At 68.1% G+C, this 47,062-nt stretch carries 41 protein-coding genes, 1 tRNA gene and 2 pseudogenes (1 of these 44 running past the window's edge); 33 read left to right on the forward strand and 11 right to left on the reverse strand.

Annotated features, from left to right (window positions below):
- The 5 genes in view from ASV56_RS00875 to ASV56_RS00895 are tightly spaced (at most 43 nt apart) and all read left to right on the forward strand, a layout consistent with a single transcriptional unit that may run on beyond the window.
- Positions 1 to 1,001, forward strand: the 3' portion of a protein-coding gene (locus ASV56_RS00875) for an extracellular solute-binding protein (protein WP_062560394.1). It extends 862 nt beyond the left edge of the window; 1,001 of the gene's 1,863 nt are visible here — the last part of the coding sequence; its start codon lies beyond the left edge, outside the window; it ends in the stop codon at positions 999 to 1,001.
- 43 nt (positions 1,002 to 1,044) lie between these two features.
- Complete coding sequence (locus ASV56_RS00880) at positions 1,045 to 2,187, forward strand: microcin C ABC transporter permease YejB (protein WP_062560395.1); 1,143 nt, start codon at positions 1,045 to 1,047, stop codon at positions 2,185 to 2,187.
- Entirely contained in the window at positions 2,187 to 3,293 is a 1,107-nt protein-coding gene (locus tag ASV56_RS00885) for an ABC transporter permease (RefSeq protein WP_062560396.1), read from the forward strand. Before ASV56_RS00880 ends, ASV56_RS00885 begins: the two co-directional genes overlap by 1 nt.
- Positions 3,290 to 4,885, forward strand: a complete 1,596-nt coding sequence (locus ASV56_RS00890; RefSeq protein WP_062560397.1) for an ABC transporter ATP-binding protein — start codon at positions 3,290 to 3,292, stop codon at positions 4,883 to 4,885. The genes ASV56_RS00885 and ASV56_RS00890 overlap by 4 nt, the downstream gene beginning before the upstream one ends.
- Complete coding sequence (locus ASV56_RS00895; RefSeq protein WP_062560398.1) at positions 4,882 to 6,099, forward strand: glycosyltransferase; 1,218 nt, start codon at positions 4,882 to 4,884, stop codon at positions 6,097 to 6,099. Before ASV56_RS00890 ends, ASV56_RS00895 begins: the two co-directional genes overlap by 4 nt.
- Positions 6,100 to 6,137: 38 nt before the next feature.
- Here the strand turns inward: ASV56_RS00895 and ASV56_RS22390 are convergent, their stop codons facing one another.
- The 3 genes from ASV56_RS22390 to ASV56_RS00910 form a co-directional block, all read right to left on the reverse strand.
- Entirely contained in the window at positions 6,138 to 7,325 is a 1,188-nt protein-coding gene (locus ASV56_RS22390) for a Hint domain-containing protein (protein WP_082724686.1), read from the reverse strand.
- A gap of 239 nt (positions 7,326 to 7,564) precedes the next feature.
- Positions 7,565 to 8,971, reverse strand: a complete 1,407-nt coding sequence (glnA, locus tag ASV56_RS00905; protein WP_062560399.1) for a type I glutamate--ammonia ligase — start codon at positions 8,969 to 8,971, stop codon at positions 7,565 to 7,567.
- Between the two features lie 73 nt (positions 8,972 to 9,044).
- The gene (locus tag ASV56_RS00910) at positions 9,045 to 9,383 is read right to left on the reverse strand and encodes a P-II family nitrogen regulator (protein ID WP_010398051.1); all 339 of its coding nucleotides are present in this window, start codon (positions 9,381 to 9,383) and stop codon (positions 9,045 to 9,047) included.
- A gap of 141 nt (positions 9,384 to 9,524) precedes the next feature.
- Here ASV56_RS00910 and ASV56_RS00915 point away from each other — a divergent pair, with 141 nt between their 5' ends.
- The 5 genes from ASV56_RS00915 to ASV56_RS00935 all read left to right on the forward strand — a co-directional run bounded on the left by ASV56_RS00915 (position 9,525) and on the right by ASV56_RS00935 (position 15,796).
- Entirely contained in the window at positions 9,525 to 11,057 is a 1,533-nt protein-coding gene (locus ASV56_RS00915) for a bifunctional ADP-dependent NAD(P)H-hydrate dehydratase/NAD(P)H-hydrate epimerase (protein WP_062560400.1), read from the forward strand.
- A 75-nt stretch (positions 11,058 to 11,132) separates the two neighbouring features.
- Positions 11,133 to 11,217: transfer RNA gene (locus ASV56_RS00920), tRNA-Leu, on the forward strand.
- A 324-nt stretch (positions 11,218 to 11,541) separates the two neighbouring features.
- A complete protein-coding gene (locus ASV56_RS00925) occupies positions 11,542 to 12,696 on the forward strand; it encodes a calcium-binding protein (RefSeq protein ID WP_062560401.1) in 1,155 nt (384 codons plus the stop codon).
- 257 nt (positions 12,697 to 12,953) lie between these two features.
- A complete protein-coding gene (locus ASV56_RS00930) occupies positions 12,954 to 13,427 on the forward strand; it encodes a hypothetical protein (protein WP_062560402.1) in 474 nt (157 codons plus the stop codon).
- A 68-nt stretch (positions 13,428 to 13,495) separates the two neighbouring features.
- Positions 13,496 to 15,796: a Tex family protein gene (locus tag ASV56_RS00935; protein ID WP_062560403.1), complete on the forward strand. Its 2,301-nt coding sequence runs from the start codon at positions 13,496 to 13,498 to the stop codon at positions 15,794 to 15,796.
- Here the strand turns inward: ASV56_RS00935 and ASV56_RS00940 are convergent.
- From ASV56_RS00940 to ASV56_RS00950, 3 genes and pseudogenes are all read right to left on the reverse strand, one after another.
- Positions 15,793 to 16,745: pseudogene (locus tag ASV56_RS00940) on the reverse strand (DDE-type integrase/transposase/recombinase); the annotation flags it as partial. The gene ASV56_RS00935 and the pseudogene ASV56_RS00940 sit on opposite strands and share 4 nt — an antisense overlap.
- Before the next feature lie 29 nt (positions 16,746 to 16,774).
- Positions 16,775 to 17,605, reverse strand: a complete 831-nt coding sequence (gene pdxY / locus ASV56_RS00945) for a pyridoxal kinase (protein WP_062560404.1) — start codon at positions 17,603 to 17,605, stop codon at positions 16,775 to 16,777.
- Positions 17,602 to 18,366, reverse strand: coding sequence for an MOSC domain-containing protein (locus ASV56_RS00950; protein ID WP_062560405.1), 765 nt, complete (start codon positions 18,364 to 18,366; stop codon positions 17,602 to 17,604). The genes pdxY and ASV56_RS00950 overlap by 4 nt, the downstream gene beginning before the upstream one ends.
- A 145-nt stretch (positions 18,367 to 18,511) precedes the next feature.
- On the opposite strand from ASV56_RS00950, the gene ASV56_RS00955 reads away from it, so the two are divergent.
- From ASV56_RS00955 to ASV56_RS01030, 16 genes are all read left to right on the forward strand, one after another.
- The gene (locus tag ASV56_RS00955) at positions 18,512 to 18,913 is read left to right on the forward strand and encodes a DUF2946 family protein (protein WP_062560406.1); all 402 of its coding nucleotides are present in this window, start codon (positions 18,512 to 18,514) and stop codon (positions 18,911 to 18,913) included.
- 66 nt (positions 18,914 to 18,979) lie between these two features.
- Complete coding sequence (locus ASV56_RS00960) at positions 18,980 to 19,945, forward strand: DUF1775 domain-containing protein (RefSeq protein ID WP_062560407.1); 966 nt, start codon at positions 18,980 to 18,982, stop codon at positions 19,943 to 19,945.
- Positions 19,932 to 20,552, forward strand: coding sequence for an SCO family protein (locus ASV56_RS00965; RefSeq protein WP_062560408.1), 621 nt, complete (start codon positions 19,932 to 19,934; stop codon positions 20,550 to 20,552). Before ASV56_RS00960 ends, ASV56_RS00965 begins: the two co-directional genes overlap by 14 nt.
- A gap of 100 nt (positions 20,553 to 20,652) precedes the next feature.
- Positions 20,653 to 21,831 carry a GAF domain-containing sensor histidine kinase gene (locus ASV56_RS00970; RefSeq protein WP_062560409.1) on the forward strand — a complete coding sequence of 393 codons (1,179 nt, stop codon included), beginning with the start codon at positions 20,653 to 20,655 and terminating at the stop codon, positions 21,829 to 21,831.
- Between the two features lie 60 nt (positions 21,832 to 21,891).
- A complete protein-coding gene (locus ASV56_RS00975; RefSeq protein WP_062560410.1) occupies positions 21,892 to 23,019 on the forward strand; it encodes an aminodeoxychorismate synthase component I in 1,128 nt (375 codons plus the stop codon).
- Positions 22,977 to 23,612, forward strand: coding sequence for an aminotransferase class IV family protein (locus ASV56_RS00980; RefSeq protein ID WP_062560411.1), 636 nt, complete (start codon positions 22,977 to 22,979; stop codon positions 23,610 to 23,612). The genes ASV56_RS00975 and ASV56_RS00980 overlap by 43 nt, the downstream gene beginning before the upstream one ends.
- 192 nt (positions 23,613 to 23,804) lie before the next feature.
- Positions 23,805 to 24,857, forward strand: a complete 1,053-nt coding sequence (nadA, locus tag ASV56_RS00985) for a quinolinate synthase NadA (RefSeq protein WP_062560412.1) — start codon at positions 23,805 to 23,807, stop codon at positions 24,855 to 24,857.
- A 2-nt stretch (positions 24,858 to 24,859) separates the two neighbouring features.
- A complete protein-coding gene (locus ASV56_RS00990; RefSeq protein ID WP_062560413.1) occupies positions 24,860 to 26,425 on the forward strand; it encodes an L-aspartate oxidase in 1,566 nt (521 codons plus the stop codon).
- On the forward strand, positions 26,422 to 27,273 hold the full coding sequence (gene nadC / locus ASV56_RS00995; protein WP_062560414.1) for a carboxylating nicotinate-nucleotide diphosphorylase: 852 nt from the start codon (positions 26,422 to 26,424) through the stop codon (positions 27,271 to 27,273). Before ASV56_RS00990 ends, nadC begins: the two co-directional genes overlap by 4 nt.
- Positions 27,274 to 27,504: 231 nt before the next feature.
- Positions 27,505 to 29,898: a glycogen/starch/alpha-glucan phosphorylase gene (locus ASV56_RS01000; RefSeq protein ID WP_062560415.1), complete on the forward strand. Its 2,394-nt coding sequence runs from the start codon at positions 27,505 to 27,507 to the stop codon at positions 29,896 to 29,898.
- A gap of 30 nt (positions 29,899 to 29,928) precedes the next feature.
- Positions 29,929 to 32,130: a 1,4-alpha-glucan branching protein GlgB gene (gene glgB / locus ASV56_RS01005; protein WP_062560416.1), complete on the forward strand. Its 2,202-nt coding sequence runs from the start codon at positions 29,929 to 29,931 to the stop codon at positions 32,128 to 32,130.
- A 44-nt stretch (positions 32,131 to 32,174) separates the two neighbouring features.
- Complete coding sequence (gene glgC / locus ASV56_RS01010; protein ID WP_082724687.1) at positions 32,175 to 33,437, forward strand: glucose-1-phosphate adenylyltransferase; 1,263 nt, start codon at positions 32,175 to 32,177, stop codon at positions 33,435 to 33,437.
- Entirely contained in the window at positions 33,434 to 34,834 is a 1,401-nt protein-coding gene (gene glgA, locus ASV56_RS01015) for a glycogen synthase GlgA (RefSeq protein WP_062560418.1), read from the forward strand. Before glgC ends, glgA begins: the two co-directional genes overlap by 4 nt.
- A complete protein-coding gene (gene glgX, locus ASV56_RS01020; RefSeq protein WP_062560419.1) occupies positions 34,834 to 36,927 on the forward strand; it encodes a glycogen debranching protein GlgX in 2,094 nt (697 codons plus the stop codon). The genes glgA and glgX overlap by 1 nt, the downstream gene beginning before the upstream one ends.
- Entirely contained in the window at positions 36,920 to 38,764 is a 1,845-nt protein-coding gene (gene malQ / locus ASV56_RS01025; RefSeq protein WP_062560420.1) for a 4-alpha-glucanotransferase, read from the forward strand. Before glgX ends, malQ begins: the two co-directional genes overlap by 8 nt.
- Positions 38,761 to 40,392: an alpha-D-glucose phosphate-specific phosphoglucomutase gene (locus ASV56_RS01030; RefSeq protein ID WP_062560421.1), complete on the forward strand. Its 1,632-nt coding sequence runs from the start codon at positions 38,761 to 38,763 to the stop codon at positions 40,390 to 40,392. Before malQ ends, ASV56_RS01030 begins: the two co-directional genes overlap by 4 nt.
- Positions 40,393 to 40,413: 21 nt before the next feature.
- Here ASV56_RS01030 and ASV56_RS01035 read toward each other — a convergent pair whose 3' ends face one another.
- The 3 genes from ASV56_RS01035 to ASV56_RS01045 form a co-directional block, all read right to left on the reverse strand.
- Entirely contained in the window at positions 40,414 to 40,752 is a 339-nt protein-coding gene (locus tag ASV56_RS01035) for a carboxymuconolactone decarboxylase family protein (protein ID WP_062560422.1), read from the reverse strand.
- A gap of 96 nt (positions 40,753 to 40,848) precedes the next feature.
- Positions 40,849 to 41,991 (reverse strand): alpha-D-ribose 1-methylphosphonate 5-triphosphate diphosphatase, encoded by a 1,143-nt coding sequence (locus ASV56_RS01040; protein WP_062560423.1) that lies wholly within the window; start codon positions 41,989 to 41,991, stop codon positions 40,849 to 40,851.
- 379 nt (positions 41,992 to 42,370) lie between these two features.
- Positions 42,371 to 42,754 (reverse strand): hypothetical protein, encoded by a 384-nt coding sequence (locus ASV56_RS01045; protein WP_062560424.1) that lies wholly within the window; start codon positions 42,752 to 42,754, stop codon positions 42,371 to 42,373.
- Positions 42,755 to 42,826: 72 nt separating this feature from the next.
- Here ASV56_RS01045 and ASV56_RS01050 point away from each other — a divergent pair, with 72 nt between their 5' ends.
- The gene (locus ASV56_RS01050; protein WP_062562180.1) at positions 42,827 to 43,591 is read left to right on the forward strand and encodes an alpha/beta fold hydrolase; all 765 of its coding nucleotides are present in this window, start codon (positions 42,827 to 42,829) and stop codon (positions 43,589 to 43,591) included.
- 5 nt (positions 43,592 to 43,596) lie between these two features.
- Here the strand turns inward: ASV56_RS01050 and ASV56_RS01055 are convergent, their stop codons facing one another.
- Positions 43,597 to 43,896 carry a hypothetical protein gene (locus ASV56_RS01055; RefSeq protein WP_253879806.1) on the reverse strand — a complete coding sequence of 100 codons (300 nt, stop codon included), beginning with the start codon at positions 43,894 to 43,896 and terminating at the stop codon, positions 43,597 to 43,599.
- A 131-nt stretch (positions 43,897 to 44,027) separates the two neighbouring features.
- Here ASV56_RS01055 and ASV56_RS01060 point away from each other — a divergent pair, with 131 nt between their 5' ends.
- From ASV56_RS01060 to ASV56_RS01070, 3 genes are all read left to right on the forward strand, one after another.
- Complete coding sequence (locus tag ASV56_RS01060; protein WP_018000300.1) at positions 44,028 to 44,165, forward strand: entericidin A/B family lipoprotein; 138 nt, start codon at positions 44,028 to 44,030, stop codon at positions 44,163 to 44,165.
- A 224-nt stretch (positions 44,166 to 44,389) separates the two neighbouring features.
- A complete protein-coding gene (locus ASV56_RS01065) occupies positions 44,390 to 44,578 on the forward strand; it encodes an entericidin A/B family lipoprotein (protein ID WP_062560426.1) in 189 nt (62 codons plus the stop codon).
- Between the two features lie 66 nt (positions 44,579 to 44,644).
- Positions 44,645 to 44,830 (forward strand): hypothetical protein, encoded by a 186-nt coding sequence (locus ASV56_RS01070; RefSeq protein ID WP_062560427.1) that lies wholly within the window; start codon positions 44,645 to 44,647, stop codon positions 44,828 to 44,830.
- Between the two features lie 33 nt (positions 44,831 to 44,863).
- Here the strand turns inward: ASV56_RS01070 and ASV56_RS01075 are convergent, their stop codons facing one another.
- Entirely contained in the window at positions 44,864 to 45,049 is a 186-nt protein-coding gene (locus tag ASV56_RS01075) for a hypothetical protein (RefSeq protein WP_062562181.1), read from the reverse strand.
- A 105-nt stretch (positions 45,050 to 45,154) separates the two neighbouring features.
- Between ASV56_RS01075 and ASV56_RS01080 the strand changes: the two genes are divergently transcribed.
- The 3 genes and pseudogenes from ASV56_RS01080 to ASV56_RS01085 all read left to right on the forward strand — a co-directional run.
- Positions 45,155 to 45,535 carry an REP-associated tyrosine transposase gene (locus ASV56_RS01080; RefSeq protein WP_253879808.1) on the forward strand — a complete coding sequence of 127 codons (381 nt, stop codon included), beginning with the start codon at positions 45,155 to 45,157 and terminating at the stop codon, positions 45,533 to 45,535.
- A gap of 284 nt (positions 45,536 to 45,819) precedes the next feature.
- The gene (locus tag ASV56_RS23335; RefSeq protein WP_156429037.1) at positions 45,820 to 46,191 is read left to right on the forward strand and encodes an ORC-CDC6 family AAA ATPase; all 372 of its coding nucleotides are present in this window, start codon (positions 45,820 to 45,822) and stop codon (positions 46,189 to 46,191) included.
- Positions 46,192 to 46,514: 323 nt separating this feature from the next.
- A pseudogene (locus ASV56_RS01085) lies at positions 46,515 to 47,062 on the forward strand (IS5 family transposase); the annotation flags it as partial.

Consider the following 47,062-nt stretch of genomic DNA (forward strand, 5'->3'; position numbering starts at 1 on the left):
ACGAGACCTCCTCGATCCACTGGGCGACGCGCTATGACTTCCCGGCGCTGAAATCCGGCGCGGTCAAGCAGGAGGTGCTGCCGAACGGCGATCTCGCCACCGGGCAAAGCTGGATCTTCAACCTGCGGCGCGAGACCTGGCAGGACATCCGCGTGCGCCAGGCCATCGGGCTGATGTTCAACTTCGAATGGTCGAACGAGACGCTGTTCTATGGGCTCAACACCCGCGTCAACAGCTTCTGGGACAACAGCGAACTGGCCGCGACCGGCAAGCCCTCGCCCGAGGAGCTGGCGCTGCTGGAACCCCTGGCGAAGGACCTGCCCGAGGGCGTCCTGACCGAGGATGCGGTGGTGCAGCCGGTCTCGGGAAAGACCCAGCTCGACCGCAAGAACCTGCGCGCGGCCTCGGCGCTTTTGGATCAGGCGGGCTGGAAGCCGGGGCCGGACGGCATGCGCGTGAACCAGAAGGGCCAGCGGCTGAAGCTGGAGATCCTGAACGACAACCAGAGCTTCGACCGCATCATCAACCCCTTCGTGCAGAACCTGCGCGCGCTTGGCGTCGATGCCGTGAACGCGCGGGTCGACGATGCCGAGATGACCAACCGCACCCGCGGCCATGATTTCGATATGATCACCGACAATTTCGCGCAGCTTGGCTTCTATGTCGGCGGCGGCACCGAGCAGGTCTTCGGCTCGGAAAACGTGGGCGATGTGTTCAACCCGATGGGGCTGGCGAACCCGGCCATCGACGCGCTGATCGAGAAGGGGATCGAGGCCAAGACCCAGGTCGAGATGGACGCCATCGTCCATGCGCTGGACCGCAGCCTGCGCGCCCTGCGCTTCTGGGTGCCGCAATGGTACAAGGCCGATTACACCCTGGCCTATTACGATATCTATGCCCACCCCGAGAAGCTGCCGCCCTATCTGCTGGGTGAACTTGATTTCTGGTGGTATGACGCGGATAAGGCGGAAAAGCTGAAACAATCCGGCGCGCTGCGCTAGGCCCCCGGGCCCGGGCACAGAGCAAGGCGGAGCAAAGGGGCGGATGGCAGCCTATATCCTGCGGCGTTTGCTGCTGATCATACCCACGCTGATCGGCATCATGCTGGTCAATTTCACGCTGACGCAATTCGTCCCCGGCGGCCCGATCGAGCAGATCATCGCCCGCGTCCAGGGCGAAGGCGACGCCCTGCGCAACATCACCGGCGGCGGCGATGCGCAGGCGGCGCAATCGACCGAATATGCCGGCGCCCGCGGCATCCCGCCCGAGCTTCTGGACCAACTGGAAGTGCAGATGGGCTTTGCCAGGATCGCCTGCACGCCCGCGCATGAGGGCGAGCCCGACCTGAAATCGCCCGAATGCCACAAGGAAAAGATCGGCGCCGCGCAGCGCTTCCTGATCATGCTGGGCAACTACCTGCGCTTCGATTTCGGCACCAGCTTCTTCCGCTCGATCTCGGTCATCGACCTGGTGCTGGAAAAGATGCCGGTCTCGATCACCCTGGGGCTGTGGTCGACGCTGATCGCCTATCTGATCTCGATCCCGCTCGGCATCCGCAAGGCGGTGCGCGCCGGCACCAGTTTCGACACCTGGACCAGCGGCATCATCATCGTGGGTTACGCCATCCCGGCCTTCCTGTTCGCGGTGCTCTTGATGGTGCTCTTCGCCGGCGGCAGCTATTGGCAGATCTTCCCGCTGCGCGGCCTGACCTCGGACAATTTCGCCGACCTCAGCCTGTGGGGCAAGGTCAAGGACTATCTCTGGCACATCACCCTGCCGGTGCTGGCGACGACGATCTCCAGCTTCGCCACGCTGACGCTGCTGACCAAGAACAGCTTCCTGGACGAGATCAACAAGCAATATGTCATGACCGCCCGCGCCAAGGGCCTGACCGAGCGCCGCGTGCTTTACGGCCACGTCTTCCGCAATGCCATGCTGATCGTGATCGCGGGTTTTCCGGCCATGTTCCTGGGCGTGTTCTTCGGCTCGTCGATCCTGATCGAGACCATCTTCTCGCTCGACGGCCTAGGACGGCTGGGCTTCGAGGCGGCGGTGCAGCGCGACTATCCGGTGATCTTCGGCACGCTCTATGTCTTCGGCCTGCTGGGTCTCTTGGTCGGGATCCTCTCGGACCTGATGTATGTGCTGGTCGACCCGCGCATCGACTTCGAGCGGAGGGCCGGCTGATGGCGATGTCGGAACTGAACCGCCGCCGGCTGCGCAATTTCCGCCGCAACACGCGCGCCTTCTGGTCGCTGATCCTGTTCACGCTGCTGTTCGTGGCCTCGCTGTTTGCGGAGCTTATCGCCAATGACAAGCCGATCGTGGTCAGCTACCGGGGCGGGCTGTATTTCCCGGTCTACAAATTCTACCCCGAGACCGCCTTCGGCGGCGATTTCGGCACCGAGGCGATCTATACCGACCCCGGCGTGCAATGCCTGATCGTCACCGGCGGCCGGCAGGAATGCTGGGACGACCCCGAGGGCACCGAGAAACTGGCCCGCGACACCGGCGAGGTCGGCGGCGAGGCGGTCGAGAAGGGCTGGATGATCTGGCCCGCCATCCCCTATCACTACCGCACCATCAACAACGTCGGCACCGCGCCAAGCGCCCCGGACCGCGCCCATCTGCTGGGCACCGACGACACCTCGCGCGACGTGCTGGCGCGGGTGATCTACGGCTTCCGGCTGTCGGTCCTGTTCACGCTGATCGTGACCGCCATCAGCTCGGTCATCGGCATCAGTGCCGGCGCCGTGCAGGGCTATTTCGGCGGCCGCACCGACCTGTTCCTGCAACGCATGCTGGAAATCTGGGGCTCGACGCCTTCGCTCTACGTCATCATCATCCTGTTCGCGATCCTGGGACGCAGCTTCTGGCTGCTGGTGTTCGTGTCCATCCTGTTCGGCTGGCCGGCGCTGGTCGGCGTGGTCCGGGCCGAGTTCCTGCGGGCGCGCAACTTCGAATATGTCCGCGCCGCCCGCGCGCTGGGGGTCAGCGACCGCACCATCATGTTCCGCCACATCCTGCCCAACGCCATGGTGGCGACCCTGACCATGCTGCCCTTTGTCGTCACCGGGGTGATCTCGTCGCTGGCGGCGCTGGATTATCTGGGCTACGGCCTGCCGACCTCGGCGCCGTCGCTGGGCGAGCTGGCCTTGCAGGCCAAGCAGAACCTGCAGGCGCCTTGGCTGGGCTTCACCGCCTTCTTCACCTTCGCCATCATGCTGTCGCTGCTGGTGTTCATCTTCGAGGGCGTGCGCGATGCCTTCGACCCAAGAAAGACCTTCCGATGACGCCGGTTCTGGACGTGCGCGACCTGCGCATCGGGTTTCGTCAGGACGGGCAGGTGGTGCCCGCCGTGAAAGGCGTCAGCTTCAGCGTCGGCAAGGGCGAGACGGTGGCGCTGGTCGGCGAATCCGGTTCCGGCAAGTCGGTCACGGCGCTGTCGACCGTCGGTCTGCTGGGCGACAGCGCCGAGCTGTCCGGTTCGGTGAGATACGCCGGGCGCGAACTGGTCGGCGCCTCGGATGCCGAGCTGCGCCGGGTTCGCGGCAATGACGTCAGCTTCATCTTTCAGGAGCCGATGACCTCGCTGAACCCGCTGCATACGCTGGAACGCCAGCTGGGCGAGAGCCTGGCGCTGCACCAGGGGCTGCGGGGCGCGCAGGCGCGCGCACGCATCATCGAATTGCTGAACCGCGTCGGCATCCGCGACCCGGAACAGCGGCTGGCCGATTACCCGCACCAGTTCTCGGGCGGGCAGCGCCAGCGCATCATGATCGCCATGGCGCTGGCGAACGGCCCCGAATTGCTGATCGCGGACGAGCCGACCACGGCGCTGGACGTCACCATCCAGGCGCAGATCATGCAGCTGCTGGCCGAACTCAAGGCCGCCGAGGGCCTGTCGATGCTGTTCATCAGCCACGACCTTGGCCTGGTGCGGCGCATCGCCGACCGGGTCTGCGTGATGAAGGGCGGCGAGATCGTCGAGCAGGGCCCGGTCGAGCGCATCTTCGCAGATCCCCAGCACGAATATACCCGCATGCTGCTGGCCGCCGAGCCCAAGGGCCGGGCCGAGCCGCTGGTCGGCGATCCGCCCGAGGTGGTCGCGACCCGCGACCTCAAGGTCTGGTTCCCGATCCAGCGCGGCTTCCTGCGTCGCACCGTCGGCCACGTCAAGGCGGTCAACGGCGCCACGCTGTCGGTGCGGGCGGGCGAGACGCTGGGCATCGTCGGCGAATCCGGCTCGGGCAAGACCACGCTGGCGCTGGCGATCATGCGGCTGATCGAAAGCGACGGGCCGGTGGTCTATATGGGCCGCGACATCGCCGGCCTGGGCGGGCGGGCGCTGCGCGGCTTGCGGCGCGACATGCAGATCGTGTTCCAGGACCCTTACGGCAGCCTGTCGCCGCGCATGACCGTCGAGCAGATCATCGCCGAGGGCCTGGGCGTCCACGGCGTCGAACCCGGCCGCGACCGGCGGCAGATGGTCGACGAGATCATGCGCGAGGTCGGCCTCGACCCCGCAACCATGCATCGCTATCCGCATGAATTCAGCGGCGGCCAGCGCCAGCGCATCGCCATCGCCCGGGCGATGATCCTGAACCCCAAGCTGGTGGTGCTGGACGAGCCGACCAGCGCGCTGGACATGACCGTGCAGGTCCAGATCGTCGAGCTGCTGCGCCGATTGCAGAAGAAGCACGGGCTGGCCTTCCTGTTTATCAGCCACGACCTGCGCGTGGTGCGCGCCATGTCGCATCAGATCATGGTCATGCGCGCCGGCGAGGTGGTCGAGCAGGGCACGACCGAGGCCGTGTTCGAGCATGCGCAAAGCGACTACACCCGCCGCCTGATCGAGGCGGCCTTTCTGACGGCCATCGAATGAAGATCCTGTTCGTCCACCAGAATTTCCCCGCCCAGTTCCTGCACCTGGCCCCGGCGCTGGCGGCGCGCGGCCATCACGTCATGGGGCTGACCGACGAAAAGAACCCGCGCCCCAGCCCGGTGCGGGTGGTGCGCTACAAGGCGCCCGAGGACATGAAGCTGCCCGGCATCCTGGGCCGCACCTACAGCGAACATGCCGAGCGCGGCTGGCTGACCGCGCGCGGTTGCCGGGCGCTGCGCGACCGCCACGACTATACGCCCGACGTGATCTTCGGCCATTCCGGCTGGGGCGAGACGCTGTTCCTGCACGAGATCTGGCCCCGGGCGAAGCTGCTAGTCTATGCCGAGCTTCTGTATCGCACCCGTGGCCATGACGTCGGCTTCGACCCCGAGATTAGCCCCGACAGCGACGAGGGCCGGGTCGCCACCATCGCCCGCTCGGCGCATCTGATCCAGGGGCTGGTGCAGGCGGACGCGGGCCTGGCGCCGACGCGCTATCAGGCCGAAAGTTTCCCGCCCGAGCTGCGCCAGAAGCTGACCGTCATCCATGACGGTATCGACACCGACAAGGTCTGCCCGAATCCGGCGGCGGAATTCACCCTGCCGGATGGGCGGGTGCTGCGGCCGGGCGACGAGGTGCTGACCTATGTCTCGCGCTCGCTGGAGCCCTATCGCGGCTTTCACCGCTTCATGCGCGCGCTGCCCGCGGTGATGCGGGCGCGGCCGGATGCCCAGGTGGTGCTGGTCGGCGGCGACGGCGTCAGCTACGGCAGCCCGCCGCGCGATGCCGCCGGCTGGAAGGAGAAGATGCTGGCCGAACTCGACGGCCAGCTCGACCTGTCGCGCATCCATTTCATGGGCCGCGTGCCCTATCCGCAATACCTGGCGCTGCTGCAGGTCGCCAAGGTGCATTGCTACCTGACCTATCCCTTCGTGCTGAGCTGGTCGCTGACCGAGGCGATGGCGGCCGGCTGCCAGATCGTCGCCTCGGATACCGAGCCGGTGCGCGAACTGGTCCGGGATGGCGAGAACGGCCGGCTGGTGCCGTTCTTCGACCAGCCGGCGCTGGAGGCGGCTTTGGTCAAGGCCCTGGCCGGCGACCCCGAGGCGGCGCGGCTGAAGGCGGCGGCGCGGCAGACGATCCTGGACAGATACGACCTCAAGCGGCACAGCCTGCCGCGGCTGATCGACTGGGTGGAAAGTTTCGCGCCCTGACGAAAAAGGCCGCGCCGGGTGGGCGCGGCCTTGGTTTTTCAGGCGACCAGCGGCTGGCCGTTCTGCGCGTGGCGATGCGCGAGCTTGCGCGCCTGCCGGCCCGAGGCCAGGAGCCGGGCGCCCAGGGGCTCGTGCAGCCGCTCGGCCAGTTCCGGGAAGATCGCCATGATCTCGGCCACCGCCTTGGCGGGCAGCGATTCCAGCGCCTGCGGACCCAGATAGAGCGACTCGGTCGCGGCGCCGTTCGCCTGCACCACCTCGTGGCGGTCGAACAGCAGGTGGACATATTCCACCGCCTCGAGATCATGCGCCAGGTCGACGCCCTCGATCAGCAGCAGCTGCTTGGCCGCGACAAGGATCTCGTCCGTGCCGAACATGCGCCGGGCGATGCGCGAGCGCAGCAGGATGCGATGCTGCGGCGAGACCAGCAGATCGGCGGCCGGCTGGTTCGGACCCAGCGCGCCGGCCTTGATCCGCACCGGCACCAGCGCCGGATTGGCGGCAAGCTTGCCGGCATCGAAGCGCCGGCGTCCGATCCAGCGGATCGGCTGGGCGCCATGGTCGGCGGTCAGCACCAGGTCGCCGACCGTCAGCGTCTCGACCGCGACGGCGCCCTGCGGCGTATCGATCAGCGTGCCGGCGGTGAAGCAGGGGAAGACCTCGGCGTCGTCGAGGTCCAGCGTGCCCTCTGCGTCATAGGCGACATTGACCACGACAGTGTCGAGCAGGTCCTGAATCGCTCCCGCGAAGGGCGCCAGCAGCGCATTGTCCGCGAGTTCCGAGATATTGATGTCGGCCAGGTTGATGGGCGTTTCGAAGGGCGGCAAGCCGATGGAGCCGGTGATGGTCAGCCCGAGGTGGTCCGCATCCAGCGGCTCGTCGCTGACGAAACTGACGGTGCCATCGCTGGCGGTCATGAAGGAGCCGCTGATCGGATTGAGCTGGATCGAAAGCGAGGCGAGGCCAAGGTCCAACCCCACCGCTGCCGTCGACAGCGTGCCCGTGCCGGCAAAGGTGCCTTCAGCCAGCGAATCGCCATTGGCATCGACCAGCGACATCGCGTCGCCTCGGTCGAGCGTCGTGGCTTCGGTAGCCTCGACGTCATATTGCGAGAATTCGTTCGAAGTATAGAGTTCGTTGAGCAGCAGGTTGTTGCCGAGGCCGAGCACCGGGGTTTCGGCATTCAGATCAATGGTCGCGTCGGGAATTGGTGTGTAATAAGGCATTCTTAGCTCCTGTGACAGGCAGGGAGGACCCTTGCCGAAGGCTGGAAGGCAGCAACCGCCGGCCAGAGAAGCCGAAGGATGCCGCTCAATCAGAAGGCGAAATTAACCAAGATAGCAAGCCCTAAGCGGATTTCCGCGCAGAATTTTTCATTTATTTCAATTGTCTGCTTTTGTCTGCCTGAAATGCGCACGAAAAAGCCGCCCCGAAGGGCGGCTTTCCGGATCACTGTCCAGCCGGCTTAGCAGCTGTAATACATCGCGTATTCGATGGGGTGGGGGGTATGCTCATAGGCATAGACCTCTTCCCATTTCAGCTTGATGTAGCCCTCCAGCTGGTCGCGGGTGAAGACGTCGCCGGCCAGCAGGAAGTCCATGTCCTTCTCCAGCTCCTCCAGCGCTTCGCGCAGCGAACCGCAGACGGTCGGGATCTCGGCCAGCTCTTCGGGCGGCAGGTCATACAGGTCCTTGTCCGAGGCCGGGCCCGGGTCGATCTTGTTCTTGATGCCGTCGAGGCCGGCCATCAGCAGCGCGGCGAAGGCCAGGTAGGGGTTCGCGGCCGGGTCAGGGAAACGGGCCTCGACGCGCTTGGCCTTCGGCGATTCGGTCCACGGAATGCGCACGCAGCCCGAGCGGTTGCGGGCCGAATAGGCGCGCAGCACCGGGGCCTCGAAGCCCGGGATCAGCCGCTTGTAGCTGTTGGTCGCCGGGTTTGTCAGCGCGTTCAGCGCCTTGGCGTGCTTGAGGATGCCGCCGATGAACCACAGCGCCTCCTGCGACAGGTCGGCATATTTGTCGCCGGCGAACAGCGGCTTGCCGTCCTTCCAGATCGACATGTTGACGTGCATGCCCGAGCCGTTGTCGCCCTTCATCGGCTTCGGCATGAAGGTCGCCGACTTGCCATAGGCCGCCGCCACGTTGTGGATGACGTATTTGTACTTCTGGATGTTGTCGGCCTGCTGGACCAGCCCGCCGAAGATCATGCCCAGCTCGTGCTGGCCCGAGGCGACCTCGTGGTGGTGCTTGTCGACCTTGATGCCCATGCGCTTCATGGTGGACAGCATCTCGCCGCGGATGTCCTGGCCGGCGTCGATCGGGTTCACCGGGAAATAGCCGCCCTTGTGGGGCGCGCGGTGACCGAGGTTGCCGTCCTCATAGGCGGTGTCGGTGTTCCAGGCGGCATCGACCGAGTCGATCTCGAACGAGACCTTCTGCGGCGAGATCTGGTATTTCACGTCGTCGAACAGGAAGAACTCGGCCTCGGGCCCGAAATAGGCGGTGTCGCCGATGCCGCTGGATTTCAGATAGGCCTCGGCCTTGACCGCGGTGCCGCGCGGGTCGCGGGGATAGGCCTCGCCGGTGTCGGGCTCGACCACGTTGCAATGCACGCACAGCGTCTTTTCGGCATAGAACGGGTCGATGTAGACCGAGGACGGGTCGAGCATCAGCTTCATGTCGGACTGGTCGATGGACTTCCAGCCGGCGATCGACGAGCCGTCGAACATGAAGCCTTCCTCGAAGAAGTCCTCGTCGACCAGGTCGGCGACCAGCGTGACATGTTGCAGCTTGCCCTTGGGATCGGTGAAGCGGACGTCGACATATTCGACCTCTTCCGTCTTCATCAGATCCAGAACGTCCTTGACTTGCATTGGGGTTCCTTCCTCCATCAGTCGGCCCGGCGCCGCCGCCGGGCGAGTGTCATCGAAAAACTGCGCGGGTGGATCAGACGGCGTCGTCGCCGGTCTCGCCGGTGCGGATGCGGATCGCCTGTTCGACGGGCAGGATGAAGATCTTGCCGTCGCCGATCTTTTCGGTCCGTGCGGCCGAGATGATCGCGTCCACGGCGGCCTCGACCAGGTCGTCGGGCAGCACCATCTCGATCTTCACCTTGGGCAGGAAATCCACGACATATTCCGCGCCGCGATAAAGCTCGGTATGGCCCTTTTGCCGGCCGAAGCCCTTGACCTCGGTGACCGAAAGGCCCTGCACGCCGACTTCCTGAAGGGCCTCTTTCACATCGTCCAGCTTGAAGGGCTTGATGATGGCTTCGACTTTCTTCATCGCCTGATCCTTCTCTCGCGACTTGCCTGCGCCCTGATTGGCGGGTTTGATGGGGCCAGTCCATGCGGCTTGGCGGGGAATGCGGCATGAAACTGGCAAATCCCGGATGGCTGCCTTAATATTGTGCGGAATGCCTAAATTATGAGCGACGATATGTCCGGCTGGCCCGAGATCCTGACGACTCGACAGATGCGCGCGGTCGAGGATGCGGCCATCGGCTCGGGCTCGGTCAGCGGGCTTGCACTGATGCGCCGGGCCGGGGCCGGGGTGGTGGCCGCCCTGCTGGCCCAGTGGCCCGCGCTGGCGATGCGGCCGGGGCAGGCGGTGATCCTGTGCGGGCCGGGCAACAACGGCGGCGACGGCTATGTCGTGGCGCGACTGCTGGCGCTGCGCGGCTGGCGGGTGCGGCTTGCCGCGCTGGCGCCGCCGGCGACGCCGGACGCGCGGGCGGCCGCGGCGGAATGGGGCGGCGAGGCGCTGCCGCTGGGGGCGCTGGAGACGGCCGAGCTGGAGCCCGATGTGCTGTGGCTCGATGCGCTTTTCGGGACCGGCTTGCAGCGGGCGCTGGCGCCCGAAATCGCCGCGCTGCTGCGGGCGGCGGCGGCGCGGGGCGGGCGCATCGTGGCGGTCGACATCCTCAGCGGCATCTGCGCCGACAGCGGCCGGGTGCTTGGTGATGCCGACCTGCCGCCGGCGGCGCTGACCGTCAGCTTTCACCGCGCCAAGCTGGGCCATGTGCTGGATCGTGGCGGCATGCTGGCGGGGCGCCTGCGCATCGCCGACATCGGCCTCGGCCCATGGCAGGACCGCGCCGGTCCCTGCGTCGGCCTGGCCGGGCCGCTGCCGGACTTGCTGAAACGGGCCGGGCACAAATATGACCACGGCCATGTGCTGGTGCTGGGCGGGGGGCATGGCCATGGCGGCGCGGCACGGCTTTCGGCCCGGGCGGCGCTGCGGGTCGGCGCCGGGCTGGTGACGCTGGCCTGCCCGCCCGAGGCGCTGGCGGAAAATGCCGCGCGGCTGGATGCGGTGATGCTGACGCCGCTGGCCGATGCCGCCGGGCTGCGCGCCCTGCTGCGCGATGCGCGGCTCAGCGCCGTGGCGCTGGGGCCGGGGCTGGGGCTTGAGCGGGCCCGGGCACTGGTGCCCGAGGCGCTGGGCTCGGGCCGCGCCGCGGTGCTCGACGCCGATGCGCTGACCGCCTTTGCCGACCGCCCCGAGGCCTTATTCGCGGCGCTGCACCCCCGCGTGCTGCTAACGCCGCATGGCGGCGAGTTCGCCCGGCTGTTTCCCGATCTCGCCGCCCGGCTTGCGGCGCCGGCCGAGGCGGGGCCGGCCTTCTCGCGGCTGGACGCGGCGCGGCTGGCGGCAGCGCGGGCCGGCTGCGCGGTCCTGCTGAAGGGGCCCGACACGGTGGTCGCGGCCCCGGACGGCACCGCCTGCATCGCGGCCGCCCTGGGCGCCGACGCGGCGCCTTGGCTGGCGACGGCGGGGGCGGGCGACGTGCTGACCGGGATTGTCGCCGGCCTGCTGGCGCGCGGCTTCGCGCCGCTGCCCGCCGCCGGGACCGGCGCCTGGCTGCATGCCGAAGCGGCGCGCGATTTCGGCCCCGGCCTGATCGCCGAGGATCTGCCCGAGCGCCTTCCGGCGGTGCTGCACCGGCTGGCGGGCTGACTTTTCCGCTCGCACGCGCCGAGGGGCTTTGCTATGACGGCAGCGATCCGCCGGCCCTGGCCCCCGGATCGCGCCGCGGGTATGGCGGAATTGGCAGACGCACCAGGTTTAGGTCCTGGCGCCGCAAGGCGTGGGGGTTCAAGTCCCTCTACCCGCACCACCGAAACAGCACCGGATCATCCGCAGGGCGGCCAGTCACGGCCGATTCGCGTCTTGTGCGGGTTTTCCGTGCATCGGGCCATCGGGCAGGCATGACTTATCCTGTGGGTATCGCACGATTTTTGCACGCCCAGAGTGAATCTCCCCGCAATTCACCCGTCCTTAATATGTCCAATTTAGCCTGCGCAAGCATGGAGGAGGACAGGCCAGCAGCTTCTTGCCAAGCGGGTCACAGGCTTTCGGCGCGATGGCGCCGCAGCCGAATCGGCCAGCTTTACCTGCGGAAGCCTCGCGTGCTTAGCCAAGCCCCGAGAAAGGACACCACATGCCAACAAACAACGACGATCTCATCTACAGCACGTCTGTGAACGACCGCATCCAGGGGCTGACCGGCGCGGATACCTTCTACTGGACCCCCAGCGGCCAGGATACGTTCATCGGCGGCGACCAGGGCGAACGCTATGATCCGAACCCCTATCTGGACCGCACGGGCGGGGACCAGCTGCACATCCAGGGCAATGCCGGGGTCAACGTCCGCTTCGCCACCACCGAAGACGGGCTGGCCAAGGTCGGCGGCCACAGCCTGAAATTCGAGGGAATCGAGCGTTTCTACGGCACCAGCGGCAATGACACGATCCGCGCCGCCGGTTCGATCCTGAAGGAGGCGCATTCCGGCACGCCGGTGCATGGCGTCACCATCTATGCCGGCGCCGGCCATGACATCATCACCGGCACCGCGACCGACGACGTGCTGGACGGCGGCGCGGGCAACGACTCGATCTGGGGCGGGGCCGGCAACGACTTCATCCAGTCCTCGACCGGCCACGACCTGATCTATGGCGGCCTCGGCGATGAGAACATCCGCTGGGGCCTGGGCGACGACGTGGCGCCGGGCAATGACACGATCTATGGCGGCGCCGGCCACGACCTGATCAACATCTGGTCGGTTGAGCCGGATCACACCGGCGCTTATGTCGAATATATCACCAGCTCGAAGGGCCGCGCCTATACCGACATGGGCGATGTCCACAACGTGCTGCACTTCCAAAGCATGGAGCAGGGCTGGACCCACCAGGGCCGCGACACGGTGACCGGTGCCAATGCCAGCGTCGGCGTCAATGCGACCGGCATCCAGTTCAACACCCGCTGGGACAATGACCTGCTGATCGGCACCAATGGCCGCGACACGCTGGAGGGCGGCGAGGATCGCGACACCATCGAGGGCGGGCGCGGCAACGACCTGATCTCGGCCAATGGCGACTTCACCAGCTGGCAGGCCCCGGGCGACGGCGACGTCGACACGCTGGTCTTCCACGCCGGCTTCGGCCACGACACCGTGCTGGCCTTCGACGAGGGCGTGGACATCCTGCAATTCGACCGCGGGATGAGCTATTCGGTCTCGGAGGTGGCGCGGGGCACGCTGCTGACATTCGACACCGGCGACACGATCCTGCTGTCGAACGTCTTCGACTTCAACTGACGCGGGTGTGCGGCCGGGACGTCCGGCCGCGCATCGAATCGTGCCCTTGCAGGTTGGGGTTGGGTTTTCCCTTGGTTCGCACAACCGGAAAGCTCAGTCCCTGATCGGGCGAGGGGCTGGAAAGTTTCGCCTTTTCAGTGGTCTGACCCACCGTCAGGACACCAGCCACACCTGTCCCAAAGGTTAACTGGCCTCTGGGGCCCGAGATCGCTTTAATTGTATTTCATTGAATGGTCTCAATTTTCGGTTGGTGGGTGATGGTGGTGAATGGTAAGTCCCTGCATGTTGCAGGCGCGGCGCAAGCGGCTGGCGAATGGGTTTTCGACCATCTGCATGGCTCGGGCATCGAAATCGCCGGGCTGGGCTTTACGGGCTCGGTGCCGGAATGGTGCGAACTGGGCTTCTCGATCTGCGAAAGCTACCTGATCGAGGCGCAGAATCTTTTCCTTGAACAGGATCTCGGCGGCTTCCTGTCGATCGCCGAGGCCCAGCTGGACGACGATCTGGCCGATCAGGCGCTGGCCCATGCCAACGCGCTGCTGGCGGGGGTGGCCTTCCGCTGGCTGGCCGGCCAGCTGCATCTGGTCGAAACCGAGGTCGAGCCGGACCTGAACTGGCAGGCGGTCGCCAACCTGTGGCGCGCGATGGAGACGACGCAGGGCGACATGCGCCTGCCGCGTCTGGACGCCGGCTTCGAAACCCAGCTGCGCTCGGCCCTGCGGCTGAGCTGAACCGCGGCGCTTGGCGGGCGCGGCGGCTTTGGGTAAGACTGGCGATCCAGCAGGAAAGGACGCCGGAATTGGACGCAGCCGACCGCATCGCCCGCATCATCGCCCGGGAAATCAACGCAAGCCCTGCGCAGGTCGTTGCCGCGACCGGGCTTCTGGACGGCGGCGCCACGGTGCCCTTCGTCGCCCGCTACCGCAAGGAGGTGACGGGCGGCCTTGACGACACCCAGCTGCGCAACCTGTCGGAACGGCTGGCCTATCTGCGCGAGCTCGAGGCGCGGCGCGGCGCGATCCTCGACTCCATCAAGGGGCAGGGCAAGCTGACCGAGGATCTGGCCCGCGCCATCGCGGGCGCCGAGACCAAGGCCGCGCTCGAGGACATCTATCTGCCCTTCAAGCCCAAGCGCCGCACCAAGGCGATGATCGCGCGCGAAAACGGGCTGGAGCCGCTGCTGCGCGCCATCCAGGCCGACCGTGCGTCGGCGCCCGAGACGCTGGCCGCCGCCTATCTGACCGAGACGGTGCCCGAGGTGAAGGCGGCACTGGACGGCGCCCGCGACATCCTGGTCGAGGAGCTGTCCGAAAACGCCGCCCTGCTGGGCCGGCTGCGCGAATTCATGCAGGCCGAGGCCATCGTCTCGGCGCGTGTGGTGCCGGGCAAGGAGCAGGCCGGCGCCAAGTTCAGCGACTATTTCGCCCATGCCGAGAAATGGTCCGCTATTCCCGCGCATCGCGCCCTGGCGATCCTGCGCGGCGTCAAGGAAGAGGTGCTGACGGTCGAGATCGCCCCCGAACCCGAGACCGGCGCGGCCCGGGCCGAGGGCATCGTCGCCCAGGCGCTGGGGCGGTTGGGCACCCTGCCGGGCGATGCCTGGCTGCGCAAGATGGCCGGCTGGTGCTGGCGGGTGCGGCTGTCGAACACCATGTACATCGACCTGCTGGCCGAGCTGCGCAGCCGCGCCCATGCCGAGGCGACCCGGGTTTTCGCCCGCAATCTCAAGGATCTGCTGCTGGCCTCGCCTGCCGGCCCGCGCCCGACCATCGGCCTTGATCCCGGCATCCGCACCGGCGTCAAGCTGGCCGCCGTCGATGCGACCGGCAAGCTGGTCGAGACGGCGACGCTGTATCCATTTCCACCAAAATCCGACCTGCGCGGCGCCGAGGCCGCGCTGGCCGCCGCCATCCTGCGCCACAAGATCGAGCTGATCGCCATCGGCAACGGCACCGCCAGCCGCGAGACCGAGCGCATGGTCGCCGATGTGCTGAAGCGCCTGCCCGAGGGGGTGAAGCCGCCGCTCAAAGTCATCGTCAGCGAGGCCGGCGCCTCGGTCTATTCGGCCTCCGAACTGGCGGCGCGCGAATTCCCCGACCTGGACGTGTCCCTGCGCGGTGCGGTCTCGATCGCGCGGCGCTTGCAGGATCCGCTGGCCGAACTGGTCAAGGTGCCGCCGGAATCGATCGGCGTCGGCCAGTATCAGCACGACGTCGACCAGCGCCAGCTGGCCCGCACGCTGGAGGCGGTGGTCGAGGATGCGGTGAACGCGGTGGGCGTCGACCTGAATACCGCCTCGGCGCCGCTGCTGGCGCATGTCGCGGGGCTGGGGCCGTCGCTGGCGCAGAACATCGTCGCCTGGCGCGACCAGAACGGCGCCTTCCCCTCGCGCGCGGCGCTGAAGAAGGTGGCGGGGCTCGGGCCGCGCGCCTTTGAGCAATCCGCCGGCTTCCTGCGCATCCGCGACGGGAAAGAGCCGCTCGACGCCTCCTCGGTCCACCCCGAGGCTTACGGCCTCGCGCGCCGGATCGTTGCCGCCTGCGGCCGCGACATCCGCCAGATCATGGGCCAGCCGCAGGCGCTGGCCGGGCTGCGCGCCGAAGCCTTCGTCGATGACAGCTTCGGCCTGCCGACGGTGCGCGACATCCTGGCCGAGCTGGAAAAGCCCGGCCGCGACCCGCGCCCGAGCTTCGTTACCGCGAGCTTTGCCGAGGGGATCGAGGACATCAAGGACTTGAGACCCGGCATGAGCCTGGAAGGGACGGTGACCAATGTCGCGGCCTTCGGCGCCTTTGTCGATATCGGCGTGCACCAGGACGGGCTGGTGCACATCAGCCAGCTCGCCGACCGTTTCGTCAAGGATCCCAACGAGGTGGTGAAGGTCGGCGACGTGGTCAAGGTGCGCGTGACCGAGGTGGACGTGGCCCGCAAGCGCATCGGCCTGACCATGCGCAAGGACGGCGGCGCGAGCGCGCGCGATGCGCAGGCCGAGCGTGCGCCCAAGGCGCAGCCCGGGCGGGGCCCGAAATCGGCCGGCCCCGCCAGCGGCGCGCCGGGCGCGTTGGGGGCGGCGCTGATGAATGCGCTGAAGAAGGGCTAGTTGTTCAGTCCCGGCATCTGGTGGATCGGATTGACGATGAATCTGTCTGGCTCTGAAGTCCGGATCTTGCAGATGTATTCGTAGGGTGTAAGGCCATTGAGCGTCTTGAGCCGACGAGCGAGGTTACAGGCGGCGATGAAGTCGTCGAGGTGCGTTCGCAGCTGATCATGGTTGTCGTAATGGAAGCGCTTGACGTTAAGCGGGAAAACGACCCCCGGATCGTTTTCTGATCCGCTTCACCCCCTTGATCGTGCGGTTCATCCGCTCGACCTGGGCGTTGGTCCAAGGATGCTTTACCTTCGTCAGCCTGTGCTCGATGCCATGTTCACGGCACACCCGGCCGAGGATGTGCTCGAAGGCCGTCGTGTCACAACTCCGGTTTGCGAACTGTATGCCATTGTCGGTCAGCACCTTATGCAGCCGGTAAGGCACTGCGCTGAGGTCGCGCAGGAACTGGGCCGCAGCCATCTTGCCGGCCTTCTGGACAAGGCGGACACAGGCGAACTTGCTGGTTCCATCAATCGCCACAAAGAGATACAGCTTGCCTTCGGCGGTCTGCAGCTCCGCGATGTCGATGTGAAAGAAGCCCATGGGGTAACGCCTTCTGGCGCTTCGGCTTGTCACCCTCCACGTCCGGCAGGCGCGATATTCCATGCCGCTGCAGGCAGCGCTGCAAGGCCGAGCGCGTCAGATGTGGTATCGTTGCAGGGCCTAGAGACAGTCATCCAAGGGGAGCAGCCTGTGGCGCCTGAACGCCACAACCATCGCATTCGGGCGGTCATTCGAACCAGCGGCATTCGCGCCCTCATTCCTGCGCGCTCAGTGTCGTGGATCGTGGCTCCTTCGGCCCCGTTTTCATATCCTAGACGGTCGTCCGCTTGCGCCACTTCGCCATCGTCTTCGCGTTGATGCCCGGTTCTCGGCTCAGCGTCGCGAGCGAAGCGTGCGATCATTCGGGCCAGCCCTCGGATCAAACAGCTAGAGGGTCAGAAGCGCCGCGCGGAAATCGGGGTCGGTCAGGACCACCTCTTTGCTGCCGAGTTCGGCGCCGCGCTTGAGGGCGCGGGCCGTCTGGACCTGGGCAAAGTCCACCGCCTGGGGCAGGGGCCGGCCTCGGCCCAGGGCGGCGGTGACGAGGCCGGCGAACAGATCGCCCGTCCCCGCCATCGCCAGCGGCAGATGCGCCGTCGGGTGGCGGCTGAGGCCCGAGGGGCCGTGGATGACGCTTTCCAGCATGCCTTCGGCCGTTTCGCGCAGCCGGCAGCCGGTCACGATCAGTTCTGCGCCGGGCGCCATGCGCAAGGCTTGGGCCACGCGGGGAATATCGGCCAGTTCGGCGACGGGCTGCCCGGTCAGATGTGCGACCTCGAACGGGTTCGGAGAGGCGATGTCGGCCAGCGGCAGCAGCCGGTCCCGAAAGATGTCGGCGATGGCGCGCGGGACATACAGGCCGGGCAGTTCATCCCCCATGACCGGATCGCAGTAATAGCGCAGGCGCGGGTTCGCCGCCTTGGCGCGGGCGACGAAATCGGCCAGCAGGCCCGCCACCTCGACCGAGCCGATATAGCCCGAAAGCAGGAAATCGGCACGCTGCGGCAACTCGCGGTCCCACAGGCCCTGCAGCAGCTCCGCGAAGAAATCCGCCGGCAGCGGCCGGCCGCGCAGGGTGGGATAATCCGGCGTGTTGGAAAAGATCACCGTCGGCACCGGCGCGACCTCGAGCCCCGCCGCCAGCATCGGAAAGACGGCGGCGGAATTGCCGACATGGCCCATGACCACCTGGCTCTGGATCGAGATCACCAGGCTCATGCGCGGCCCTCGAGCCGGCGCGACCAGTCCTCGACCCGGCCGCTCTCCAGCCGGCGGACGGCATAGCGGCGCCAGCCCTCGGCCAGCACCTCGAGTGCGGCGATGCCCTGCAATTCGGCCAGGTTCATGCGATCGACGTAAAGCGCGCGCCACAGCCGGGCCAGGGACCACTCGGGCGCCATGCGGTCGATCCGCTCGATGCGGTCTCCGGGCGCGACGACCCCCGGTTCCAGCACGCGGTAATACCAGCCGGTGCGGCCGCTGTCCTGCACCCGGCGCGCCATGTCCGCCACGCCGAAGCGCCGTGACAGCTTCCAGCACGGCTGCCGCCCCTGGCTGACCTGGACCAGGGCCGAGCCCAGCCGGAAGACGTCGCCAACCGCCACATCCGCCTCGGTCAGCCCCCGCGTCGAGATATTCTCGCCGAAGGCCCCGGGCGCCCCGAGCAATTCTTTCTTGGAGAAATATCCCACGGGGGTCCGGGGGTGTGAAACCCCCGGTATCTCGCGGGTCCGGGGGTGTGAAACCCCCGGCGCCAAGGCTGCCAGTTCCTGTGCCCAGCCCGCATAGTGATCGAAGGCATAATGATGCACCGCCTTCTCGGGGCCGCCATGCACGCGGCGGTCGGCCTGCTCGTCGCCTTCGAATCCCTGCGGGCCAAGCCGCAGCGGCCGGTCGACGGGATGCTTGTCGATGCCGCTGGTCTGGTCGGAGCCGGGCAGGGGGGCGGCCTTGCCGACAAGCAGGGTGATCTCGGCCATGGCGCGTGCCTTTCGCTTGGATGCGGCCAGATTAGCGCAAGGCGCGGCAGGCTCAAGCCGGGCGGGTGCTGCGGCACATTGTCCCTTTCCCGGCGCGGGGTTTTCTGCCATCCCCAAGGGACAGGACCGCTTTCGCGCAGGAACCATGACCCCCAGGGCCCGGCATCGCCAAGGCAGCATCACCCGCCGACTGACGGTCTGGCTGGCCGTGCTGCCGTTCCTGCTGGCCTCGCTGATCGTGCCGGGCAACATGCTTGCCCGCGATGCCGCCGGCGGCGTGACCGTCGTGCTCTGCGCCGGCGGCGACATGGTCGAGATGGTGATGGCCGCCGACGGCAGCATCAAGCCGGCGCAATCCCCCGACGGCGACCAGCATCCCTGCCACTGGGCGCCGCATAACCAGCCGCTGCTGCAGGCCGCGCCGACAGCCGCCCTGCCGCCAGTGCCGCAGCCGCATCGCATCGCGCGGGCGGCGGAACGACCCGGGCATCTGCATCGCGCGGTGGTGCGCGCCGCCCCGGCTCGGGGGCCGCCGAGCCTCGTCTGACCGACACCGCAGACCGACCTGCCGCCGCCCATGCGGCGCGGCCCACCCCGTCAGACGAGAATCATCATGCAAAATCACATCCTTGGCGCCCTCTGCGCCGCGACCCTGGGCCTTGCCGCCGTGCCGGCCCTGGCCCATGCCACGCTGGAAGCGGCCCAGACTCCGGCCGGCGCCGCCTATCGCGCGGTCATCCGCATCGGCCATGGCTGCGACGGCCAGGCCACACAGGCGCTGCGGGTCGACCTGCCCGAAGGCTTCTACAACGCCAAGCCGATGCCCAAGGCCGGCTGGACGCTGGAAACCATCAAGGGCGCCTATGCCAAGCCCTTCGACAACCACGGCACGCCGATGACCGAAGGCACGCGCCAGGTGGTCTGGTCGGGCGGCGAGTTGCAGGACGACTGGTATGACGAATTCGTCATCCGCGGCACCGTCGGCAAGGACGTGGCGCCGGGCACGGTGCTGTATTTCCCGACCGTGCAGGAATGCGCCTCGGCCAAGGCGGACTGGACCGATGTCTCGGGCAACGAGGAACTGCCCAACCCCGCGCCCGCGGTCACGGTGACCAAGGCCAAGGCCGGCGGCCATGGCCATGCCCCGGCCGCCGCGCCGGTGGTGCTGGGCACGCTGAAGATCAGCGGCGCCTATGCGCGCGCGACGCCGCCCGGCGCACCCGTCGGCGGCGCCTTCCTGACCATCGCCAACAGCGGTGCCGAGGACCGGTTGGTCGCCGTCAGCGCGCCCCAGATCACCGACGACGCCCAGATCCACGAAATGGCGATGCAGGGCGAGGTGACGCAGATGCGCGCACTGCCCGACGGCCTGGCCATCCCCGCCGGCGGCACGGTCGAGTTGAAACCCGGCGGCTATCACATCATGTTCATGGATCTGAAGAAGCCGCTGGCCGAGGGCGAGACCCTGGCGGTCACGCTGGAGTTCGAAAAGGCCGGGCCGGTCGAGCTGCCGATGACGGTGGGTCCGATGGGTTCGGGCAAGCATGACGCGAAAGGAGGCGGACATGGCGAGCACTGATCGCGGCGGATCGCTGCGCAAGCTGCGTTACCTGCTCTGGACGCTGGTGGTGGTGGCGCTGGGGATCGTGGGCTGGACGCAGGTCGTCTCGCCCCGGCTGACGCAGCTTTCGGACACCGGCACCGCCGCCCTGGGGCGCGGCGACTATCGCCTGCAGGCCACCGACGGCAGCGAATTCAGCCAGGCGGCGCTGAAGGGCAAGGCCTCGGCGGTGTTCTTCGGCTTCACCCATTGCCCGGACGTCTGCCCGACCACGCTGGGCGATGTCACCGGCTGGCGCGAGGAACTGGGCCCTGATGCCGACAAGCTGCGGGTGTTCTTCGTCACCGTGGACCCCGAGCGCGACTCGGTCGAGACGCTGCGCGACTATGTCTCCTGGGCGCCGGGGGTGATCGGCGTCTCGGGCAGCCCGGAGGAGGTCGCCAAGGCGGTCAAGGCCTTCCGCATCTATGCCCGCAAGGTGCCGCAAGACGGCGGCGGCTACAGCATGGACCATTCCTCGACCATGCTGCTCTTCGACGATCAGGGCGAATATGCCGGGCTGATCGGCTATCGCGAGGATCCCGAGCGCGCCATGGCCAGCCTGCGCGCGCTGCTCAAGGGCTGAGTGTCGGCGCCGGGGCTGTCCCGGCGTCAACCCCGCCGATTTCGCGTGACGGCGCTGCACCCGCGCTCTAGCGTCCGCCTGTCGGGTCGGGAGGGATGACGTGTCGGTGAGTGTTGAGGACTGGGCGGCCGAGGTCGCGGACATCGCCGCCATCGACGAGATTCTCGAGGTCATCTGCCAGCTCACCGGGCTGGGCGTCGTCGCCGTGGCGCATGTCACCCGCGACCGCTGGATGGCCTGCAATGCCCGGGACCGGATCGGCTTCGGCCTGGCGTCCGGCACCGAGCTGCCGCTGGCGCAGACCTTCTGCCAGGGCGTCTGCGCAACCGGCGATGCGGTGATCTTCGACGATGCGCCGAACGACCCGGTCTATTCCGTGCACCCGCTGCCGGGACAATACGGCATCGTCAGCTATATCTCGGTGCCGATCACCCTGCCGGACGGCCTGGTCTTCGGCACGCTCTGCGGCTTCGACGCCCGCCCCAACCGGCTGCGCGACAGCGCCGTGCCCGGCCTGTTCGGGCTGTTCGCCCAGCTCATCGCCCGCCATATCGAGGATCGCCGCGCGCTGCGGGCCAGCCGGCAGGAGCTGGCCGAAACGCGCGAGACCGCCCGGCTGCGCGAGCAGTTCCTGGCCGTGCTGGGCCACGACCTGCGCAATCCCTTGGCGGCGCTGCGGGCCGGCACCAATATCCTGGGCCGCGGCAACCTGGACGACGAGCAGCGCGAGCTGGTCGATGCCATGCGCCAGACCACCGAGCGCATGGCCCAGCTGGTCGAGAACCTGCTGGACCTGGCGCGCGGCCGGCTGGCGGGCGGCATCCGCATCGACCCGGCCAGCGACGTGCCGCTGACCCGGACGCTGGGCGCGGTGCTGGACGAGATCGCCCGCGCCCATCCCGAGCGCCGGATCGAGACCGACCTGCACATCGCGGCCGAGCCGGCGGTCGACCCGCTGCGTTTTGCGCAGATGTTTTCCAACCTGCTCGGCAATGCGGTGACGCATGGCTGCCCCGACACGCCGATCCGCGTCAGCGCCGCCAGCGTGGCCGGGCGGTTCGAGCTTTCGGTCGCGAATGGCGGCCAGCCGATCCCGGCCGAGGCGCAGGAGCGGCTGTTCCAGCCGTATTTCCGCCAGGACGGCGCGGTCCATGGCGGGCTGGGACTGGGGCTTTACATCGCCGCGCAGATCGCGCGGGCGCATGGCGGGTCGCTGAGCGTGCAATCGTCCGAGGCCGAGACGCGCTTCACCTTCTCGATGCCGCTCGCCTCGGGCTGATGCCCCATTGTTCGCGGGCCGGCCGCCGTGCTAATCCGCGCCGCGAGAACGGAGGCGGGTGTGATCCTTTGCGAATTCGGTCCCGGCGGGCAGCCGGCGCTGTTCCGGCAGCCGCGCGACCTGGTGCTGGTCGAGCGGCCCGAGGCGGCGGCGCCGGCGCTTGCCCGGCTCGAGGCGCTGCGCCGGCAGGGCGCCTGGATCGCGGGCTATCTGTCCTATGAGCTGGGCTATGCACTGGAGCCGGTGCTGGCCGAGGCCATGCCGCCCGCGCGGCGCACGCCGCTGATCGCCTTTGCCGCCTATGACGGGCCCGAGCCGGCGCCGGTCCTGCCGGACTTCGACGGCATCGAGCTTTCTCCGCTAAGCCCGATGATTTCCCGCCAGGATTATCGCAAGGCCTTTGCGCGTACGCTGGACTATATCGCGGCCGGCGATTGCTATCAGATCAACCTGACCTTTCCGTTGCAGGCGCAGCTGCGGCATGGCTCGGCCTGGCAGCTTTATGCGGCGCTGGCGGCGCGCCAGCCGGTCGGCTACGGCGCCTATCTGGACATGGGCACCGGGCCGGTCGTGGTCTCGCGCTCGCCCGAGCTGTTCTTCAGCCTCGACGCGCAGCGCCGGATCGAGGCGCGGCCGATGAAGGGCACGGCGCCGCGCGACCCCGACCCGGCGCGCGATGCGGCGCTGGCGGCGGGGCTCGCGGGTTCGGAAAAGAACCGGGCCGAGAACCTGATGATCGTGGACCTGCTGCGCAACGACATCGCCCGGATTTCGCGCGTGGGCTCGGTCCGGGTGCCCGAGCTTTTCGCCGTGGACAGCTTCGCCACCGTGCACCAGATGAGCTCGCGCGTGGTGGGCCAGCTTGCGCAGCCGGCCGATCTGGGCGCGATGATGCGGGCGCTGTTTCCCTGCGGCTCGATCACCGGCGCGCCCAAGATCCGCGCCATGCAGATCATCCGCGAGGTCGAGCCTTTCCCGCGCGGCGTCTATTGCGGCGCGATCGGCTGGATGGCGCCCGATGGCGCGGCCGCCTTCTCGGTCGCGATCCGCACGCTGTCGGTCTGGCCGGACGGCGCGGTGACGCTGAACGTGGGCGGCGGCGTGGTGCAGGATTCGACCGCCGATGGCGAATGGGAGGAGGCGCTGTGGAAAGCCCGTTACGCGCAGGATCTGACGACCCGCAGCTGAGGCTGATCGAGACCGCGCTGTGGGACGGCGCCGGCTGTCCCCGGCTGGCCGGCCACCTCGCACGGCTGGCGCGCGGCGCCCGGGCGCTGGGCTGGCCCTGCGATACGGCCCAGGCCGGCGCGGCGCTGACCGGCCCGAAAGGCCAGCCCGCCCGGCTGCGGCTGACGCTGGACCGCGCGGGCCGCGTCGCGGTGACGCAGGCCGCGCTGCCGCCTTCGCCGCCGCTGTGGCACCTGGCGCTGGCCGGGGCGCGGTTGGACGCGGACGACCCTTGGCTGCGGCTGAAAACCACGCGGCGGGCGCATTACGACGCCGCCCGTGCCGCACTGCCGCCAGGCATCCATGAGGCGATCTTCCTGAACCAGCGCGGCGAGGTCTGCGACGGCACCATCACCACGGTTTTCTTCGACCGGGGCGAGGGGCTCTGTACGCCGCCGCTGGCCTCGGGCCTGCTCGACGGCGTGCTGCGGGCCGAGATGCTGGCGAGCCGCGCCTGCCGCGAGGAACTGCTGGCGGGCGACGACCTGCCGCGCGTACGGCTGTGGGTCGGGAACGCGCTGCGCGGGCTGATGCCGGCCACCTGGGCCGGCTGACCGCCTGCCGGTTTTGCGGGCAATGCGCCCGGGAAAATCGCGCCGGCCGGGCCGGGCGGCCGGCAATGCCGTTGCCCCAGCGTCATGCTTCCTTTAGGAACCGCGCATCACGTCCCCGGCGGCTCTGGCATCAGGGCCCGGCAGCGCTATATGCAGGGGGCGTTGCGACGCGGGCAGAGCCGGGGGGATATCATGCTCGATCTGACGACCATTCGGGGCGAGCTTGCCGCCTGTTACGATCTCGAGCCCTCGCTGGAGCTCGCGCAGTCGATGGCCGACATCCATGCCCGCATGGGCCGGGTGATGCCCTGGCCGGACTGGGCGATCCACGCCCCCTATGTCCGCGCCATCAACGCGCTGAAGAAGCAGCGCAATGCCGTGGTGCTGGCGCATAACTACATGACGCCGCAGATCTATCACGGGATTTCCGACGTGGTGGGCGACAGCCTGCACCTGGCGATCAAGGCGACCGAGGTCGAGGCCGACATCATCGTGCAATGCGGCGTGCATTTCATGGCCGAGACCTCGAAGATCCTGAACCCGGAAAAGACCGTGCTGATGCCGGACATGGAGGCGGGCTGCTCGCTGGCCGAAAGCATCACCGCCGCGGGCATCGCCGAGATGCGCGCACGCTATCCGGGCGCGCCGGTGGTCAGCTACGTCAACACCACCGCCGAGGTGAAGGCCGCCTCCGACATCTGCTGCACCAGCGCGAACGCGGTGCAGATCGTCCAGGCGCTCGAGGGCGACACGGTCATCATGACGCCCGACAAGTGGCTGGCGCAGAACGTGGCGAACAAGGTCACCAACAAGCGCGTGGTCTGGTGGGACGGGGCCTGCATCGTGCACGAGCAGTTCACGGCGCAGGACCTGCGCGACTTCCGCGACTGGAACCCGGGACTGAAGATCATCGCCCATCCCGAATGCCCGCCCGAGGTGGTGGCCGAGGCGGATTACGCCGGCTCGACCGCGAATATCCAGGACTGGGTGACGGCCGAGCAGCCGAAGCAGGTCATGCTGGTGACGGAATGCTCGATGGCCTCGAACATCTCGGACGCGAACCCGGGGGTCGAGTTCCTGGGGCCCTGCAACATGTGCCCCTATATGCAGAAGATCACCCTGGAAAAGGTGCTGTGGTCGCTGCATTCCATGACCGGCGTGGTCGAGGTCGACCCGGCCGTCGCCGAACCGGCCCGCCGCGCCGTGCAGCGCATGATCGACCTGTCGCGCAGGCTGGCCGCGTGAGCATGGCCACGCTTGCCACGGGGCGCGTGGTCATCGTCGGCGCGGGCCTCGGCGCTCTTTACGCGGCGCTGAAGCTGGCGCCGCGCCCGGTGCTGATGATCTCGCCCGAGGTGCTGGGGCAGGGCGCGAGCTCGGCCTGGGCGCAGGGCGGCGTGGCGGCGGCGATGGACCCGGCCGATTCGGCCGAGGCGCATGCCCGCGACACCTTGCGCGCCGGCGCGGGCACCGTGGACGCGCATGTCGCGCGGCTGGTCACCGAAGAGGCGCGCGCGCATATCCTGGATCTGACCCGGCTCGGCACGCCCTTCGACCGCAAGCCGGATGGCGGTTATGTCATGTCGCGCGAGGCGGCGCACAGCTTTGCCCGCGTGGTCCGGGTGCGCGGAGACCAGGCCGGGGCCGAGATCATGCGGGCGCTGGTCGCCCAGGTGCGCGAGACGGCCTCGGTGCAGGTGCTGGAGGGCGTGATGGCCACCGGCCTGCGCGTCGAGGCGGGCCGCGTGGCGGGCGTCGAGGTGACGCAGGCCGGGCCGCAGGGCTCGGTGCCGGTGCTGATCCGGGCGCCGGCGGTGCTGCTGGCCGGCGGCGGCTCGGGCGGGCTTTACGCGCTGACCACCAACCCGCCGCGCATCCGCGGCCAGGTGATCGGCATGGCGGCGCGGGCGGGCGCGGTGATCGCCGATGCGGAATTCGTGCAGTTCCACCCGACCGCCATCGACTGCGGCGAGGATCCGGCGCCGCTGGCGACCGAGGCCCTGCGCGGCGAAGGCGCGCATCTGGTCAACCGCTTGGGCGAGCGCTTCATGCTGGCGCTGCATCCCGATGCGGAACTGGCGCCGCGCGACGTGGTGGCGCGCGCGATCTATGCCCAGACGCAAGCCGGGCTGCGGCCGGCGCTGGACACGCGCACCTGTCTGGGGCCGCGCATCCTGACCGAGTTTCCGGCCGTGGCGGGGGCCTGCGCCCGGGCGGGGATCGACCCCACCCGGTCCCAGATCCCGGTGGCGGCCGCCGCGCATTACCACATGGGCGGGGTGGCGGTGGACGCGGATGGCCGGGCCAGCCTGCCGGGCCTGTGGGTTTGCGGCGAGGCCTCCTCGACCGGGCTGCATGGCGCGAACCGGCTGGCCTCGAACGGGCTGCTGGAGGCGCTGGTCTATGCCCGCCGCTGCGCGCTTGCGATCGAGGCGGCGCTGCCCGAGGCCGGGGATGCCGCGCCGGTGGTGCTGCCCGAGCTGGCCCCCGCGCCGGGACCCGACCCGGCGCTGGTCGCCCGGCTGCGCCAGGCCATGACGGCGGGCGCCGGCGTCGTCCGCGACGCCGCGGGCCTGACCCGCTGCCTGCGCGAGATCGCCGCCGTCGAGGCCGCCCAGCCCGATTGCCCGGCGCTGCTCAACATGACGGCGACGGCCACGCTGATCGCCGCTGCCGCGCTGATGCGGCGCGAAAGCCGGGGCGCGCATTGCCGCAGCGACTTCCCGCAGACCGACGCCACGCCCCGCCGCTCGCGCCTGCGGCTTGCCGAGGCGCTGGCGATCCGCGCCCGCCTTGAACCGGAGACGACATGACCGCGATGCCCCCGCTGCCCGACCTGGTCCTGGAACCGCTGATCCGCGCCGCGCTGGCCGAGGATCTGGGCACCTATGGCGACATCACCACCCGCACCGTGATCCCCGCCGGCACGAACTATACCGCCCGCATCGTCGCGCGCGAGCCGGGCGTCGCCTCGGGGATGCAACTGGCGGCCATCGCCTTCCGGCTGGTCGATCCGTCGCTGCAATTCCGCGCCTTGGTTGCGGATGGCGGGCGTTTCGACAAGGGCGCCGTGCTGGCCGAGATCGCGGGCGAGGCGGCCTCGATCCTGTCGGCGGAACGGGTGGCGCTGAACTTTGCCGGCCGGCTGACCGGCATCGCCACGATGACGGCCGCGTTCGTGGCCGCGACCAGGGGCACGAAAGCCCGCATCACCTGCACCCGCAAGACCACGCCGGGCCTGCGGCTGGTGGAAAAGCAGGCGGTGCTGCATGGCGGCGGCTTCAACCACCGCTTCAGCCTGTCGGACGCCATCCTGATCAAGGACAACCACATCGCGGCGGCGGGCGGCATCCGGCCGGTGCTGGCGGCGGTCAAGGCCCGCGCTTCGCATATGATGCGGGTCGAGATCGAGGTCGACCGCCTCGACCAGCTGGCCGAGGTGCTGGACGAGGGCGGCGCCGATGTCGTGCTCTTGGACAATATGGAGACGCCGACGCTGGCCGAGGCGGTGGCGATGAATGCCGGCCGTTTGGTGCTGGAAGCCTCGGGCAACATGCGACTCGGCCGGGTGGCCGAGGTGGCGGCGACGGGGGTGGATTACATCTCGGTCGGCGCGCTGACGCATTCTGCCCGCACGCTGGACCTGGGGCTGGATTTCTGAGCGGAAATCCGGCGCCTTGGGAATATCCCGCATTGCCTTTTGTTTACCGGCCAAACCTCGAGTGATTTCAGCCCGGCGGCGGAAAATCCGCTGACGCAGCCATGCCACGCCGGGCAGAATTCCGGTTAACGCTAACATTTTTCCTTGCGCGGGTTGCGCTCGCTGGTGCTTTAAGCAGACTTGGCTTGGGGCGCCGGCGCGCGCTGGCGTATTGATTTTGACAGGTAGCGAATGGCCAAGGATATGCCCACCACCGAATTCCGCGATGCGATCCTGCGGCATCTGACCTATACGTTGGGCAAGGATCCCGAACATGCGCAGGTCTTCGACTGGCGGCTGGCGCTGAGCCATGTGGTGCGCGACCGCATCGTCGACCGCTGGATGGACTCGACCCGCCGCACCTATCGCGCCGATCCGAAGCGCGTCTATTACCTGTCGATGGAGTTTCTGATCGGCCGGCTGCTCGAGGACAATATCGCCAACCTGCAGCTGGCCGACCAGGCCCGGGCGGCGATCGAGGGCTTTGGCCTGAACTGGGACGCGGTCTTGCGCGACGAACCCGACGCGGCGCTGGGGAACGGCGGGCTGGGCCGGCTGGCTGCCTGCTTCATGGAATCGCTCGCGACGCTGGGCTGCCCGGCCTATGGCTATGGCATCCGCTACGAAAACGGGCTGTTCCGGCAAAGTTTCGTGGATGGCCGCCAGCACGAGGCGCCCGAGGACTGGCTGCGCCAGCCCAACGTCTGGGAGTTCGAGCGTCCCGAATCCCGCTTTACCCTGGGCTTCGGCGGCGAGGTCGTCACCCGCGACGGCAAGGCGCTGTGGCAGCCCGAGGATTTCGTCCAGGCCGAGGCCTTCGACACGCCGGTCGTCGGCTGGAGGGGCGGTTGGGCCAATACGCTGCGGCTCTGGGCCGGGCGGGCGGTCGATCCCTTCGACCTGGCGCGCTTCAACGCCGGCGATTTCGCCGCCGCCGCCGAGGCCGAGGCGCTGGCCCGCACCATCTCGCGCGTGCTCTACCCCGAGGATTCGACCGAAAAGGGCAAGCGGCTGCGGCTGACGCAGGAATATTTCTTCTCGGCCGCCTCGATCCGCGACATCCTGCGCCGGTTCGAACAGGACCACACCGACCTGCGCCTGCTGCCGCAGCGCGTGGCGATCCAGATGAACGACACCCATCCGGCGGTCGCCGCGCCGGAACTGGTGCGCATCCTGCATGACGAACGCGGCCTGCCCTTCGACGAGGCGGTCGGGATCACCCGCGGCTGCGTCAACTATACCAACCACACCCTGCTGCCCGAGGCGCTGGAAAGCTGGGGCGAGGCGCTGTTCGCCAGCCTGCTGCCGCGCCACCTGCAGATCATCGACCGCATCGACGAGGCGGACGCCAAGGCCCATCCCGACCGCAGGAATGCCGCGCGCAGCGACGGCAAGGTGCGGATGGGCGAGCTGTCCTTCATCATGTCGAATCGGGTGAACGGCGTCTCGGCGCTGCATACCGGGCTGATGAAGACTACGGTCTTTGCCGACCAGAACCGGATCTGGCCCGACCGCATCGTGAACGAGACGAACGGCGTCACCCCGCGCCGCTGGCTGCACAGCTGCAACCCGCGGCTGTCTCGGCTGATCACCGAAAGCATCGGCGAGGGCTGGGTCGCCGACCTCGAGCAGCTGTCGCGGCTGGAGCCGCTGGTCGAGGATGCCGGCTGGCTGGCGCGCTTCGCCCGGGTCAAGGCCGACAACAAGGCCGATCTCTGCGACTGGGTGGCGCGCGAGCACGGGCTGATGCTGAACCCCGAGGCGATCTTCGACATCCAGATCAAGCGCATACACGAATACAAGCGCCAGCACCTGAACATCCTGGAAGCCATCGCGCTGTGGCAGGAGATGCGCGAGAACCCGTCCTCGGACTGGACGCCGCGGGTCAAGATCTTTGGCGGCAAGGCGGCGCCGGGCTATTTCTTCGCCAAGGACATCATCCGGCTGATCAACGACGTGGCCGCCGTCATCAACGCCGATGCGGCGACGAATGAAAAGCTGCAGGTGATCTATCTGCCGAACTACAACGTCACCCTGGCCGAGCGGCTGATTCCGACGGCGGATCTGTCGGAACAGATCTCGACCGCCGGGAAAGAGGCCTCGGGCACCGGCAACATGAAACTGGCGCTGAACGGCGCGGTGACCATCGGCACGCTGGACGGCGCCAATGTCGAGATCCGCGAGCGGGTCGGGGCGCGGAATTTCTTCCTGTTCGGCCTGACCGCCGAAGAGGCCGAGGCGCGCCGCACCGTGCCCGACCATGCCGCCAAGGCGGTGGCGGGCGATCCGCGCCTGTCGCGCGCCATCGAGGCGATCCGCAGCGGCACCTTCAGCCCGGGCGAGCCCGATCGCTATGCCGGCATCGTGCAGAACCTGACGCAGTCGGACTATTTCCTCGTCGCCTCGGATTTCGCCGATTACTGGCGGGCGCAACGCGAGGTCGACTTCGCCTATGCCGACCGCGAGGGCTGGGCGCGGATGGCGGCCTGGAACATGACGCGCTCGGGCTGGTTCTCGTCCGACCGCACGATCCGGGGCTACATGCAGGACATCTGGGGCGCGCGGAGCCTGCTCGGCCAGGAATGACGGCGGCGGCGCCACGCGAAGGGGGATACCATGGCAGCGAGCGACCCGGAGATTGTGGCGGACAGGGCGATCCTGGATCGGATCGTGCAGGGCCGCTTCGACGACCCCTTTGCCGTGCTGGGGCCGCACCAGCGCGGCCGCGTCCGGCAGGTCACCGCCTTCGACCCCGGCGCCACCGAGATGGCGGCCGTGGTCGAGGGCAAGGCGCATCCGCTGGCGCCGGTCGAGGGCTGGCCGGGGCTGTTTTCCGGCAAGGTGCCCGGCGCCGGGCCCTATCTGCTGCGCGGTCGCAGCGCGGGCCAGGAATGGCTGGTCGAGGATGCCTATCGCTTCGGCCCGGTGCTGGGCGAGATGGACGAATACCTGCTGGGCGAGGGCACGCATCGCCGGCTCTGGACCGTGCTCGGCGCGCATGTCATCACGCATGAGGGCGTGCGCGGCACGCATTTCGCGGTCTGGGCGCCGAATGCGCGCCGCGTCTCGCTGATCGGGGATTTCAACGCCTGGGACGGCCGGCGCCACGTCATGCGCCGGCGCGGCGCTACCGGCGTCTGGGAAATCTTCATGGCCGGCCTGGGCGAGGGCACCGCCTATAAATACGAGATCATGGGCGCCTATGGCGGCCTGGCGCAAAAGGCGGATCCGGTGGGGTTCGGCGCGCAGCATCCGCCGGCCACGGCCTCGGTCGTGCGCGACATCGCGGGCTATGGCTGGTCGGACGGCGGCTGGATGGGCACGCGGGCCGAGGCGCAGCGCCGCGACCGGCCGATCAGCATCTATGAGGTGCATCTGGGCAGCTGGCGCAGGAAGGACGGCGGCCGGCCGATCTCCTACAAGGAGGCGGCGGTCGAGCTGGTCGAATACGCCAAGGGCATGGGCTTTACCCATATCGAGCTGCTGCCGATCAGCGAATATCCCTTCGACGGCTCCTGGGGCTATCAGCCGGTGGGGCTGTTCGCGCCGACGATCCGCTTCGGCCCGCCGCACGAGTTCCGCGACCTGGTGAACGCGGCGCACAAGGCGGGGCTGGGCGTGATCCTCGACTGGGTGCCCGGGCATTTCCCGACCGATCCGCACGGGCTGGCGCGGTTCGACGGCACCGCGCTTTACGAGCATGCCGATCCGCGCGAGGGCTTTCACCAGGATTGGAACACGCTGATCTACAATTACGGCCGCGCCGAGGTGATGAACTACCTGACCGCCAACGCCTTGTATTGGCTGCAGGAATATCATGTCGACGGGCTGCGCGTCGATGCGGTCGCCTCGATGCTGTATCGCGACTATTCCCGTGCCGAGGGCGAGTGGGTTCCGAACAAGCACGGCGGGCGCGAGAATTACGAAGCCATCGCCATGCTGCAAGAGATGAACCGCCTGACCTATGGCGAGGCGCCGGGCATCATGACGGTGGCCGAGGAATCGACCAGCTATCCCAAGGTCTCGGCGCCGGTGCATGAAGGCGGCCTGGGCTTCGGCTTCAAGTGGAACATGGGCTGGATGAACGACACGCTGGACTATATGGGCCGCGACCCGGTCCATCGCCGGCACCATCACCACCAGATGACCTTCGGCCTGCACTACGCCTTTTCCGAGAATTTCATCCTGCCGATCAGCCATGACGAGGTGGTGCACGGCAAGGGCTCGATGCTGGCCCGCATGCCCGGCAGCGCGTGGGAGAAATTCGCCAACCTGCGCGCCTATTACGGTTTCATGTGGGGCCATCCGGGCAAGAAGCTCTTGTTCATGGGCCAGGAATTCGCCCAGGGCGCGGAATGGAACCACGATGCCGAGATCGACTGGGCCTGCCTGGGCAATCCGCTGCATTACGGCATGCAGGGCTTCGTCCGCGACCTGAACCGGCTCTATGCCGCGACGCCGGCGCTTTATGCCCGGGATTGCGACGGCGGCGGCTTCCAGTGGATCGAGGCGAATGACGCCGACCATTCCGTCTATGCCTGGATCCGGCGCGGCAACCCGGGCGACCCCGAGGTGGTGGTGGCCTGCAATTTCACCCCGATCGAGCGCCCGGCCTATGTCTTGGGCTTTCCGCAGCCCGGGGTCTGGCGCGAGGCGCTGAACAGCGACGGCGAAAGCTATGGCGGCGGCGGTCGCGGCAACCTGGGCCGCATCACCGCCAAGCCCGGCGACAGCCACGGCCAGCCGGCCCATGCCGCGGTGGTGCTGCCGCCGCTTTCCACCGTGATCTTCATCAAGGACGACCAGACGACCGATTGACGCTTTCACGCCCGGTCCTGGCCGGGCATCAGGGAGGGATTGAGATGGCACCGCGTGAGGAGAGGCTTTCCAGACGAACCATGGCCTTCGTTCTGGCCGGGGGGCGCGGCTCGCGCCTGCGGGAACTGACCGACCGCCGCGTCAAGCCGGCCGTCTATTTCGGCGGCAAGTCGCGGATCATCGACTTCGCGCTATCCAATGCGCTGAACTCGGGCATCCGCAAGATGGCGCTGGCCACGCAATACAAGGCCCACAGCCTGATCCGCCACGTCCAGCGCGGCTGGAACTTCCTGCGGGCCGAGCGCAACGAATTCCTCGACATCCTGCCCGCCTCGCAGCGCTATGACGAATCGATGTGGTATCGCGGCACGGCGGATGCGGTGGCGCAGAACATCGACATCATCGACAGCTACGGCGTCGATTACGTGCTGATCCTGGCCGGCGACCATATCTACAAGATGGATTACGAGCTGATGATCCGCCACCACGTCCAGGCGCGGGCGGATGTCACCATCGGCTGCCTGACCGTGCCGCGGGCCGAGGCCTCGGCCTTCGGCGTCATGGCGATCGACGAAAACGACGTCATCACCAGCTTCCTGGAAAAGCCCAAGGACCCGCCCGGCACCCCCGACGATCCGAATGTGACGCTGGCCTCGATGGGGATCTATGTCTTTCGCTGGGACTTCCTGCGCGACCTCCTGATCCGCGACATGCAGGACGAGAACTCCAGCCATGATTTCGGCAACGACCTGATCCCGGCCATCGTCAAGGGCGGCAAGGCCCAGGCGCATCGCTTTACCGACAGCTGCGTGCGGGCGCCGGGCGAGCCGGTCTATTGGCGCGACGTGGGCACGGTCGATGCCTTCTGGCGCGCCAATATCGACCTGACCGATTTCAACCCGGAACTGAACCTGTGGGACCGCGACTGGCCGATCTGGACCTATTCCGAGGTGGTGCCGCCGGCGAAGTTCATCCATGACGAGCCCGACCGCCGCGGCAGCGCCGTCAGCTCGCTGGTCTCGGGCGGCTGCATCATCTCGGGGACCGAGATCCGGCAGTCGCTGCTGTTCACGCAGGTTCACACCAATTCCTATGCCAGCCTGGAGGGCGCGGTGGTGCTGCCCTATGCCAATGTCGCGCGGCATGCGCGGCTGACCAATGTGGTCATTGACCGCGGCGTCAGAATCCCCGAAGGCCTGATCGTCGGCGAAGACCCCGAGGAAGACGCGAAATGGTTCCGCGTGTCCGAAGGCGGCGTCACGCTGATCACGCAGGATATGCTGGATCGAAGGGAAGCGTCTTCATGAGGGTTCTGTCCGTCGCCTCGGAATGCGTGCCGCTGGTCAAGACCGGCGGGCTGGCCGATGTTGCCGGCGCGCTGCCGGCCGCGCTGGCCGGGCAGGGCGTCGAGATGCGGACCATCCTGCCCGGCTATCCGGCCGTCCTGGCCGCGCAATCCGCAGCCGAGGCCCTGCGCCAGATCCCGGACCTGTTCGGCGGCCCGGCGCGCATCCTGCGCGGCACCCTGGGCAAGACGGTGCTTTATCTGCTGGATGCGCCGCATCTCTATGCCCGCGACGGCACGATCTATCTTGGTCCCGACGGCAAGGACTGGCCCGACAACCCGCAACGCTTCGCGGCGCTGGATCGCGCCGCCGCGCTGATCGCCGCCGAGGGGATCGAGGGCTGGCGCCCGCAGATCCTGCATCTGCACGACTGGCAGGCCGGGCTGACCCCGGTCTATCTGCTCCAGCTGGGCGTGGCCGATGTGAAGACGCTGCTGACCATCCACAACATCGCCTTCCAGGGCCTGGCGCCGGCGCATCTCTTGGGCGCTTTGCAACTGCCGGCGCATCTGTTCAATCCGCAGGGCTTCGAATACTGGGGCAAGATCTCGGCGCTGAAGGCGGGGATCGTCTTTGCCGACAAGGTCTCGACCGTCAGCCCGACCTATGCCGAGGAGCTGCTGACGCCCGCCTTCGGCATGGGGCTGGAGGGCGTGCTGGCGGACCGGGCCGGCGATTTCACCGGCATCCTGAACGGCATCGACCTGGAGGCCTGGAAGCCGCCCTATGACCAGCCCGCCGGAAAGGCGCCGCTGCGCCGGGCGCTGCGCAAGGAATTCGGCCTGCCCGAGGCGGACGGGCCGCTTTGCGTGGTGATCTCGCGCCTGACCGGGCAGAAGGGGCTGGACCTGCTGCTGGAGGCGCTGCCCACGCTCCTGGACTGCGGCGGGCAGCTCGCGGTGCTGGGCTCGGGCGACTCGGCGCTGGAATCGGCCTTTCGCAATGCGGCCGAGCGCTATCCCGGCGTCGGCCTGCGGCTGGGCTATGACGAGGCGCTGGCCCATCGCATGATCGCCGGCGGCGACGCGATCCTGGTGCCGTCGCGGTTCGAGCCCTGCGGGCTGACCCAGCTTTACGGGCTGCGCTTCGGCACGCTGCCGGTGGTGTCGCTGACCGGCGGGCTGGCCGATACGGTCATCAACGCCTCGGCCGCCGGGCTGGCGGCGGGGGTGGCGACCGGGCTGCAATTCCACCCCGTCGATGCCAGCGCCCTGTCCCGCGCGCTGCGCCGGCTTTGCGAATTGTGGCGCCAGCCCCGGGTCTGGAGCCGCATGGCGAATGCCGCCATGGCGCAGCCGGTGGGCTGGGACGCCTCGGCCGCCGCCTATGCCGAACTCTTCAGGACCATGACCCGCTGATGCCGAACCTGCGGATCCTGGCCGGACGCGCCGATCCCTTGGGCGCGACCTTCGACGGCGAGGGCGTGAATTTCGCCGCCTTCTCGCAGCATGCCACGCGGGTGACGCTGTGCCTGTTCGGTGCCGACGGCCGGACCGAGGCGCATCGGCTGGACCTGCCGGAACGCGACGGCGACGTCTGGCACGGCTATGTCCCGGGGCTGCGTCCGGGCCAGCTTTACGGGCTGCGCGCCGACGGCCCCTATGCGCCCGCCGAAGGCCACCGCTTCAACTATCACAAGCTGCTGATCGACCCCTATGCCAAGCGGCTGACCCGGCATCCGGCCTGGCACGACGCGCTGATGGGCTATACCGTGGGCGCGCCCGAGGCCGACCTCAGCTTCGACAAGCGCGACAGCGCCCGCCACATGCCGCGCTGCGTGGTTGAGGATCCGGCCTTTTCCTGGGGCACCGACCAGCCACCGCGCCACGACATCGCCGACACGGTGATCTACGAGGCGCATGTCAAGGGCCTGACCGAAGGGCATCCCGACGTGCCCCATCGCGGCACGTTCCTGGGCCTGGCCTCGGACCCGGTGATCGAGCATCTGCAACGCCTGGGCATCACCGCGCTGGAGCTGCTGCCGGCGCAGGCCTTCCTGAACGACCGCTTCCTGGTGGAAAAGGGGCTGGTGAACTATTGGGGCTACCAGACGCTGGGCTTCTTCGCCCCCGACCCGCGCTATCTGGCCAAGGGCCAGATCGCCGAGTTCCAGCACATGGTCGCCCGCATGCATGCCGCCGGCATCGAGGTCATCATGGACGTGGTCTACAACCACACCGGCGAGGGCAACGAGATGGGCCCGACGCTGAGCTTCCGCGGCCTCGACAACCGCAGCTATTACCGGCTGCAGGAGGATCCGCGCTATTACATCAACGACACCGGCACCGGCAACACGCTGAACGTGAATCACCCGATGGTATTGCGCATGGTCATGGACAGCCTGCGCTATTGGGTCGAGGTCATGCATGTCGACGGCTTCCGCTTCGATCTTTGCGCGACGCTGGGGCGGCGGGCGCGGGGCGGCTTCGACCGCAGCGCCTCGTTCTTCGACGCGATCCGGCAGGATCCGGTGCTGACCCGGGTGAAGCTGATCGCCGAGCCTTGGGACATCGGGCCGGGCGGCTATCAGCTGGGCGGCTTCCCGCCGCCCTTCCTGGAATGGAACGACAAGTATCGCGACGGCATCCGCCGCTTCTGGCGCGGCGATGCGCGGCAGGTGCCCGAGCTTGCCGACCGCATGGCAGGCTCGGCCGTGCAATTCGACCATTCCGGGCGGCCGGCGACCAGTTCGGTGAATTTCCTGACCGCGCATGACGGCTTCACGCTGATGGACGTGGTCAGCTACGACACCAAGCACAACGAGGCCAATGGCGAGGGAAACCGCGACGGCCATTCCGAGAATTTCTCGGACAACATGGGCGTCGAGGGCGCGAGCGACGATCCCGCCATCCTGGAGGCCCGCGCCCGGCGGCGGCGCAATATGCTGGCGACGCTGCTCCTGTCGCAGGGCACGCCGATGCTGCTGGCCGGCGACGAGCTTGGCAACAGCCAGCAGGGCAACAACAATGCCTATTGCCAGGACAATGCCATCGGCTGGGTCGATTGGGACGCGGCGGACCAGGGTTTCCTGGACTTCACCGCCCGGCTGATCGCCTTTCGCCGCGCCCATCCGATCCTGCGCCAGAAGCGTTTCCTGCATTCGCGCACCCGGCTGGTCGACGGCCTGCCCGACCTGTTCTGGCTGCGCCCCGATGGCGAGGAGATGACTCCCGCCGACTGGGGCAACCCCGAGTTGCGCGTGCTCTGCGCCGAACTGCGCATCGCCGCCGGCACCCCGGAATATGCGCAACGCGAGGAGGCGATCTTCCTGGTCTTCAACAATGGCGCGGCGCTGGACCTGGTGCCGCCCGATCCCCCGACGGGCTGGCGCTGGCGGCTGCACCTGGACAGCAGCCGCCCCGGCCTGGTGCCGCAGGTGGTCGGGCGCGCGCCGATGCGCATCGACGGGCATTGCGTGCTGGCCTTCGACCTCGAGCGCGACGATGACTGACGCGCGGCTGCAACTCGCGGCCCGCATGGGCGTGCTGCCGGGCTTTCACGACCTGACCGGCCAATGGCGCGAGACCTCGGTCGAAAGCGCCGTCGCGCTGCTGGCCGCCATGGGCCTGTCGGTCCCCGGCGAGCCCGAGGCGCAGGCGGCGCTGGACGCCCACGCCGACCTGCTGCCGCAGGACGTGATCTGCGAGGCCGGGGCGGCGCCCGACCTCGCCCCCGCCGCATGGCAGCTGAGCTTCGAGGACGGCACCCAGCTGGAAGGCAGCGGCGCTTTGCCCGCGCTGCCGCTGGGCATCCACCGCCTGCAGGCGGGTGGCCGCGACTTCACTCTGCTGGCCGCGCCGCCGCGCCTGCCGGAACCCGGGCGCTGCTGGGGGCTGGTCACGCCGCTTTACGGGCTCTCGGCCAGCGGCATCGGCAGCTATGACGACCTCGGCCGGCTGGCCGTGGGCATGGCCGGGCAGGGGGCGGCCTTCCTGGGCATCAACCCGGTCCATGCCGGTTTCCCGACCGTGCCCTGGCTTTTCAGTCCCTATACGCCCTCGCATCGCCGGCGGCTGAACGTGATCCATATCGCGGCCGGGCAGGGCACGCCCGGCCCGCTGGTCGATTACGCCCGCGACATTCCCGCCCGCATGGCGGCGCTGCGCGGGGAATTCGCCGCTTTCACCGGCGATCCGGCGTTCGACACCTGGCAAGCGGGTCAGGGCGAAAGCCTGCAACGCTTCGCCCTGCACCAGGCGCTGTCCGAGCGCTTCGGCGCCTTCTGGGGCGATTGGCCGGCGGCGCATGTCTCGCCCGACACGCCGGCCTCGCTGGCGGCGCGGGCGGAACTGGCCCAGGAGATGCGCTTTCACGCCTGGCTGCAATGGCGCGCCGAGACGGCCCTGGCGGCGGCGGGCCGGGCGGCGCGCGGCGCGGGCATGGCGCATGGGCTATACCTGGACCTTGCCGTCGGCACGCATCCCTTCGGCGCCGAGACCTGGGAGGATCGCGCCAGCTTCGCCTTCGGCGCCTCGCTCGGCGCGCCGCCGGACGCGTTTTCGGCCGATGGCCAAAACTGGGGGCTGGCGCCCTTCAGCCCGCTGGGGCTGCGCGCGCAGGCCTATGCGCCGCTGGCCGAGACGCTGCGGCGCCAGCTGCAATTCGCCGGCGCCCTGCGCATCGACCATATCCTGGGCTTCGAGCGCGCCTATTGGGTGCCCGAGGCCGCACCCGGCGCCTATGTCGCCATGCCGCGCGACGCCATGCTGGCGGTGGTGCGCATCGAGGCCGCCCGCGCCGGGGCCGTCATCGTCGGCGAGGACCTGGGCAATATCCCCGAGGGGCTGCGCGCCGCGCTGGCCGGCTCGGGCGTGCTGGGCTGCCGCGTGGCGATGTTCGAGCGCGAGGGCTGGCAGCCGCCCCACTTCCGCCCGGCCGAGGGTTATGACCGCGACGCCATCGCCAGCTTCTCGACCCATGACCTGCCGACCTGGCGCGGCTGGCGCCAGGGCTGCGACATCGCCGCCCGGGCCCGGCTGTCGGGTAACGACCCGGCGCCGCAACTGGCCGAGCGTGGCGCAGAGGTGGCGGGCTTCGACGCGCTGCTGCCCGACCCCGGCATGGACGCGCTGCACGGCTTCCTGGCCCGCACGCCGTCCCGGCTGGTGGCGGTGCAGGCCGAGGTGCTGCTGGACCTGGCCGAGCAGCCGAACCTGCCGGGCACCACGACGGAATATCCGAACTGGCAAATGCGCCTGCCGGTGCCGGCGGCGGATTTCGCCGCCTTGCCCAACGTGGCGCGAACTGCCAGCATCATGCGCGACAACGAACGTCAGGAGGATTCATGAGCGTTCAGACAGTGCCGACCAAGCCCATCGAGGGCCAGAAGCCCGGCACCTCGGGCCTGCGCAAGAAGACCCCGGTCTTCATGCAGCCGCATTACCTCGAGAATTTCGTCCAGGCGATCTGGAACGGCACCGGCGGCGCCCAGGGCAAGACCTATGTGCTGGGCGGCGACGGCCGCTATTTCAACGACCGCGCCGCGCAGGTTATCCTGCGCATGGCGGCGGCCTCGGGGGCGAAAAAGGTGATCGTCGGGCAGGGCGCGCTGCTCTCGACCCCGGCCGCCTCGCACCTGATCCGGCTGCGGGGGGCGGACGGCGGCCTCATCATGTCCGCCAGCCACAACCCCGGCGGCCCGGACGAGGATTTCGGCGTCAAGTACAACATGGCGAACGGCGGCCCCGCGCCCGAGGGCGTGACCGAGAAGATCTTCGAGGCGACGAAAACGCTGACCGAATACCGGATCTTCGAAACGCAGGACGTGGACCTGTCGCAGCCGGGCACGACCGCGCTGGGCGGGATGCAGATCGAGGTGGTCGACCCGGTCGCCGACTACACCGCGCTGATGCGCGAGATCTTCGACTTCGCCAAGATCCGCGCGCTGTTCGCCGGCGGCTTCCGGCTGCGCTTCGACGCCATGCATGCCGTGACCGGCCCCTATGCCAAGGCGATCCTGGAGGGAGAGCTGGGCGCCGCGCCGGGCTCGGTGGTGAACGCGGAGCCGCAGCCCGATTTCGGCGGCGGCCATCCCGACCCGAATCCGATCTGGGCCAAGCCGCTGATGGACGAGATGTTCGGGCCGGACGCGCCCGATTTCGGCGCCGCCTCGGACGGGGACGGTGACCGCAACATGATCGTCGGCCGGGGCGCCTATGTCACGCCATCGGACAGCCTGGCGGTGCTGGCGGCGAATGCGACGCTGGTGCCGGCCTATGTCGGTGGGCTGAAGGGCGTGGCGCGGTCGATGCCGACCTCGCGCGCGCTGGACCGGGTGGCCGAGAGCCTGGGCATCGCCTGCTACGAGACGCCGACCGGCTGGAAGTTCTTCGGCAACCTGCTGGATGCCGGCAAGGCCACGCTCTGCGGCGAGGAAAGCGCCGGCACCGGCTCGGACCATGTGCGGGAAAAGGACGGGCTCTGGGCGGTGCTGTTCTGGCTGAACCTGCTGGCCGAACGCAAGCAGCCGGTCGCCGAGATCATGGCCGACCATTGGGCGCGCTACGGCCGCAACTACTATTCCCGGCACGACTACGAGGCGGTGGATGCCGCGGCCGCGAACGGGCTGGTCGATGCCCTGCGCGCGCGCCTGGCCGATCTGCCCGGCCAGACCATCGCCGGGCTGCGCATCGAGGCGGCCGATGAATTCGCCTATGACGACCCGGTCGACGGCTCGCGCACCGAGCGCCAGGGCCTGCGCATCATGACCGAGGGCGGCGGGCGCATCGTGCTGCGCCTGTCCGGCACCGGCACCGAGGGCGCGACCCTGCGCGTCTATCTGGAGCGGGTCGAGACCGACCCGGCCCGGATGCAGGACGACCCGCAGCAGGCGCTGGCGGCAATCATCCGGCTGGCCGACGAACTCGCGGGCATCCGCGCCCGCACCGGCCGGGCCGAGCCCGACGTCATCACCTGAGACCGGCGGCGGCGGGAAGCATCACCCCGCTGCCAGCTCGTCCCAGCAGGCCAGCGCATGGGCGGCATACATGACGCCCGGCCCGCCGCTCATCTGCACGGCCATGGCGATCACGTCGCAAAACTCCTCGCGCGTGGCGCCGGCCTTCATCAGCGCCTCCACATGGAACAGGATGCAGGGTTCGCAGCGCTGCACCACGGCCATGCCGACCGCGATCATCTCCTTGACCTTGACCTCCAGCGCGCCGCTGTCGTGGACGGCTTTCGACAGGGCGCCGAAGCCCTTCATGGCATCGGGAATCGCCTTGCTCATCACCCGCAACTCGGCGCGCATATCGTCGATTCTGGCCTGGTAGACCATGCTTGCTCTCCTTTGCTGTCGCGAAAGGCTAGGCCGGAGGCAGGGCGTGCGGCTTGATCCAGGTCAATCAATCTGCGAATTAACGAAGATATGCAGTCAGACCCGGCGACCGCGCACCCAGGTTTCGCGCATGACCGGGATGTCATCCATCATGGCGAACCGGATCAGGTCGGCGCGCAGCCCCGGCTCCAGCCGGCCGCGGTCGGACAGCCCCGAGGCGGCGGCCGGATTGGCCGTCACCGTCGCCATGGCGCGCGGCAGGTCGTCCCAGATCCGCGCCAGGATCAGCGCCCCGGCAAGCAGGGCCGAGGGCACGTAGTCCGAACTGAGGATGTCCAGGTGCCCGGCCCGCGCCAGCTCGGCGGCCGGGACATTGCCGGAATGGCTGCCGCCCCGGATCAGGTTCGGCGCGCCCATCATGACCATGATGCCATGGGCGTGGCAGGCGGCCGCCGCCTCGGGCGTGGTGGGGAATTCCGCCAGCCGCACGCCGCGGCCGGCCGAGGTCGCGACATGCTCGGGCGTCGTGTCGTCATGGCTGGCCAGCACCGCGCCCAGCCGATGCGCGATCTGCACCGCCGCCGCCTCATGGGCGTCGCCGTGGCGGGCGCGCAGCGCCTTGAGCCGGGCGACATGCGCGGCGAATTCCGCGTCGCCGAGCTTGTATTTGCCCTGCACGTATTGCGCCAGTTTCGAGATGTCGCGGAACTGGCGCTGGCCGGGGGTGTGGTCCATCAGGCTGATGATGCCGACCCGGTCGCCGGGGCCGAATTCGTCAAGCTCGGCCAGCAGGGTCTCGGAGCAGATTTCGGCGCGCAGATGCAGCAGATGGCTGATGCGCAGCACGCCGCGCGCGCGGATCTCGGCCAGCTCATGCGCGAGCGCGCGGGCATATTTGTCGTAATCGGCATCCGGCGCCTCGTTCGGGATCGAGCCGACGCGCATGGCGTCGAAGACCGTGGTGATGCCGCAGGCCGCCAGTTCGGCATCATGGGCCAGGATGGCGCCGGCATGCGGCCAGTCGACGCCCGGACGCGGCCGCATGTGGCGTTCCAGGTTGTCGGTATGCAGCTCGACCATGCCGGAGGCCAGGAAATCGCCGGCCAGGTCGATGGCGCCGGGCGGCACGCCTTGGCCCGGGGTGATCGCCGCGATGGTGCCGCCCTGCAGGATCACGGCGCCGGGCATCACGGCGTCGGGCAGGATCAGGCGGGCATTGGCAAGGATGGTGCGGGTCATGCGGACCTTCGAGGCTGCGGTCTGCAAGGGGTGGCCGATCGGGGCGGGCGGGTCAAGCCGTCGGCTGCAGGGGGACGGCCCGGCATCGGCCGGCGGCTGGCCCGGAGAGAGGCGGCGCCCGATCCTGCGCGCCCTGCCGCCGCTCGGCCGCCGGTCCCGGGATGTCAGGCCTCGGTGGCGCGGCGCTTCGGCGCCGGTGCTGATCGGTTTGTCCCCCGCTTCGTTCGGACCTGCCCGACCTGTCCCGGCGCTTCGAACGGGGTGCCACGGCCTGGATGGCCGTCCGGCACGCCGCAAGTTGCATCGCGCGGATCCCGTCAGCCAAGGCGCCTTGGGCGGAAGCATGTCTTTCGGAAGGCGGCAAACAGTGCCGGCGCGCCTAGATCAACCCGCGCTGGAGCAGGATCCACACCGCGACGCCCCCCAGCACCAGCAGGCCCAGGACCACGCTCGCCGCCACTCCGACCGCGCCGCCTTGCAGCCGCCGGCCCTGGCCCAGCGGCCGCAGATAGCCGGTCAGCGCCCGGTGCGCATGGTCCAGCCGGGCGAAATCCACCTGCCGCGCCAGCTTCGGCTGGCCCGCCATGCGGTCGGCCTGCTGCAGGAAGCGCGCCTCGCGCCGCAGCCGGCGCGGCAGCGCGCCGCCGCGCTTGCGCAGCATGTCGCCCAGTTCCGCCTGCTGGCCGCGCCGCAGGCCGCCGAAACGGGCCGCCAGCAGGCTCGCCACCTCGTCCGCCATCGGCCGGATATCCTCGATCCCCATTGCGCGTCCCTCTTTGATGCAAGGCTAGCGCCTCTGGCGCCGCTTCGCCAGTGGCGTTAGGGTGCCGCCATGATGCTGAACATGATCGAGACAGGGGTGGATTCGAGCCTGCCGCCGGTGCTTCTGGCGCATGGGCTGTTCGGATCCGGGCGCAATCTCGGCGGGCTCGCCCGTCGGCTGGCCGAGACGCGGCGGGTGATCTCGGTCGACATGCGCAATCACGGCGACAGTTTCCACGACCCCGACCACAGCTATCCGGCACTGGCCCAGGACCTCGCCCGGGTGATCGAGGCGAGCGGCGGCAAGGCCGACGTCCTGGGCCATTCCATGGGCGGCAAGGCCGCGATGACGCTGGCGCTGACCCGGCCCGAGCGGGTGCGGCGGCTGGTGGTGATGGACATCGCCCCCTTCGCCTATGGTCACAGCCAGACCGACCTTGTCGATGCCATGCAGGCGGTGGACCTGACCGGCCTGCGGCTGCGCTCGGACGCCGATGCCCGGCTGGCCGCGCATGTTTCGGACCCGGGCGTGCGCGCCTTTCTGCTGCAATCGCTGGACCTGAAGGCCGATCCGCCGCGCTGGAAGTTCAACCTGGACGCCCTGCGCGACCAGATGCCCTTGCTGGTCGGCTGGCCCGAGATCGCGCCGGGCGGCTTTGACGGCCCCGCCTTGTTCCTGGCCGGCGCCGAATCGGACTATTGTCGCGCGCCGCAGGCCGAGGCGATCCGGCGCCATTTCCCGCAGGCCGAGATCCGCGTGATCGCGGGCGCCGGGCATTGGCTGCACGCCGACCGGCCGGCCGAGGTCGCCGCCGCCGTCGAGGCCTTCCTGGCCTGAGCGCCTCAGCCGCTGTCGCAGCGCAGCGCGACCCGTGCCTCGCCGGTGTCGCCGGGGATGCGGCTGCGCAGGCTGTTCGGGATCACCCGGCAGCCGGTGATACGCTCGACCGCCGCGACCATCAGTTCGGGCACCGGGGCGCGCTGGCTGCGGGTCAGATAGCCGAGGCGGATCACCTCGGCCTCGGTCGCTTTCTGGAAGACGGCGAAGCGGATGCCGTCCAGGGTGATGTCATGGCGCTCGGCGCCGATGAATTGCGGGGCCGGCGAGGCGCAGGCGGCGAGCAGGAAAAGCGGCAGAATCATCAGGATACGCATGCGCGCCAGATTGCACGCCAAGCCTTAACAGGAGGTTAACCGGCCGGGAACAATGTGGGACAGGGGGCGTTATGGCTTTGAACACACCATCTTTTTCTCAGGAGTGACAGATGCGCCGGATGATGAAGCTGACCCCGATCCTTGCCCTGCTGGCGCTGGCCGCCTGCGAGACCGTGCAGGGCGCTGGCCGCGACATGCAGGCCGCCGGACAGGCGGTATCGCGCGAAAGCCACGAGGTCCAGTCGCAGGGGCTGTAGCTCGCGGCTCGGACGAGCCCGCAGGCGGCCTTCCCGGCCGCCTTTTTCATGGCACCGGCGATGCACGGGCCATGCACCGCGCGTCCACCGTTCGTGCACCGTTCCCTTGGCAACAAGTTGCCGATGCGGGGGGCATTGCCCGGTCTCGCGTTTCCGTGTGCTGTCGCGCGGCGTCTCCTGCATTAGGCTGCGCCGGCATAAGCAACAAAGACCCGAGGGGCGAGATGAGCAGGATTTTCCCACTGGCCGCATTCGTGGCTGTCACCGCGATTGCCGGCTGCGAGACCATGCAGGGCGCCGGCCGCGACATGCAGACCGCCGGCGCGCTGCTGACGCAGCAAGCGGCGGAAAGCCAGACCCAGGTCGGCAGCTATGCGCCTCCGGGACCAGCGGTGACGCCGACGCCGTATTGAGCCGGGAACTCCGGCCGGCGGCAGGGATTGATCCCGTGAGCCCTGCCGCAAGAGGACGGAAACCCGATGAAGAACCCCTGGATGAGCGCCTGGCTGTCCGCGGCCAATGGCCTGATGGCCCCGGCGCGCGGCCAGATCATGGCCGAGATGCAGAAAAGCCAGCGCCAGATGCTGCTGGATTGGCAAAGGCTGTGGATCGAGAGCTGGCTGGCGCTGTGGTTTCCCGGCGCGGCCAAGGGGCGGAGATGGTAGGCTGCGCCTGTCGGGCTTTCGCGGTCGGGAGGGTCAGCCGGCCTGCTGCAGGCGCCGGGTCACCAGCCAGGTGACTGGCAGCGCCAGCACCGCGCCGGCCACGGCTGCGGCCAGGATGGATTTCCAGTCATAGAGCCCCATCGCCAGCACGGCAACAATGCCTATCCCCGCCAGCGTGGTCATGACGATCGACAACAAGAGCATGAAAAGACGGGCCATCGTGATCTCCGAACATGGTTCGGCTGAGCGATGGCACGATTCGGGCGCAGGCGCCTTGATCGGGATCATATCCCAGTTGTTAACCGACTTGCGTGACGATGGGGCATGTCGCCCTATCTCCGCCCTCGCCTGCCCGGCGTTCCGATCGTCTTCACCGTTGCCCTGGCGCAGCGCGGCAGTCGGCGGCTGGTGGGACAGGTCGATGCTTTGTGCGATGCCGTAAGGGTGACGCCGGCGGAACGGCAGTTCGAGATCGAGGCGTGGGTGGTGCTGCCGGATCACCTGCATGGCATCTGGCGCTTGCCGGAAGAGGATTGTGGTTACGGCGTCCGGTGGGGCGCGGACAAGGCGCGGTTCTCTCGGGGTTTGCCGGTGGGGCAGTTGCGCGACAGCCCTGTGGCGCGGCAGGAACGCGGCATCTGGCAGCGGCGGTTTTACGAGCATCACATCCGCAATGACGCTGATCACGCGGCGCATATGCGGTAATTGTTGGTGGAACCCGGTGAAGCATGGGTTGGTGGATCAGCCCCAGAATTGGCCGTATTCATCATTCCGCCGGGATAAAGCCGCCGGAAAGCTGGCGTAGGGTGCGTGCTTGCACGCACCGTTGCGCAAGGGATGAGGTCGGAGTGGTGCGTGCAAGCACGCACCCTACGCTTGCTACCGCTTGGCGGCAGCGTAGGGAAATAGTGGGGCAAAGCCACCCCACGCGAGCTTCAGGCCTTGACAAGCCAGATGGAGTCTATTCTTTATAAATTCTGGAGGCAAAAATGAAATTTGATGATGCACAGATAAGACAGATCTTTGGCACCGATACCGCTGAGGACGACGACCCACGGAGATTGAAGACCTATTTCTTTAAAAATAAAACCTATGAAAATATTAGAGCTGACTTGCCTTTAAGAATTTTAGTGGGCCACAAGGGCATTGGTAAAAGTGCCTTGCTCAGAATGTCTCACATTGAGGATGTTGAAAATGGCATTCTCTCTTTGGAGATCCAGCCTAATGATCTTGTGCTGAAAGACCATAGCGCCAGCAATTTCATAGAGAAGATTTCTAACTTTAAGAAGCTAATTCTGAAAGCTATTGCAGAAAAATCATTTGAGGCTTTGCAAGCAGGAAAACCGCCCACGATAAATTAAGCGGTTGCAGCATCTGCCAGAAACTTAATGACTTCATTGACTCGCTATTTTTCCGATAAAATTAATCATGATCCCGACCCTGATATAATAAACTTGCGTCAAAGCTTCTTGAGAGACAATAGGATAAGGGTATATATTGACGATCTTGATCGGGGGTGATCTGCCAGTCAAGAAGATATCCATAATATTTCTGCTCTTGTTAATGCAGCTAGAGATATTTGCAATGAGGACTCAAGAATACAGATTAGGATTGGCCTACGTAGGTGGTGTTGACAAAAGGGATTCACAGGGTGGCCTGATCGTGATTCAAGCTGGTACCTGCAATGGAGACCAGCTTGGCACGAGACCTGATGTCGGACGAGGAATGGGCGTTTCATGAGCGCTTCATTCTGGCCGTGCGCGCCCCGAACGGGCGCAAGCCCGCAAATCACCGCCTTGTTCTTGATGGGATTTTCTGGATCGCGCGGACCGGCTCTCCTTGGCGCGACCTCCCAGAAGAGTTCGGGAAGTGGTCCAGTGTCTACCGCCAGTTCCGGCGCTGGACCCTGGCGGGGTTGTGGGAGCAGATCCTCGAAGCGCTGAACGAAAGTCGGATCGTGCCGGATGCGCTCCAGATGATCGACAGCACCGTGATCCGCGCCCATCATCAGGCAGCGGGCGCAAAAGGGGGACTCCAAGACAGGGTTTTGGCCGTTCAAGAGGTGGTTTCACGACCAAGGTCCACCTGCGCGTCAATGCTGCCGGGCTGCCAATGAGGTCGGACATCACGCCGGGCCAGACATCGGACTACCTGGGCTTTGATCTGGTCATGGACGACAACCTGCCGGAGCCTTGCATCCTGCTGGCCGATCGCGGCTATGACTCCGACAAG

Origin of the sequence: Paracoccus aminovorans (assembly GCF_001546115.1) — a bacterium.
Taxonomy (GTDB): domain Bacteria; phylum Pseudomonadota; class Alphaproteobacteria; order Rhodobacterales; family Rhodobacteraceae; genus Paracoccus; species Paracoccus aminovorans_B.

What these genes read in the sequence shown, in the direction of transcription:
- ASV56_RS00880 (WP_062560395.1), top strand. Translation starts at nt 1,045, where the DNA reads ATGGCAGCCTATATCCTGCGGCGTTTGCTGCTGATCATACCCACGCTG.
- ASV56_RS00890 (WP_062560397.1), top strand. Translation starts at nt 3,290, where the DNA reads ATGACGCCGGTTCTGGACGTGCGCGACCTGCGCATCGGGTTTCGTCAG.
- ASV56_RS01055 (WP_253879806.1), bottom strand. Translation starts at nt 43,896, where the DNA reads ATGATTCTGCCGCTTTTCCTGCTCGCCGCCTGCGCCTCGCCGGCCCCG.
- glnA (WP_062560399.1), bottom strand. Translation starts at nt 8,971, where the DNA reads ATGCAAGTCAAGGACGTTCTGGATCTGATGAAGACGGAAGAGGTCGAA.
- ASV56_RS23335 (WP_156429037.1), top strand. Translation starts at nt 45,820, where the DNA reads ATGAAATTTGATGATGCACAGATAAGACAGATCTTTGGCACCGATACC.
- nadC (WP_062560414.1), top strand. Translation starts at nt 26,422, where the DNA reads ATGACCGCGATGCCCCCGCTGCCCGACCTGGTCCTGGAACCGCTGATC.
- glgX (WP_062560419.1), top strand. Translation starts at nt 34,834, where the DNA reads ATGCCGAACCTGCGGATCCTGGCCGGACGCGCCGATCCCTTGGGCGCG.
- glgA (WP_062560418.1), top strand. Translation starts at nt 33,434, where the DNA reads ATGAGGGTTCTGTCCGTCGCCTCGGAATGCGTGCCGCTGGTCAAGACC.
- ASV56_RS00885 (WP_062560396.1), top strand. Translation starts at nt 2,187, where the DNA reads ATGGCGATGTCGGAACTGAACCGCCGCCGGCTGCGCAATTTCCGCCGC.
- pdxY (WP_062560404.1), bottom strand. Translation starts at nt 17,605, where the DNA reads ATGAGCCTGGTGATCTCGATCCAGAGCCAGGTGGTCATGGGCCATGTC.
- glgC (WP_082724687.1), top strand. Translation starts at nt 32,175, where the DNA reads ATGGCACCGCGTGAGGAGAGGCTTTCCAGACGAACCATGGCCTTCGTT.
- ASV56_RS00950 (WP_062560405.1), bottom strand. Translation starts at nt 18,366, where the DNA reads ATGGCCGAGATCACCCTGCTTGTCGGCAAGGCCGCCCCCCTGCCCGGC.
- ASV56_RS00965 (WP_062560408.1), top strand. Translation starts at nt 19,932, where the DNA reads ATGGCGAGCACTGATCGCGGCGGATCGCTGCGCAAGCTGCGTTACCTG.
- ASV56_RS00960 (WP_062560407.1), top strand. Translation starts at nt 18,980, where the DNA reads ATGCAAAATCACATCCTTGGCGCCCTCTGCGCCGCGACCCTGGGCCTT.
- ASV56_RS01080 (WP_253879808.1), top strand. Translation starts at nt 45,155, where the DNA reads ATGTCGCCCTATCTCCGCCCTCGCCTGCCCGGCGTTCCGATCGTCTTC.
- ASV56_RS00895 (WP_062560398.1), top strand. Translation starts at nt 4,882, where the DNA reads ATGAAGATCCTGTTCGTCCACCAGAATTTCCCCGCCCAGTTCCTGCAC.
- ASV56_RS01000 (WP_062560415.1), top strand. Translation starts at nt 27,505, where the DNA reads ATGGCCAAGGATATGCCCACCACCGAATTCCGCGATGCGATCCTGCGG.
- ASV56_RS01065 (WP_062560426.1), top strand. Translation starts at nt 44,390, where the DNA reads ATGAGCAGGATTTTCCCACTGGCCGCATTCGTGGCTGTCACCGCGATT.
- ASV56_RS01060 (WP_018000300.1), top strand. Translation starts at nt 44,028, where the DNA reads ATGATGAAGCTGACCCCGATCCTTGCCCTGCTGGCGCTGGCCGCCTGC.
- ASV56_RS01070 (WP_062560427.1), top strand. Translation starts at nt 44,645, where the DNA reads ATGAAGAACCCCTGGATGAGCGCCTGGCTGTCCGCGGCCAATGGCCTG.
- ASV56_RS00955 (WP_062560406.1), top strand. Translation starts at nt 18,512, where the DNA reads ATGACCCCCAGGGCCCGGCATCGCCAAGGCAGCATCACCCGCCGACTG.
- malQ (WP_062560420.1), top strand. Translation starts at nt 36,920, where the DNA reads ATGACTGACGCGCGGCTGCAACTCGCGGCCCGCATGGGCGTGCTGCCG.
- glgB (WP_062560416.1), top strand. Translation starts at nt 29,929, where the DNA reads ATGGCAGCGAGCGACCCGGAGATTGTGGCGGACAGGGCGATCCTGGAT.
- ASV56_RS01075 (WP_062562181.1), bottom strand. Translation starts at nt 45,049, where the DNA reads ATGGCCCGTCTTTTCATGCTCTTGTTGTCGATCGTCATGACCACGCTG.
- ASV56_RS00925 (WP_062560401.1), top strand. Translation starts at nt 11,542, where the DNA reads ATGCCAACAAACAACGACGATCTCATCTACAGCACGTCTGTGAACGAC.
- ASV56_RS01045 (WP_062560424.1), bottom strand. Translation starts at nt 42,754, where the DNA reads ATGGGGATCGAGGATATCCGGCCGATGGCGGACGAGGTGGCGAGCCTG.
- ASV56_RS22390 (WP_082724686.1), bottom strand. Translation starts at nt 7,325, where the DNA reads ATGCCTTATTACACACCAATTCCCGACGCGACCATTGATCTGAATGCC.
- ASV56_RS00930 (WP_062560402.1), top strand. Translation starts at nt 12,954, where the DNA reads ATGGTGGTGAATGGTAAGTCCCTGCATGTTGCAGGCGCGGCGCAAGCG.
- ASV56_RS00990 (WP_062560413.1), top strand. Translation starts at nt 24,860, where the DNA reads ATGGCCACGCTTGCCACGGGGCGCGTGGTCATCGTCGGCGCGGGCCTC.
- ASV56_RS00910 (WP_010398051.1), bottom strand. Translation starts at nt 9,383, where the DNA reads ATGAAGAAAGTCGAAGCCATCATCAAGCCCTTCAAGCTGGACGATGTG.
- ASV56_RS00915 (WP_062560400.1), top strand. Translation starts at nt 9,525, where the DNA reads ATGAGCGACGATATGTCCGGCTGGCCCGAGATCCTGACGACTCGACAG.
- nadA (WP_062560412.1), top strand. Translation starts at nt 23,805, where the DNA reads ATGCTCGATCTGACGACCATTCGGGGCGAGCTTGCCGCCTGTTACGAT.
- ASV56_RS01030 (WP_062560421.1), top strand. Translation starts at nt 38,761, where the DNA reads ATGAGCGTTCAGACAGTGCCGACCAAGCCCATCGAGGGCCAGAAGCCC.
- ASV56_RS01050 (WP_062562180.1), top strand. Translation starts at nt 42,827, where the DNA reads ATGCTGAACATGATCGAGACAGGGGTGGATTCGAGCCTGCCGCCGGTG.
- ASV56_RS01035 (WP_062560422.1), bottom strand. Translation starts at nt 40,752, where the DNA reads ATGGTCTACCAGGCCAGAATCGACGATATGCGCGCCGAGTTGCGGGTG.
- ASV56_RS01040 (WP_062560423.1), bottom strand. Translation starts at nt 41,991, where the DNA reads ATGACCCGCACCATCCTTGCCAATGCCCGCCTGATCCTGCCCGACGCC.